We start from the raw sequence: 57523 nt of genomic DNA on the forward strand, positions 1-57523 counted from the left end.
TACATTCCGAACCCGGAAGCTAAGCCTCACAGCGCCGATGGTACTGCAGGGGGGACCCTGTGGGAGAGTAGGACGCCGCCGAACAATCATTCAGAGAAAGCCCCCCGCCTTTTGGCGGGGGGCTTTCTTGCATTTCCGGGACCAGTCACCACCGATCGGGGTGGAGTTAGGTCCACCTGAAAGACGGGTGGCACGGTCAATGTGCCGGCCGGGGTGCCGGGGAGAGACTGAGAGCGTTCTTGGGGACGGCGATCAATCTCGGGGAGTAGGCCTTGGCGACGACAACATGGTTCGACGGTGGGGCCGTCAGGTCCGTTGTGGGGGAGCGCCTGCGGGCAGGGGTGCGGGCCTGGGGGCAGGGCGTGGTGATGGCGGTGGCGGCTGCTGCGGGGCCGGTGGTGCCGGTGTTGGCGGCGGTGTTCACGGCGCTGACGGCGGTTCAGCTGTTTGATGGGGGGCCGCTCGCGCCGTTCGTTGCGGCGCCGAGTGCGATTGTGGTGGGGGCGTCGGTGCTGTACTTGCTCGTGCGGTACGGTGCGGCGTGGACGCGGCACCGCGTGGAGCAGGTGTCCGGGGAGCCCTGGCGGGTGGTGTATTCGACGCGGGAGCCGTTGGAGCAGGACGCGCGCGGGTTCTGGTGGACGGGGGCCTCGTACCACCGGAGGCTGGAGGTGGCGCGGCTGGTGCAGTTCGTGCAGTGGGCGGTACGGGATCGGCAGGTGCGGCGGGAAGGGCTGTGGCTGCTGGCGAATCCGGTGGGCGTGGTGGCGTTGCTGGGCGTGCCGATGGTGCTGGTCTGGGGCGGGCTGATTTTCATTCTGACGACACAGGTGGACCACCGGATTTACTTCGGGATCTACAACCACCTGACGAACTTGCTGATCTCTGTGCTCATCGGCGTGGCCATGATGACGGTCGGACTGCTGGCGATGCCGTGGGCGGTGCGAGCCCACCACGAGTTGGCGTGCCGGGTGCTGGGCGGTGGGCCGGAACAGAGCCGGGCCCAACTGACCGAACGGGTAGCGCATCTGACGGAAACTCGGGCCGACGCGGTGGACGCGCAGGCCGCGGAGTTGCGGCGGATCGAGCGGGATCTGCACGACGGGGCGCAGGCGCGGCTGGTGGCGATCGGGCTGACGCTGGGGACGATCGAGCACCTGATGGGGAGCGACCAGACGGCAGCGCGGGAGTTGCTGGCAGAGGCACGGGAGTCCTCGGCTAAGGCGTTGCAGGAGCTGCGGGATCTGGTCCGGGGCATCCACCCGCCGGTGCTGGCGGAGCGCGGACTGCCGGATGCGGTAAGGGAGTTGGCGCTGACAGCGGTGGTACCGACGGAGGTGACGGTGAGCCTGCCGGGGCGTCCGGAGGCGTCGTTGGAGACGGCGGTGTACTTCAGCGTCAGTGAGTTGCTGGCGAATGCGGCGAAGCACGCGCGGGCGAGGCAGGTGTGGGTGGATGTGCTGCACCGGGCGGGCCGGCTACGGGTGGTGGTGACGGACGACGGGCACGGGGGTGCGCGGATGGAGACAGGCGGCGGACTGCGCGGGATCGAGAGGCGGTTGGGTACGTTCGACGGAGTGATCTCGCTCGACAGTCCTGTGGGCGGGCCGACCACCATCACGATGGAGCTGCCGTGCGCGTTGTCCTCGCCGAGGATCTCTACCTCCTTCGCCAAGGCCTGACACGGCTGTTGGAGGTCCACGGGTTCACCATCGCGGCCGCGGTGGAGACCGGGCCCGACCTGCTGGCGGCGCTGCTGTCGGAGCGGCCGGACGTCGCGGTGGTGGACGTCCGGCTGCCGCCGACGCTGACGGACGAGGGGCTGCAGGCGGCGTTGGCGGCACGTCGGGAGATACCGGGCCTGCCGGTGCTGGTGCTGTCGCAGCACGTCCAGCAGTTGTACGCACGGGAGTTGCTGGCGGACGGCACCGGCGGGGTGGGCTACCTCCTGAAGGACCGGGTGTTCAACGCGGACCAGTTCGTGGACGCGGTGCGCCGGGTGGCGGCCGGCGGGACGGCGATGGATCCGGACGTGATCGGGCGGCTGCTGCAGCACAACGCGGGTTCGGAGCCGTTGCAGCGGCTGTCGCCGCGCGAGCGGGAGGTGCTGGGGCTGATGGCGGAGGGCTGCTCGAACTCGGCGATCGGTGCGCGGCTGACGATCAGTGACGGGGCGGTGGCCAAGCACATCGCGAACATCTTCGGGAAGTTGGAGCTGTCCCCCACCGAGGACGGCAACCGCCGGGTGCTCGCGGTGCTGGCGTACCTGAACGGCGCGGCGGAGCGGCCGGCCGCCGGGTAGCGCCCGGGCGGGGCCGGCGAGACGTCGTCGTGCGATTGTGCGCGGCCTGCGACGGCGTGCGTGAGTGCGGTGCGCGCGGTGGTGCGGACCAGTGGAGGAGTGGTGCCGGTCCGGCCTGGCGACATGGGTGAACGCCCGTGCGAGTAGTATCCGGTGGGCCGAGTCTGTCAACGGCGCATCAACACCGGGTTGTCCCGCGGTCGTGCGCCCCGGGCGGGGACGTGTACTCGGCGGCTACAGGTCCTACGGCAGCTGCCGAGTCCCAGGGGTTGATCACTGAATGGCACGTCCTTCCCTTACCCGCGCGCACCGTGCTCTGCTGGGCGTGGTGGCCGTCGGCGCGTGTGTGATCTCGGGCATCGGTTTCGCGGGGTCGTACAACTCGGTGCGGGACCTGGCGATCGAGAAGGGCTTCGGTGCCTTCGCCTACGCGTTCCCGATAGGCGTCGACGCGGGCATCGTGGTGCTGCTCGCGCTGGACCTGGTGCTGACCTGGCTGCGGATCCCGTTCCCGTTGCTGCGTCAGACGGCGTGGCTGCTGACGGCGGCGACCATCGCGTTCAACGCGGCGGCGTCCTGGGGCGACGCGCTGGGCATGGCGATGCATGCGGTGATCCCGGTGCTGTTCGTGGTGGTGGTCGAGGCTTCCCGGCACGCGGTGGGACGGATCGCGGCGATCACCGCGGACCGGCACATGGAGTCGGTGCGGCTGATGCGTTGGGTGCTTTCGCCGGTGCCGACGTTCCGGCTGTGGCGCCGGATGAAGCTGTGGGAGCTGCGCTCGTACGACGAGACGGTGCGGCTGGAGCAGAACCGGCTGGTGTACCGCGCGCAGCTGCGGTTCCGGTACGGGCGGGGCTGGCGGAAGTCGGCACCGTTCCAGGCGCTGCTGCCGCTGAAGCTGGCGAAGTACGGCGTGCCGCTGGACCCGTCGATCCTGGACCGGATCGACGGCCCGCTCCAGGTGCACGGCGGTGCGGCGCCCGAGACCGAGGAGACGGTGCAGGCGGACCGTCCGGTGCCGGCTGCCACTCAGGTGACGCAGGGTCAGCCTCCGGCGATCGGTGCGGCGGCACCGAACCAGGGCCAGGCCGCCGGGCCTGCCGCGGCGCCCGCCCCCGCGCCCGCAGCTGCGAAGCCGAAGCCCCAGCCGCAGCAGGCGGTGCCGCCGGTGTCGGCGGCGGTCGCGGTGCCGACGCTGGCGAAGCTGGCCGCGGTGCGGCTGCGGGACCAGCAGGACCCGGAGGCCGCGCAGGCCGCGCCGGTGGTGGACCGCTCCTCGGAACTGAACGTGTGGACGGCCCGTCCGGTGCGCTCGCACCTGGCGGAGACCGACCAGGTGCACACGGCCCGGGTGCCGGGCCAGGCGTCGCCGTGGTTCAAGGCCCCGCGCCCGCAGGACGAGGCCGAGCCGGGTCGCCCGCAGTCGGGCTACCAGCCGGGCGACGCGTACCCGGAGCAGGACTACGCGGGCCAGGGCTACGGCGAGCCGGGGTACCCGGAGCAGGACGGCTACGACGAGGGCTACCGTCCGGCCGGCGCCGAGCCGGAGCGGGTGATGGCGAACGGCCGCGGCCCGTCCCGTCCGCAGGGTCCGTACGCGCCGCAGGCCGCACACGCGCCCCAGCCCCAGCAGCAGCCGATGCAGGAGCAGGAGGCCGAGCCGATCCGGCTGGGCGGCCGGCCGCTGCGGTTGGACGCGATGATGGAGGCGGAGACGCTGCCCTTCGACCAGGGCGCGGAGGAGACTCCGGCCCGCCGTCCGTTCGCGGGCGGGGCGGAGCCGCTGGACGCGGACGAGTGCTTCGCCGCCCTGGTCGGCTACATGGAGGAGAACCAGCGCCAGCCGGACGAGCGCCGCTTCGCCGAGTACCTGTCGCAGCGCGGCGTCCCGGGCTCGCGTCCGGACGGCGGCGTGGCGGTGAAGGACGTCGAGAAGATCTGGGACGAGCTCCAGGAGCGGTACATGGAGTCGGGCCGGGAGTGACCGTCCTTCTCCTGCGGTGACGCCGCCTCAACTCGTCGTTGCACCGCACCCCTCGTGCCATGGCCGCCCGCCGGATCTCCCGGCGGGCGGCCATTGACGCTGTGGTGGGGCAGCACTACCTTCGCCGGACCGTTTCGTTGAGCCGTGCGGTGAGTGAAGGAGCCCCGGATGCCACAGCCCGCTCAGCCCGCTCAGCCCGCTCAGCCCGGACCCGCCCGGCAGGTCGCGTTCTCGGACGCCGCCCGGGCCGCCGTTGAGGCGCTGCTGGCGCCGGTGGACGCCGAACTGACGCGCCGTTACCCGGGCGAGCGGCCCGGCCGGCAGCCCGTCCACACCGTGTACGTGCCGGCGGACGCGTTCGGGGCGCACACCGTCCGCGAGTGGAGCGCGCAGGCGCTCGACGTGTTCGACCGGTACGCCGGGACGCCCGCGCGCCTGGCACAGGCGCTCGGGGTGCCCGACGACGCGCTGCTCGCGGACGTGCACACCCGGGTGCGGGCCAAGCTGGCGCGCGAGCCGATCGAGGACCTGCGGATCGACTTCGAGGACGGCTACGGGCCGCGCCCCGACACCGAGGAGGACGCCGAGGCGGTGCGGGCGGCGAAGCTGGTGGCCACGGCGACGGCCGACGGCAGCGCGCCGCCGTACATCGGTATCCGCACCAAGTGCCTGGAGGCCGCCGTCCGGGCCCGCGGCATCCGCACCCTGGAGGTGTTCCTCGGCACCCTGCTGGCCGAGGGCGGGCTGCCCGACGGCCTGCGGCTCACCCTGCCGAAGGTCAGCCACCCCGCGCAGGTCACCGCGCTGGCCCGGCTGTTGGCGGACTTCGAGCGGCGGGCGGGGCTGCCCGCGGGGCGGCTCGGGTTCGAGATCCAGATCGAGACCACGCAGGCCGTCCTCGGCCCGGACGGCCGGGCCACCGTCGCGCTGCTGATCGGGGCCGCCGAGGGCCGGGCCACCGGGCTGCACTACGGCACCTTCGACTACAGCGCCGCCTGCGGGGTCGCCGCGGCCCAGCAGAGCCCGGACCATCCGGCCGCCGACCACGCCAAGGCCGTCATGCAGGTCGCCGCGGCCGGCACCGGCGTCCGGCTCTCCGACGGCTCCACCAACGTGCTCCCCATCGGCTCCGTCGAGCAGGTGCACGCCGCCTGGCGGCTGCACCACGGCCTGATCCGCCGCGCGCTGGCCCGTGCCTACTACCAGGGCTGGGACCTGCACCCCGCCCAACTGCCCACCCGCTACGCCGCCGTGTACGCCTTCCACCGCGAGGGCCTGGACGCCGCCTGCGCCCGGCTCGCCGGATACCTCGCCAAGTCCGCCGGCGCGGTGCTGGACGAGCCCGCCACCGCCCGCGCCCTCAGCGGCCAGCTGCTGCGCGGCCTGGACTGCGGCGCCCTCGACCCTGTTGAGATCACCGCCCGCACCGGCCTGGACCGGGCCGCCCTGCACGCGCTGGCGGGCCGCTGAGCAGCTACGGCCCCGCGTGACCCGGAGCCGAGGCCCTAGGCTGGTCGGCGAGACCGGTGGCCGCTGTTCGAGGCGGTGCCGGGTGGAGAGCGACAGCGGAGAGCACCAGCGTCATGGCCGAGCCGAGCCCGAAGCCGTACCTGACCGTCCGGGGCGATGGCAGTCACGAGTTGGAGATCAAGAAGTCCCGGTTCATCTGCCACCTGGCCCGGGTCGCGGACGAGGAGGCGGCGCAGGCGTTCATCGCGGCGATCCGCAAGCAGTACTGGGACGCCCGGCACAACTGCACGGCGTTCGTGGTGGGGGAGGAGCAGCCGCGCGAGCGGTCCAGCGACGACGGCGAGCCGGCCGGGACGGCGGGCGTGCCGATGCTGGAGGTGCTGCGGCGTCGCGGGGTGACCGACACGGTCGCGGTGGTGACCCGGTACTTCGGCGGGATCAAGCTGGGCGCGGGCGGCCTGGTCCGGGCGTACGGGTCGGCGGTGTCGGAGGCGCTGGACGAGATCGGGCTGCTGGAGCGGCGTCCGGTCGCGCTGCTGTCGGTGGCCGTGGACCACACCAGGGCCGGGCGGCTGGAGAACGACGTGCGGGCGGCCGGGTACACGGTGGCCGGGCTGGAGTACCTGGCGGACGGGGTGCGGATCGAAGTGGGCGTCCCCGAGCCGGAGGTGACGGAGTTCCACACCTGGCTGGCCGAGGCGACCGGCGGTTCGGCCAGCGCGCAGGCGGCCGGGCGGACCTTCGTCGAGGTCGAGGTCTGAGAGGTCCACGAGGGCCCGCGCGGTCCGACAGGACTGCGCGGCCCGGGGCGTGAGGGGCCGGGGCGCCCGGTGGGGCCCGAACCGCGGTCGTTTTCGGCCAATTTCCAGGGCCGGCGCGGGAGTCGGGCGGACGGCATCAACCGCGGGCGGGTGGGTAGCAGAGGCGGCGCGGGCGGAGTTCCGGTTGCCGTCCGATGACACCCGAACGAAGGAAACGGGGCCGGAGTAGGAACTTCCCCTCATGGTCACTTCGTCTCCTAGACAGGACACCACGATCCGGCACGGCATCGGAAGGAGGACTCGCAGACCGCAGCACCGTACTTCGGGAGGTTCCGCGTATGCCCACCGACCATGCCCAGCCGCCCTATCGGCTGACGGCCGCGACACCCCGCCCGCACCACGACACGACCGCCCTCGTCGACCACCTGCTCGCCGCCTGGCTGAAGGCGGAAGGCCACGACGAGCCCCCGCCCCGCGAGCACGGGGCCCTGCCGGAGCGACTACGGCTCGGCGACCGGGTGCTGCTGGACCGCGACGGCGGACCGCTGCCCGGCCGCGGCCCCGAAGCCCGCTACAGCCGCCGCCGGCTGCGCACCCCCGCTCCGCACGGTATCGACCAACTGACCCTCACCCTCGCCGCCGAGGACGCCGACGGCCCGACCCGGTTGCGCGTCGAGGCCGAACACCTGCCCGCCGGGCCCGCGTTGGCCGGTCACGGCCGCGTCCCCGTCCCGGAGCTCGTCCGCCGGCTGCTGCCGCTGCTGGACGCCACCGAGGGCCCGGTGCCGCTGGCGGTCGCCCCGCGGCTGCTCGGGCCCGCGGACCTGGACGACCTGATCGACGAACTGTGCGACCCGGAACGGCAGTTGCCGACGGTGGTGGCCAGCGTGCCGCCCGCGGTGCCGATCGAGCAGTGGCAGGACGAGGTGCTCGGCCCGCTGCTGCGTCAACTCCCGGGCCTGGCCTCGATGTACGTGCTCGGGCACACCGCGCTGCCACGGTTCAACCTGGCCCTCGAGTACCACAAGGTGTACGGCGGCGCGGTCCGCACCTTCCTGCCCGACGTCGACCCGGCGTCCCGCGCCGACGCCGCCCGGCACCCCGTCCTGCCGCGCCAGCGGATCGACGAGAACCTGCGCCGCGCCGCCGCCCTGCTGGCCCGCGAGCCGCGCCGGGTGGCCGCCGAACTCGCGCCGCCCGCCCCGCTGGACGCGGTGCCGCAACTGTGGCTGCCGCCCGAGGTGCGCAAGGCCCCCGAGCGCCCCGCGCACCCGGCGGTCCGGCTGGAACGCTGCCGGCTGCGGGTCGAGCAGCCCCGCCCGCCACGCCGCTCCCGGTGCGGCACCGACCCGGTCAGCTTCGGCGAACTGGTCGACCGCTTCGGCGAGTTCCCGCTGCTGGAGTTCACCGGCGACAGCAAGGAGACGCTCGCCCTGGACGGCCAGGCCGACGGCCCCGGCTGGGCCCGGCTCACCTGGGACGGTCTGACCGCGCTCCAGGAGTACGCGGACGCCGCCGTGCGCGGCGAGGCCGGCGGCGACTTCAAGCAGTGGTGCGAGCACACCCCGCCCGGCTGCCACCGCTTCCCGCCGCGCAAGGCGGTCCGCGGCGAGTCCCGCACCGTCGCCAGCCACGGCAAGTGGAAGCGCCAGCGGATGCTGCCGGTCCCCGCCGTCGTCGACTCCTCCTGCCGCGCCTTCATGGGCGCCCACCTGCGGATCGGCGGTGGCGGCACCGCCCCCCGGGTGCACTACCTGGACGACTGTTCCGGCAGTGGCCGGATCTACGTCGGCTACATCGGACTTCACCTGACCAACACCCGCACCAACTGAACCGCCGCGCCCGATCCGGGCTCCCGAGGGCCGCCCCCGGGAGCCCGGATCGGGCACGGTCGGCTGATCCTGCGTCAACGCTCGGCCAAACCCCGAAGGTTGGCTGACCCGGAGCGCCGGACGGGGGACAATGCTGATCGGGCCCCCGCCGACGGCGGCCCTCCGACGTGCGCCGGACGAGCAGGGGGAACGACCGCCGATGCAGCATCCATCCGAGGGCCGCGCCGACGGCACCGCCACGGTGCTCCAGCCCGGGTTCCTCGCCTCGCTGTTCCGCGAACTCGGCGCCGACGAGGACGAGCCGCCCGCACCCGTCTTCGTCCCCGCGCCCGCCGCACCCCCGTCCGAGCCCGCCGTCGCAGCAGCACCCGCGCCCGCCGCCGTCCCCGCACCCGCCGTCGTTCCCGAGCCGGGTTCCGTTCCCGAGCCGGACGGCGTGGCCGACCCGGTGGCCGCGCACGGCCGGGCCGCCGCGCTCACCCACCACCGCACCCTCGCCGTGCAGGCCGACCACGAACGCCTCGCCGACCTGCTGCGCCGGGCCGCCCAACCGGTCTCCGCGATGGACTTCGAGAGCCAGCTGCGCAGCTACCGCCCCAAGCCGTACCCGGACGCCGCGCCGGACGCCGAACCCGAGCCCGCCTGGGCCGACTTCGCCCCGCCCGAGCCCGTCGACAGCGACCCCGACCAGCCCCGTTCGCGCCGCCTGCTCGACTCCGGCTACCAGCGCGAACTCGCCCAGGCCCGGCTGCGCCACCAGCGCGAGCTGCGCGAGTGGCGCACCCGGCAGGCCGACCTGGCCGACAGTGGTGCGGTCGCCGCCCGGCAGGCCCACGAGGAGGCCGAACAGGCCCGCGCCCGGGCCGTCCAGGAGTACAACGACAGCCTGGAGGAGTGCCGCCGCGCGTACCGGCAGGCCGAGCCGGCAGCCGTCGAATCGCTGCTGGAACGCGCCCTGGCCGCCGCCGAAGGCTCCACCCGCGATCTGCCGGCCCCCTGCCACGCGGTGTTCCGGGCGCTGACCCGCACCGCCGTCCTCGACCTCGACCTGCCGCCGCTGGACACCGTCCCCGCGCTGTCCGGCTACCGGCTCACCGAGGACGGCACCGTCGAGCCGGTCCACCGCCCCGACGCCGATGTCCGCGCGGACTACCTGCGGCTGGCCGCCCGCCTAGCGCTGCGCGCCCTGCAGGCCGCCGACGCCGTCGACACCGACGACGTGCTGGCCGGCGTCGTGCTGAACGGCTGGCTGCGGCTGCCCGGCCGCCCCCCGCGCTGCCTGCTCAGCGTGGACGCCGACCGCGACGCGCTGGCCCGCACCCGGCTGGTCCCCGATTCCGGACATCTCGGCGACGACGGCGTGTACGCGGACGCCGAGCACGACGAGTCGCTGCTGCGGCTGCGCGCGCTCGCCGCCGTGATCACCCCCGACCCGTACGCGGACGAGGCGGTGGTGCCCTGGGGGACCGCCGACGCCGCGGTCCCCGCGCTCGGCGAACTGTCGCCCGGCGAATTCGCTCTGCTGGTCCGGGCGGTGCTCACCGCCGGCGGCCTGGAGGGCTGGAGCGTGCGGCTGCGCGGCCCGGCCGGACTGGTCGCCACCGCCGAGGGCCAGCCCGGCAGCCGGCTGCCCGGACGCTGGGTGGTGTGGGCGTCCCGCGGCCCCGCGCCCGTCACCGCCGAGGAGATCGCCACGCTGTCCGAGGCCGTCCGCGAGGAGGGCGCCGACCGGGGCCTGCGGATGACCTGCGGGCAGTTCACCGACGAGGCGGTGGACCTGACCACCGAGGAGCGCTACCAGCGGATCCACCTGGTCGACGGCCAGGGCATCCGCGAACTCGCCCTCACCCACCTGGCGCTGCCACTGACGTCCTGACGGCCCGTCGGAAACCCCGGCGGGTCCCGTCCGGCCTTCTCCCGTTCCGCCGTTCGAGGTGACAGGCTTGGGCCGTGGAGAACGGATACCTCGGCCGGCGCCCGGTCGAGAACGCAGAACGGCACACCGCCGAGGCCCGCGAACAGGCGATGGCCGGGATGTACGCCGAGTGCGGCCTGCTGCGCGAACTCGCGGACGCCGCCGGCGTGCAACTCGACGACACCGTCGACTCGCTGACCGCGCTCGACCAGCTGCTGCCGCGCTGGCGCGACGACCCGCAGGTCTCCCAGTGGCTGGGCATCGACGCCGGCCTCTACCTCGGCACGGTGATCCGCCGCCGGATTCCCGGCTCGGCTTGGCGGCTCGCCTTCGACGGCCGCCCGCTGATGGTCCTGGCCACCGGCTTCGAGCTCGACGTCACCGCCCTCGGCGCCGACTGGGCCGAGCAGGGCGCCCCGCAGCTCGCCGCCGTCTACCGGGCCGCCGGGGACGGCTGACGCGCAATCACGCGCGGCGGCGGCTCACCCCGGTGGGTCCGCCGGACGGCGCGGCCGCGGGGCGGCCCGCACAGTGGAGCGCAGGGCCCGGCACCGACCGGCCCGGGCCGGACGACTGGGCAGCCGTGGGCAGCGGTCCGCGCGGCCGTCCGGCCCTCGGCGCGAGTCGGGGGAGGCCGAAACTGACTGCCGTGCTGGTCGCCGCGGGCGCCTTCCTGATGACGCTGGTCGGCGGCTTCGTCGCGCAGCGCACCGGCGACCGCCGCCACCTGGTGCTCGGTTTCGCCGCCGGACTGATGCTCGGCGTGGTCGCCTTCGACCTGCTCCCCGAGGCGATGGAGCAGGCCCCCGAGAGACTCCACGGCGTGCCCGAGGCGCTGCTGATGTTCGCCGCCGGCTTCCTGCTGATCCACGTGGTGGAGCGGGCCGTCGCCATCCACCGCGGCCACGAGGGCGAGTACGCCGCGCACAGCCACGGACACGGGCCCGGGCATCGGCACCGCGAACAGGGCGTCGGGCTGGCCGCCGCGTCCGCGCTGGTGCTGCACAGCATGATGGACGGCTTCGCGATCGGCGCCGCCTTCCAGGCCGGCACCACGGTCGGCGCGGTGGTCGCCGTCGCCGTCGTCGCGCACGACTTCGCGGACGGCTTCAACACCTACACGATCACCCGGCTGTACGGGAACAACCGGCGGCGGGCCGTCGCGCTGCTGGCCGCCGACGCCGTCGCCCCCGTCACCGGCGCCGCGATCACGCTGCTGTTCACCATCCCGGAGCACCTGCTCGGGCTGTACCTCGGGTTCTTCGCCGGGTTCCTGATGTACCTGGCGACCTCCGACATCCTGCCGGAGGCGCACAGCCCGCACCCCTCGCGCACCACCCTGGTCTGCACCCTGCTGGGCGTCGGATTCATGTGGCTGGTGGTCGGGCTGACCTGACGTCCGGGTCAGAGGTCCAGGGCGGCCCAGTGCCGGCGCAGCGCGTCCAGGGTGGCGGTGACGGCGGGGCGGCGCGAGGTCTGGGTGCGCCACAGGGCGTACACCCGGCGGAACGGCCGCGGGGTGACCGGGCGGGCGGCGACCTCCGGCGGGAGCGGGCCTCGGCCCAGCCGGGGGACCAGGCCGAGGCCGAGGCCGGCCGCGATCAGCGCGATCTGGCTCTCGAACTCGCCGACCTGGTAGCGGACGTCCGGCTCCTCGCCGATCCCGCGCATGGTGTGCAGCAGCCAGTCGTGGCAGATGTTGCCCGGCGGCACGCTGGTCCAGCGCTGCCCGCGCAGCTCCGTCATCGGGACGGCGTCGAGCGCCGCCAGCGGGTGGGTGGCGGGCAGCAGCAGATCGACCGGGTCGGTGCCGAGATCGAGCCGGTCCACACCGTCCTGCACCGGCAGCGGCACGGACACCCAGTCCTGCACCACCGCCAGGTCCACCTCGCCGCGGGCCACCAGCTCGGCCGCCGGGTACGGGTCGCTCTCCAGCAGCCGGACCTCCAACTCGGGGTAGTCGGCGTGGAGTTCGGCGAGCACGCCGGGCAGCAGGCCGCGCGAGGCAGTGGCGAAGGCGGCGACCAGCAGCCGCCCGGTGGCCCGGCCGCGCTGCTCCTCCAGCGTCACCTCGGCCTGCTCGACCAGCGCCAGCACCCGCTGCGCGGTGTCCGCCAACCCGCGTGCGGCGTCGGTGAGTTGGATGCCCCGGCCCTGGCGTTCCAGCAGCACGGTGCGGGTCTCGCGTTCGAGCTTGGCGATCTGCTGGGAGATCGCGGACGGGGTGAAGCCGAGCGCCGTCGCGGCGCCGCCGACCGAGCCGTGCACGGCGACCGCGTGCAGGGCGCGCAGGCGTCCCAGATCAATCATGCAGCAATGCTAAACGGTTGGGTTGAGGAACTGTCGCTGGTGCTGAACGGTTGTGGCGGGCGATCCTCATGCCATGCCCTCTTCCGCCCTGTCCTCCGTTCCGTCTTCGACGTCGGCCATGAGGCCCCGTCATGTCGCGCTGGCGGTGCTGATCGCCGCCGTCTGGGGCCTGAACTTCGTGCTGATCGAGGTCGGCCTGCACGACTTCCCACCGCTGCTGTTCTGCGCGCTGCGGTTCGCCGTGGTGGCGCTGCCCGCGGTGTTCCTCGTCGGCCCGCCCTGGGTGGCGTGGCGCTGGGTGCTCGCGGTCGGGGTGGCGCTCGGCGTGGTGAAGTTCGGGCTGCTGTTCCTCGGCATGCACGCCGGCATGCCGGCCGGACTGTCCTCACTGGTGCTGCAGGGCCAGGCCGGGTTCACCGCGCTGTTCGCCGCCGGGCTGCTGCGCGAACGGCCCACCCCGGTGCGGACCGCCGGCCTCGTGGTGGCCTTCGCCGGCATCGCGGTGGCCGCCGTCGACCGCGGCGTGCACGGCCCGGCCGGCGCCTTCGCGCTGCTGATCGGCTCGGCCGCGGCCTGGGGCCTGGCCAACGTGCTGACCCGCAAGGCCGCCCCGCCGGACGCGCTGCGCTGGATGGTGTGGGTCTCCGCGGTGCCGCCGCTGCCACTGCTCGGCCTGTCCCTGCTGGTCGAGGGCCCGGCCGCGGACTGGGCCGCGCTGCGCGGCATCAGCTGGGCGGGAGTCGGCGTGGTGCTGTACGTCGGGCTGGTCTCCACGCTGTTCGGCTTCGTCGCCTGGAGCCACCTGCTGCGCCGCTACGACGCCTCGGTGGTCGCCCCGTTCTCGCTGCTGGTGCCGGTGTTCGGGATGTCCTCGGCGGCGCTGCTGCTCGGCGAGCGGTTCAGCCCGGCGGCGGGCGCGGCGACGGTGCTGGTGATCGTCGGGATCGGTCTGGGCGCGGTGCCCGCTACGGTCTGGGCCCGGTTTCGTACGCCTCCTCGGCGTGACGCAGCGCCCGCAGCAGAGCGTCCTGCTCGGCAGGGCTGACCGGGCCGAAGTACTGCTGGGCGACCTCGTGCCGGACCTGCGAGATCCGCTCCAGCGCGCCGTGCCCGGCGGCGGTCAGGACCAGGCGCACCGCCCGGCGGTCGGCCGGGTCGGGGGTGCGGGCGACCAGGCCGGCCTCCTCCAAGGCGTCGACCACGGTGGTCGCCGAACGCGGCGCGATGTGCAGGCGCTCGGCGAGCTCGCTCAGCCGCATGGTCTCGGCGCTCTCGCAGCCGGGTGCGTGGGCGAGCGTGCGCAGTGCCCGGGCCTGGGCCGGGGTGATGCCGTACGGCTCCAGCCGCTGCATGGTCCGCCGGCGGATCCGCTTCATCGCCCGGGTGAGGGCGTCGGCGAGTTCCGCGGCGGTGTCGGCCGGGCCGGGGGAGGTCATGGGCACAGGGTAGCGGTCGGCCTGCCGCCGTCCGGAGGGCGAGCGGTCCCGGCTCGAAAAGATGTTGAGCTTGGCTCAGTAATCGAGTAGCTTAGGGCAGCCTAAGTCGTCCGTGCATCGAGGAGTTCCGCCATGGCCCGCTCCACCGCCCGAGTCGCCACTGACCGTCCCGCCCGCTACGCCAAGCAGCTCGCCGCCCACATGGGCCGCAAGGTCCCCGCCGAGTGGTCCGAGGAGACCGGCCGCGGCTCGCTGGTCTTCGGCGCCGGGCAGGCCGAACTCACCGCCGAGGACGGCGCGCTGCTGCTCGCCGTCGAGGGCGCCGAGGAGAACCTGCCCCAGCTGGAGGACGTGGTCGGCCGCCACCTGGTCCGCTTCGGCACCCGTGACGAGCTGGTGGTCGCCTGGCAGCGGGAGGGCGGCGAGGCCGGCACCGTCCAGCGCCTGACCGGCGAGGAGGGCTGACCGGCCCCACTTGCTCGCTGGCCGCTGGCCGCTGCCCGCTGCCCACTTGCCCGCTGCCCGCTCAGCTCTGCCGCAGCGCCGGCATCGGCACCGGCACGGCGAACGCCGTCGCGCCCGCCCCGACGCCGCCCTCGCAACTGTTCGGCGGCGCCGTGGTCACGCCCCGGGTGGACGGCTTCTCGGCTGCCCAGAACATGAAGCCCAGCAGGCCCGTGCTGGTGCCCGCCCCGTTCGGGGCGGCGTTCTGCACCCAGCTGCCGGTGGCCTTCTGCGCCGAGTTGGCGAAGTCGGTGCACTCCGGACGGATCTGCGAGCCCTCCGCGATGTACAGGCTGCCGGTGAATTTGGCCGGCGCCAGCGGCGGGATCGGCGGGCTGTACGTCGGCTTGCCGTCCAGGTGCTCCTGCCAGTTGGCGGTCGCCGTGGACGCCGAGGGCTGCTTGTTCGGCACCATCGCGTTGGCGTAGTCCAGCACCGGACTGCCCGTGGTCAGCCAGTGCGCGGTGGCGTACTGGTCGATGCCGCTCAGCCAGCGGTCGCCGGCCGCGACGTCGATGGTCAGCCGGGCGGTCGGATCGGCGCCCGAGGCGTCGTACGGGTGGGCGGACCGGTAGGCGTCCACGAAGGCCTGCAGGCCCGTCAGGTTCGGGCTGCTGCTGTTCTCGTAGTCGATCTCGATGCCCACCCCCAGCCTGCCCGCCAGCGCCGCCGCCTTCTGGCCGAGCAGCGTGCCGTTCTGGGCCAGCGCGGAGTCCCAGTCGCCGGTGTAGGTGATGCCGCCGATGGAGAGCATCACCCGGATCCCGCGGGCCGTGAAGTAGTCCACCACCTGCTGGTTCATGCCCACCGGCACGCCCGCGGCGTCCCCCGCGTCGGTGGTGCCGTTCAGCAGCCGCAGCGGATTGACGAAGCTCAGCACCACCACGTTCACCGAGGGCCGGCCGTCGCCGCGGTCGATCAGCCAGTGGTTGGCGGCGTCGAACTCCGCCATGTCCCGGACCTTCGCCCAGGTGCACGCGTCGTTGCTGCAGTGCCAGGCGCCGTAGACCTGCATCGGGGCGGCCGCCGCCGTCGCGCTCTGCGCCGGCAGCGCCGTCACTGCGAGGGCCAGCAGCGAGGCCGCCACCGAGAAACGCGTCATGGGCATGACTGGGGAACGCACATTCGCCTCCCGGCGATCGCGTGCTGATGGGTGGGGAACAGGGTGCGCGCGAGCCGGAAGGGCGTCAATGGTCCGGACCGAACTGCGAACCGGCGCAGCGTCAGGCGTCGGTCTCCGGCAGCAGGCGCGGCAGCATCCGGTGCAGGGCGAGCAGCAGCAGGCCCGAGAGGCACCAGCTGGCGACCACGTCCAGCAGCCAGTGGAAGTCGCTCCACACCAGCCCCGCACCCACCCCCAGGCAGACCGCGGCGGTGACCCACCCGACCTGCCGGGCCCGCCACGCCGGCAGCACCCGGGCCAGCAGCAGCGCCGCCGTCCCGTACGCGATCGCCGAGGTCGCGGTGTGCCCCGACGGGTACCAGCCCCACTGGCCCGGAGCGAGCGCCACACCGAACGGGCCGGGCCGGGCGAACCAGGCCTTGGCCGGCACCACCAGCAGCGGGATCAGCACCGCCGCCACGGCGGCCACCGGCACCGGCGTCCACCAGCGCGGCCGGCCGCCGCGCCGGGCCAGCCAGGCCGCCAGGCCCGCACAGCCCAGCAGCACCGGGACGGCCGGCACCCCGCCGCCCAGGTCGGCCAGCGCCACGCCCAGGTGGTTCAGCAGCGCGGAGTGCAGCGAACGGCGAAGGTGCCGCACCGCGTCGCGCACCGCCGGATCGATCCCCAGCAGCGGGCCGTCCACCGCCACTTGCCAGGAGATCACCGCCAGCAGCACGGCGAGTGTCATGGGCAGGACAGCAAAAATAGGCCGCCCCGGAGCAGGGGGGAGAGCTCCGGGGCGGCCAAGGCGATCGCCGCGCCGTGCGGCCCGGGGGGTGTGGGCGGGACGGCCGGTCGATCGGTCCATTTCGCCCGCCTCGACGGCGGACGGGGGTGTGGGCAGTGGTTGAGGTTCGCTGTCCATCTGTGATGACAGTACGTCAAAGCCGGGGCGTACCAACGGCCGAAGGGGTTTCGTGCACAGCATCTTCACCACCGGCGGGGCAACCTCCACCCGAGGGTCGAACAGTCGAACGCGCGCCGCGGAACGGCAGCAAGCGCGGCGTCGAACAAGGGGATGCGCGGAGCGGAACGGCGGGGACGCGCGGGGCTGGGCGGCCCGGGTGCCCGGGGCCGGCCGTGTGGGGCCGGACAGCAGAACGCGCGAGGGCCGGACGGGATCCGCTTCCGTCCGGCCCTCGCGCCGCTCAGGGGGTACTACCTGGGGTTCAGACGCCCGCGAAGGCCGACTCCAGGATGTCCAGGCCCTCGTTCAGCAGGTGCTCCGGCATCACCAGCGGCGGCAGGAAGCGCAGCACGTTGCCGTAGGTGCCGGCGGTCAGCACGACCAGGCCCTCGGCGTGGCAGGCCTTCGCGATGGCCGCGGTGGCCTCCGCGTTCGGCTCCTTGCCGCCCGGCTTCACCAGCTCGACAGCGATCATCGCGCCGCGGCCGCGGACCTCACCGATGATGTCGAACTTCTCCTGCATCGCCCGCAGGCGGCCCAGCATGATCTCGCCGATCCGCTGCGCCTTGCCGTTGAGGTCCTGCTCCTTCATGGTCTCGATGGCACCCAGCGCGGCCGCGCAGGCCACCGGGTTGCCACCGTAGGTGCCACCCAGACCACCGGTCTGCGCGGCGTCCATCATCTCGGCGCGGCCGGTCAGCGCCGACAGCGGCAGACCACCGGCGATGCCCTTGGCGGTGGTGATCAGGTCCGGGACGATGCCCTCGTCCTCACACGCGAACCACTGGCCGGTGCGGCAGAAGCCGGTCTGGATCTCGTCCGCGACGAACACGATGCCGTTTGCCTTCGCGAACTCCACGATCGCCGGCAGGAAGCCCTTGGCCGGCTCGATGAAGCCGCCCTCGCCCTGGATCGGCTCGATGATGATCGCGGCGACGTTCTCGGCGCCGATCTGCTTGTTGATCTGGTCGATGACCTGCTTGGCAGCCTCGGTCGCGGCGTTCTCCGCACCCGTCAGCCAGCGGTACGGGTAGGCCACCGGCACGCGGTAGACCTCGGGGGCGAACGGACCGAAGCCCTGCTTGTACGGCATGTTCTTCGCCGTCAGCGCCAGGGTCAGGTTGGTGCGGCCGTGGTAGCCGTGGTCGAACACCACGACAGCCTGGCGCTTGGTGTAGGCGCGGGCGATCTTCACGGCGTTCTCGACGGCCTCGGAGCCCGAGTTGAACAGCGCGGTCTTCTTCGCGTGGTCGCCCGGGGTCAGCTCGTTCAGCTGCTCCGCCACGGCCACATAACCCTCGTACGGGGTCACCATGAAGCAGGTGTGGGTGAACGCGGCCAGCTGCTCGGTGGTCTTCGCCACCACAGCCTCGGCGCTGTTGCCCACGTTGGTGACGGCGATGCCCGAACCGAAGTCGATCAGGCTGTTGCCGTCCACGTCCTCCAGCACGCCACCACCGGCACGCGACACGTAAACCGGCAGCGTGGTGCCCACACCAGCGGCCACCGCGCCGAGCTTGCGCGACTGCAGCTCCTGCGACTTCGGGCCGGGGATCGCGGTGACCAGGCGGCGCTCCTGCGGGAGCGGCGTTGCAGCGCTCATCTGTGTTCTCCAAGTTCTCAAGGCGCGGTAATCGCAGGCTACGGCGGGCCCCGTTTGTCGGGCATGCGCCACTCGGTACTGCTGCGCTTTACGAATTGTCCTAGGCGGCCAGTGGCCGAAGATCGGCTCTCGCCCTCACTCCTCCACTACATTGGCCCCGGGTGTGTCGGTGGGACGGCGGAGCGGGTATGGCACCGCCGGCAACGTAGGAGGGGCCCCGAAGTGGAACAGAACGACGCGCGAACCCAGCACACCCACCCCCACCTCCCACCACCCCGCGCCCCCTTCCACCTCCCCACCTGGGCCACCGCCCCCCGCCCCCAGGCCCCGCCCGGCATCTACCGGCAGCACCACACGCCGTACGACCCCAGGACCGCCGCCGAGAACGAGACCCCGGTGGGGCCGCTGCTGCTGCGGGCGGCGCTGAATTTGGTGGTGGCGTGGCTGGTGTTCATCTACGGCCGCGGCTTCGCGCTCTCCGGCCTCGGCATGCTCGGCCTCGGAGACCTTCCGACGACACCCACCATCCTGCTCGCTCTGCTGGTGAATGTGCTGGTCCTCGCTGCGGCCATAAAGATCTTCGGCCGCATGGGCCGCTGGCGCGAGGTCGGCCGGCGCTTCCTGATGCCGCTCGTCTCCCGCACCGTCACCGACGCCCCGCCCGAGCCCGAGGCGGCGCCCGTGGTGGATGTGTGGGCCGAGTTGCGGCCGGCCGGGGAGGTGGTGCGGCGGCTGGAGAGCGAGCCGGTGGGGGATGTGGATTACGTGCGGCTGCACCAGGCGTGGCGGAGTGTCGGCGCCGATGCGGTCGGCCGACAGGAGTTCGCGGCGCAGGTGGGCAGCCGTGGCGCGGCCGCCTGCGCGCACCCGTCCGAGCAGCGGGATCTGCCCGGCGGGCGGGCCGCGCGGCACGATCTGTTGGTGCGGCAGGTGCGGCTGGGTACCGCGCAGGACGTGCCGAAGAACCCGGCGACGCACCGCAATGCGGGCTTCGCGCTGGATCCGGCGCTGCTCGGCACCTCGCTGCTTGCGGTCGGTCCGGCCGGTACGGGCAAGACGGCGGCGCTGGCCCGGCCGGTGGCGGAGGCGTTGTGTCTGCAGGCGCTGGCGGGGGCGGCCTGTGCGGTGGTGGTCGGGGCGGCGGACGCGGACCTCGGCCCGGACGACTGGTACGACGTGGTGATCGCCCCCGGCGACCCGTCCGCCCCGTACGGCCTGGATCTGTACGGTGCCGCGCCGAATCCGGACGAGGCGGCGGCGCGGCTGGCCGATGCGTTGCTGCCGGACGAGCTGGCTTCCCGTGCGGAGAGTGCCCGCACGTCGATGCAGCAGGTGGTCGGGCCGTTCCGGGCGGCGTACGGCCGTTATCCCGGGGTGCGGGAGCTGCGTGGGCTGCTGGCCGGTGACCGGGAGGGCTGGGCGGAGCTCGCGGAGCAGTTGCAGAAGTCGGGCCGGCGGGCGGAGTTCGAGGCGGACCTGCAGCAGCGGGAGCGGATGCACGGCCGGGTGGACGACCCGGGCGCGCTGCTCGCCGACCGGCTGGCGCTGCTGGACCGCCCCGCGCTGGCCCCCGGCTTCTCGGGCGGTCCGGGCGCCAAGCCGGCGTTCGCGATGCGTGCTCTGGAGCACCCGTTGCGGGTGCGGGTGAAGCTGCCGGAGCGCAGTCACCCCGAGGCCGCCCGGATGCTGTCGCGGCTGCTGCTCGGCCAGTTCACCCAGGCCGCGGCCGACCGGGGCGACCGTGAGCTGTTCGCCGGGCTGGTGCTGGACGACGCCACCGCTGCCGTGGACGCGCAGACGATCCGCGGCATTCAGCGGCTGCGCGGCGCGAACGCCGGTGTGGTGCTGCTGCTGCGCACGCTGTCGGACCTGCCGGAGGCGCTGCGGGCGCCGCTGTTCGGCGCGGTCGGCAACCGGATGGCCTTCCCGGGCATCGCGCCCTGGGACGGCCGGCTGTTCTCCGAGGCCTGGGGCACCCACCTGGTCCGGGAGACGGCCGTCACCCATACGCCGGACACGTCCGGCGGCACGATGCGCCGGGTCGGCCGGCTGGTGCGCAAGGCGCTGTCGGGGACGACCGCGCAGACCGAGTCGGTCACCACCCGGGACGTCGAGCGGCACCGCTGGTCGCCGTCCGACCTGGCGCACGCGCTGCCGTCCGGGCATGCGGTGATCTCGCTGACCTCGGTGACGGGGGAGCAGGTGCCGCCGCTGCTGGTCGACCTTCGGCACTGACGATCTCCAGGGGGCGGTCGCGGGGTGGTCAGCATTGGGTTACGGAAGGTACGGACCGGCGGATTTCGGCACTCCGGCTTGTCCGGAGCGTCCATAATGGGGGGAGAACCCTCACTCGCCCGGTCGCAACGGCGCGACCAGGTCGAACCACCGAAGGTGCCATGCCCCCCACACTCGCCTCCGTCGTCCGTACGAGCACGCTCCACCTGACGGTCCTGGCCGGCGCGGACCACCTGGAACGCCCGGTCCGCTGGGTGCACACCAGCGAGCTGGACGACCCCACCCCGTTCCTCGAGGGCGGCGAGCTGCTCCTCACCACCGGCATCAAGCTCGGCAAGAGCTCCGCCGGGCTGCAGGCCTACGTGCACCGGCTGGCGGATGCCGGCGTGGTGGGGCTCGGGCTGGGGGTCGGCCTGTCGCACACCGAGGTGCCGCAGGCGCTGGTGGACGCGGCCGCGCAGCGCGGGCTGCCGCTGCTGCGGGTGCCCGAGGCGACGCCGTTCATCGCGATCTCCAAGGCGGTCTCCGCCGCCCTCGCCGCCGAGCAGTACGAGGCCGTCACCACGAGTTTCGAGGCGCAGGAGGAGCTGACCCGGGCCGCGCTCGGCAAGGACGGCACCACCGCGATCGTGCGCCGGCTGGCGGCCCGGCTGGGTGGCTGGGCCGCGCTGTACGACGGCTCCGGCGCGCTGTCCGCGGTCGCCCCGGACTGGGCCGCCCGCCGGGCCGGCCGGCTGGCCGCCGAGGTGGACCGGTTGCGCCGCCGCCCCGCGCCGTCAAGCGCCGCGCTGCAGGGCCGGGCCGGGACCATCGACACCGCCGACGAGGATTACGTGGTGGTCCAGTCGCTGGGTGCGGACCGCCGCCCGCGCGGCTTCCTCGCGGTCGGTACCGAGGACCGCATCACCCCGACCGAGCGGTACGTGCTGAACGCCGCCGTCGCGCTGCTCACCCTGACCCTGGAGCGCTCCCGGGAGCTGCGGCAGGCCGAGGAGAAGATGGGCGCGGCGCTGCTGCGGATGGTGCTGGCCGGTGAGGTCGGCACCGCCCGGCAGGTCGCTTCGGGGCTGTTCGGCGGCCTGCCCGAGGGCACCGTCCGGGTGCTGGTGGCAGCCGCCGGGCCCGGCCCGGAGGCCGCGGAGGCGCTCGGCGAGCTCGCCGACCGCGCCGAGCAGGCCGGCGGCAAGGTCGGCGAGAAGCTGCTGGTGGCCCGCGAGGACGGCGCCCACGGGCCGCGGCTGATGGTGCTCGCGCTGGACAACGGCTCGGTCCACCGGGCCTGCCTGGGTGCCGTCGAGGAGCACGAGGGCCTGGCGCTCGGCGTCTCCGCCCCGGCCGCGCTGGAGGACGCCGGCACCGCGCACGCCCAGGCCGAGCGCGCCCTGGCGGTCGCCCAGCGCGGCGGCCGCCGCACCGTCGACCACGAGGAGGTCGGCGCCGGCTCGCTGCTCCCGCTGCTCGGCGAGGAGGCCGTCACCGCGTTCGCCGAGGGCCTGCTGCGCCCGCTGCGCGAGCACGACCGCACCGCCCGGGGCGACCTGGTCGCCTCGCTGCGGGCCTGGCTGTCCCGGCACGGCCAGTGGGACGCGGCGGCCGCCGACCTCGGCGTGCACCGGCACACGCTGCGTTACCGGATGCGCCGGGTCGAGGAGCTGCTGGGCCGCTCGCTGGACGACACGGACGTCCGGATGGAGCTGTGGCTGGCGCTGCGGGCGGGCGAGGACTGAGTCCCGCCCCGGACGGGCCTGTCCTGTCCGTCGAAATCGAACGGGTGCTTTCCTCCCGTCCGTCCAATCGGAAAGCCGTCTCTCCCCGCCTACCGTGAATGGGAAAGCGAAGTATTCGAGGGAAGGGGCCGGTGCGACCGTGACCACCACGTACGAGTTCTGGTTGGCCGGGCAGCGCGCGAGCGGCGAGACGGACTTGGAGGTCCGTCACCCGCACGACAACAGCCTGGTGGCTAAGGTCAGTGTGCCGACCGACGCGCAGGTGGAGGAGGCCGTCGCGGCCGCCGCCGCCGCCGTTCCGGTGTTCGCCGCGACCCCCGCGCACGTCCGCGCGGCCGCGCTGGACCACGTCGCCAAGCGGCTGACGGAGCGCACCGAGGAGATCGCCCAGCTGATCACCGCCGAGAACGGCAAGCCGATCAAGTGGGCGCGCGGCGAGATGGGCCGTGCCGTGTCGGTGTTCCGCTGGGCCGCCGAGGAGGCCCGTCGCACCAACGGCGAGACCATGCGTCTGGACACCGACCCGGGCGGCACCGGCCGCTACGCGCTGGTGCGCCGCTTCCCGCGCGGTGTGGTGCTGGGCATCGCGCCGTTCAACTTCCCGCTGAACCTGGTGGCCCACAAGCTGGCCCCGGCGATCGCGGTCGGCGCGCCGATCATCCTGAAGCCGGCCCCGGCGACCCCGCTGTCCGCCATGGTGCTGGGCGAGATCCTGGCCGAGACGGACCTGCCGGTGGGCTCCTGGAGCATCCTGCCGGTCGAGAACGCCAAGATGCCCGAGCTGGTGCAGGACAAGCGCCTGCCGGTGATCTCGTTCACCGGTTCGGAAAAGGTCGGCTACCAGATCATGGACTCGGTGCCGCGCAAGCACGTCACCCTGGAGCTCGGCGGCAACGCCGCGGCCGTGGTGCTGGCGGACTGGAACTCCGAGGCGGACCTGGACTGGGCCGCGAGCCGGATCGCGCTGTTCGCGAACTACCAGGGCGGCCAGTCCTGCATCTCGGTGCAGCGGGTGATCGCCGACGCGACCGTCTACGACCGCCTGGTCGAGAAGATCGTCGCCAAGGTGCAGGCCCAGGTCACGGGTGACCCGCACGACGATGCCACCGACGTCGGCCCGCTGGTCGACGAGAACGCCGCCAAGCGCGTCGAGTCCTGGGTCGAGGACGCCGTCACCAAGGGCGCCAAGCTGCTCACCGGCGGCAAGCGGGACGGCGCGGCCGTCGAGCCGACCGTGCTCGCCGAGATGCCGGCGGACGCCATCCTGGCGAAGGCCGAGGTGTTCGGCCCGGTGCTGTCGGTGCAGAAGGCTTCCTCCACCGAGGAGGCCTTCGCGATGGTCAACGACTCCAACTACGGCCTGCAGGCCGGCGTCTTCACGCACGACGTGCAGACCGCCTTCCGCGCCCACCGCGAGCTGGAGGTCGGCGGCGTGGTCATCGGCGACGCGCCGTCCTACCGTGCCGACCAGATGCCGTACGGCGGCGTGAAGGACTCCGGCGTGGGCCGCGAGGGCGTCCGCTACGCGATGGACGACTACACCTTCGAGAAGGTCATGGTGCTGACCGGCCTCGACCTCTGATCGAGCCCGACCCGACCTGGCGCCCCGTCACCGCAGCTGCGGCGGCGGGGCGTCGGCCTGCCTTGACACCCCCGGGGGCCGGGCGTAGTCCGGGAGGGAGGCAGGAAGGAAGGAGGTCCCGCCATGCTGGGCGACCTCATTGGTGAGGAACAGGGCCGGATCACCGTTCGACGGGTGCTGCCGGGGGAGCACGGGCTGCCGCCGACGGTGGAGTCCTCGTTCGTGGCGAGCGGCACCCTGCTGGGCGTCCCGGTCCAGGACATGGGCACCTACACGGCGCGGATGCGCGCCGACGGCACCCTGGTGGGCGGCGGCCAGGGCGTGCTGATGGGCCCGGGCGGCGCGCACGCGAGCTGGCACGGCCAGGGCGTGGGCACGTTCACCGAGAGCGGCGGCAACAGCTTCCGCGGCTCGATCGTCTACGAGACCGATTCGCCGGAGTTCGCCGCAGCGCTGCGCGGTGCCGTCGGCGTGTTCGAGTGGGAGAACACGGCGGACGGCGAGGCGGTCGGGAAGTTCTGGGCATGGCGGTGACCACCGCGTAGCACAGGCCACAATGGGGGGCATGAATTCGCTCGCCCATCCGCAGCTGCGCTTCACCCCGACCGTCGCCGACCCGGACGGGCCGCGGGAGTTGGTCATTCTCGGCTCGACCGGCTCGATCGGCACGCAGGCCATCGACGTGGTGCTCCGCAACCCCGGCCGGTTCAAGGTGGTCGCGCTGTCCGCGGCCGGCGGCCGGGTGGAGCTGCTCGCCGAGCAGGCCGTCGCGCTGGGCGTGCACACCGTCGCGGTGGCCGACCCGGCCGCCGAGCGGCCGCTGCGCGAGGCTCTGGCGGCCAAGGGGCAGGGCGCCCCGCTGCCGCGGGTGCTGGCGGGCCCGGACGCGGCGACCGAGCTGGCCGCGATGGAGTGCCACTCGGTGCTGAACGGCATCACCGGCTCGATCGGCCTGGCGCCGACGCTGGCCGCGCTGCGGGCCGGCCGGGTGCTGGTGCTGGCGAACAAGGAGTCGCTGATCGTCGGCGGCCCGCTGGTGAAGGCGGTGGCGCAGCCCGGCCAGATCGTGCCGGTGGACTCCGAGCACGCCGCGCTGTTCCAGGCGCTGGCCGGCGGCACCCGCGCGGAGGTCCGCAAGCTGGTGGTGACCGCCAGCGGCGGCCCGTTCCGCAACCGCACCCGTGAGCAGCTGGCCGGCGTGACGCCGTCCGACGCGCTGGCGCACCCGACCTGGGCGATGGGCCCGGTGGTGACGATCAACTCGGCGACCCTGGTGAACAAGGGCCTCGAGGTGATCGAGGCGCACCTGCTGTACGACATTCCGTTCGACCGGATCGAGGTGGTGGTCCACCCGCAGTCGGTCGTTCATTCGATGGTGGAATTCACCGACGGCTCGACGCTGGCCCAGGCCAGCCCACCGGACATGCGGATGCCGATCGCGCTGGGCCTCGGCTGGCCCGAGCGGGTGCCGGACGCCGCCCCCGGCTGCGACTGGACCAAGGCCGCGACCTGGGAGTTCTTCCCGCTGGACAACCAGGCCTTCCCGGCCGTCGAGCTGGCCCGCGAGGTGGGTACGCTCGGCGGGACCGCCCCGGCGGTCTTCAACGCCGCCAATGAGGAATGTGTGGACGCTTTCCTGAAGGGCGCGCTGCCCTTCACCGGAATCGTGGACACTGTGGCGAAGGTGGTCGCCGAACACGGCACCCCCCAGTCGGGAACTTCGCTCACGGTGGAGGACGTACTTCACGCGGAGAGCTGGGCCCGTGCCCGGGCCCGCGAACTGGCGGCCGGCTAAGCGGTAGGACGACGGAGGCGACGCGGTGGACAAGCTGATGTGGGTGCTGGGCGTCCTGATCTTCGTGGTCGGGTTGTTGTTCTCGATCGCCTGGCACGAGCTCGGCCACCTCTCCACCGCGAAGCTGTTCGGCATCCGGGTGCCGCAGTACATGGTCGGCTTCGGCAAGACCATCTGGTCGACCAGGCGGGGCGAGACCGAGTACGGCCTGAAGGCGATCCCGTTCGGCGGCTACATCCGGATGATCGGTATGTTCCCGCCCGGCGCGGACGGCCGGATAACGAAGCGTTCCAGCTCGCCCTGGCGGTCGATGATCGAAGACGCCCGGTCCGCCTCGTACGAGGAGATCCAGGACGGCGACGAGACCCGGCTGTTCTACACCCGCAAGCCGTGGAAGCGCGTCATCGTGATGTTCGCCGGCCCGGGCATGAACCTGATCCTGTCGATCGGCCTGTTCCTGACGCTCTTCATGGGGATCGGCGTCCAGCAGTCGGTGCCGACCGTGAAGTCGGTCAGCGAGTGCGTGGTGCCGGTGAGCGCGAAGACCGACACGTGCAAGCCGGAGGACCCGAAGTCCCCCGCCAACCAGGCTGGCCTGCGGGCCGGTGACACCGTGCTGACCTTCGGCGGGGTGCCGATCCACGACTACCCGCAGCTGTCCGGCCTGATCCGGGACTCGGCGGGCAAGCAGGTCGCCATCGAGGTCCGGCACAAGGACGGCAGCCCCGGCACGCTGACCGCCGACATCACCACCAACACGCTGCAGGCGCTGGACAAGGACAACAACCCGATCAAGGGGCAGACCGTCACCGCCGGCTTCCTCGGCATCACCCCCGCCACCGGCGTGCACCACATGTCGCTCGGCGAGAGCGTCGACCAGATGGATTCGATGGCCCGGCACAGTGTCGAGTCGCTGGCCCAGCTGCCCGGCAAGATCCCCGGCCTGTGGCACGCCGTGGTCGACGGCACCCCGCGCGACACCGACTCGCCGATCGGCATGGTCGGCGCCGCCCGGCTCGGCGGCGACGTGTTCGCGATGGACCTGCCCGCCACCCAGCAGCTCGCGTTCTTCGTCCAGCTGCTGGCCGGCATCAACCTGATGCTGTTCCTGTTCAACATGCTGCCGCTGCTCCCGCTGGACGGCGGCCACATCGCCGGCGCCCTGTGGGAGTCGCTGCGCCGCGGCCTCGCCCGGGTGCTGCGCCGCCCCGACCCCGGACCGTTCGACGTGGCCCGGCTGATGCCGCTGGCCTACGTGGTCGCCGGGGTGTTCATCTGCTTCACGGCCCTGGTGATGGCCGCCGACATCATCAACCCGGTGCGCCTGAACTAGGGCCTGTCCGGCCGATCTTGCCGGGCGCGCGACGCCGGATCATCCCTCCCCCAGCCCCAAGGGGGGCTGGGAGGTGCCCCCACGGAAGCACCGGCAAACCATCCAAGTACACCCAGTACGAGGACGGTTCGCCGGCACTCCCAGCCGGGCGCCCGACGCCGCGCGCTGATCCGACAAGATCGGCCGGACAGGCCCTGGCACGCGCCACCACGGCCGAGTGTGCTTCGCCACCCGGCCGTGCCGTACCGTTGGACGCCGGGCGCGCCGGTTGCAGTGCGCGTCGGCTCATCGAATTTCTGCAGAGGAAACACTGCGCACATGACCGCGATCTCGCTCGGTATCCCCTCCCTGCCGCTCAAGCCGCTGGCCAAGCGCCGGTACTCGCGGCAGATCATGGTCGGCAACGTCCCGGTGGGCGGCGACGCGCCGGTCTCGGTGCAGTCGATGACCACCACGCTGACCTCCGACGTCAACGCGACGCTCCAGCAGATCGCCCAGCTGACCGCCTCGGGCTGCCAGATCGTCCGGGTCGCGGTCCCCTCGCAGGACGACGCCGACGCGCTGCCGATCATCGCCAAGAAGTCGCAGATCCCGGTGATCGCCGACATCCACTTCCAGCCCAAGTACGTGTTCGCCGCGATCGACGCCGGCTGCGCCGCGGTGCGCGTCAACCCGGGCAACATCAAGGCGTTCGACGACAAGGTCGGCGAGATCGCCAAGGCCGCCAAGGACGCCGGCGTGCCGATCCGGATCGGCGTCAACGCCGGTTCGCTGGACAAGCGCCTGCTGGAGAAGTACGGCCGGGCGACCCCCGAGGCGCTGGTGGAGTCCGCGCTGTGGGAGTGCTCGCTGTTCGAGGAGCACGACTTCCGCGACATCAAGATCTCGGTCAAGCACAACGACCCGGTCGTGATGATCAACGCCTACCGGCAGCTCGCCGCGGCCTGCGACTACCCGCTGCACCTGGGCGTCACCGAGGCCGGCCCGGCCTTCCAGGGCACCATCAAGTCCGCGGTGGCGTTCGGCGCGCTGCTCGCCGAGGGCATCGGCGACACCATCCGGGTCTCGCTGTCCGCCCCGCCGGCCGAGGAGATCAAGGTCGGCAACCAGATCCTGGAGTCGCTGGGCCTGCGCGAGCGCGGCCTGGAGATCGTCTCCTGCCCGTCCTGCGGCCGCGCCCAGGTGGACGTCTACAAGCTCGCCGAGGAGGTCACCGCCGGCCTGGAGGGCATGGAGGTGCCGCTGCGGGTGGCCGTCATGGGCTGCGTCGTCAACGGCCCCGGCGAGGCCCGCGAGGCCGACCTGGGCGTCGCCTCCGGCAACGGCAAGGGCCAGATCTTCGTCAAGGGCGAGGTGATCAAGACCGTGCCCGAGTCGAAGATCGTCGAGACCCTGATCGAAGAGGCCATGAAGCTGGCCGAGCAGATGCAGGCGGAGGGTGTCGAATCCGGCGCCCCCGTCGTCGTGGCCGGCGAGTGACGGCCTGAAGTCCCCGGCGGGGCCGCCGACTTGGCGGTCCCGCCCGCTGCGAGAGGTGCCTCCCGTGCTCGACCGAGGTGTGATGCTGCCCGGCCCGTTCCAGGTCGCCCGGGCGCTGGCCGCAACCCGCGTACTGGAGACGCCCGACCTCGACGCGGCGCTGGAGATCCTGCACCGCGACCCGGTCGCCAACGCCTTCGTCGCCACCCGGGTGGAGGCCGTCGGCCTCGACCCGTGGCGGCTCGGCGGCGAGATGTGGGGCTGGCACGACGCCGACGGACGGCTCGACGCGCTCTGCTACGCCGGCGCCAACCTGGTCCCGGTCAACGCCGGCCCGGAGGCTGTCCGCGCGTTCGCCGAGCGGGCCCGCCGACAGGGCCGCCGCTGCTCCTCGATCGTCGGCCCGGGCGACGCCGTCGCCGCCCTGTGGGCCCTGCTGGAACGCTCCTGGGGCCCGGCCCGCGACGTGCGCGGCCACCAGCCGCTGATGGCCACCTCCACGCCCGTCACCGAGGTCGAACCCGACCCGCTGGTGCGCCGGGTGCACCGCGGCGAGATCGAGGCGCTGATCCCCGCCTGCGTCGCGATGTTCACCGAGGAGGTGGGGATCTCCCCGCTGGCCGGCGACGGCGGCCTGCTCTACCAGGCCCGGGTCGCCGAACTGGTCTCCTCCGGACGGTCGTTCGCCCGCTTCGGCGAGGACGGCCAGGTCGTCTTCAAGGCCGAGATCGGCGCCGTCACGGCCGGCGCCTGCCAGATCCAGGGCGTCTGGGTGGCCCCCGAGCACCGCGGCAAGGGGCTGTCCGAGACCGGCATGGCCGCGGTCGTCAACACCGCCCTCGCCGAGGTCGCCCCCGTGGTGTCGCTGTACGTCAACGACTTCAACCTGCGGGCCCGCGCCGCCTACCGCCGGGTCGGGTTCCGTGAGGTCGGCGCGTTCATGAGCGTGTTGTTCTGACGGTGCGTCACGGGCGCGAGGGGTCGCGCAGCGGCAGGTGCGCGCCCATCACCGCGTACGGCCGGGCCGTGTTCGGGAAGCGCACCGCCGGCGCCAAGTCCCGGTAGCCGAGCGAACGGTAGAGCCGGCGCGCCGGAGTCTCCGCGTCGATCGCCGACAGGATCGAACGGTCCAGGCCGGAGCGCTCGCACAGCGTGCGGATCAGCCGGGTGCCCACCCCCAGGCCCTGGCACTCCGGCAGCACATGCAGCTCGGTCACCGCGAACACCCCGTCCAGCCAGTCCGCGAGGCCGCGCGCCGCCAAGTACGGCTCGATCACCGTCGACCACCAGTGGGTGCGCTGGTTGGGCATCCCGTAGCCGAAACCGACCAGCCGGCCCTGCGCCATCGCCCCCAGCGCGATCACCCCGGGCTGCAATGCGTGCCGGCCGACGATCGGCAGCCGCACCGCCACCTCCTGCGGACCCAGCCCGAACGCGACCGCCTGGACCTCCAGCACGGCAGGCGCCCACGCCGCCAGGTCGATGGCCTCGATCGTCACCCCGGTGAGCTGCTCCATGAAGCGGGACGTTACTACCTGCCGTCGCGGGCGACGGACCGCCCCGTCCTCACAGCCAGGCCGCGAACTCCAGATGGAGCTCCGCACCTGCCACGTCGCCCCGGGCCAGCGCCGCCAGCGCGGTGTCCACGGCCCGCAGCAGCGCCCAGGCCCGCACCCGGTCGGCGGGCAGCTCCACCGCCTCCGACAGCTGCGCCAGGCGCCGCCGGGCCGCACCGCGCGGGCCCGGCGCGGCCGCCAGGGTCTCCAGCCGGTCCAGCACCAGCCGGGCCAGGTCGTACGCCCGGTCGCCCACCACCGGCCGCGGTCCGACGGCCAGCCACGGCGAGCGGTCGGCGGCCAGCACCCGCCCGTGGTGGAAGTCCCCGTGCAGCAGCCACCCGCCGCCGTCCGCGGCCAGCGCCACCGCCTCCAGCGCCTCGTCCACCAGCGGAGCCGCGTCCGCCGCACCCGGCAGGGCCCGCCGCTCGGCGATCCGTCGCTCCACAAGGCCGGCGTGCGAGGCGAGGGTGGTGAAGGAGTGCCCGGCGGGCGGCTTCACCCACAGGCGCCGCAGCAGGCTGGTGGCCTCCAGGGTGGCCTTCGTCTCCGCGAGCGAGCGCAGCGGGATCTCGCCGTGCAGCCGCTCCAGCAGCAGCGTCCGCTCCGCCTCGGCCAGCAGCAGTACCGCCCCGCGCCCGGCCCAGACCCGCAGCGCCGCCGCCTCGGCCGCCGCGTCGGCGCCCGGCCGCAGCGCCTTCACCGCCACCGGCGTCCGGTCCTCGGCGCGGTACGCGTACCCGACCACGCTGCTCCGCCCGCCGGGCTCGGCCATGCGTTCCAGCACCAGCCCCCAGTCGGCCAGCCGCCCCGCGAACAGGGAGGGCAGCGCGGCCAGCCACTGCGCCTCGCCCGGATCACCCCCGGCCCGGACCGACTCGGCCAGACGCTCGGGGACGGTGAACTGCGCAGGTTGTGCGGACATACCGTCCATCATCGCGCAGCAGCCGGGGGCTGCTAACTCGCGGCGGGCGTGGGGTCGGTGGGGGCGAGGCCCGGCAGGGCGGGGAGGTCGGCGCCCCAGTGGACGGCTCGCAGGGCGGACTCGCGCAGGGCGGCGGCGGCCTGGGGGCGGAGGGCGGTGGTGGCGCACAGGTCGGCGTAGGCGGCGGTGAGCTGGGTCTCCAGGTGGGCCGCGAGTTGGGCGGCGGTGGCCGCGTCCTTGACCTGGAACGGGAGCCGGTAGCCGGGTGCGGCGGCGGTGGGCGAGACACCGCCGGTGCCGAGCAGCCGCTGCCAGGCGTCCCGGCGGGCCTGGTGGGCGGCGTAGGCGGCGCGGCCGTCCTCGCGCTGCGGGCCGACCGGCAGGAAGGCGCCCACCACGCCGTACCCGTACACGGCGGCGTGTTCGGCGGCGAGCGCGGACTGGAGGGCGTCCGCGTCCGCCGTGGGGAGGGGGACCGGTGCGGGCGACGGGGACGGGGACGCGCCGTCGTCGGTGAGCGGGCCGGTGTCTCCGAGGGCGGCGGCGTGCGCGGCGCCGGAGGCGGCCACCGAGGCGAGGGCCTTGGCCAGCGCGGGGGAGGCGGCGGTCAGGTCGGCCAGCCGCAGGCCCGCGGTGCGGCGTTCGGCCGCGGCCAGGTCGGCGACGCTGCGGGCCGTGCCGGCACCCGCGGTGGGGGAGGAGGCGGGCAGTGACCGGGCGAGTGCCTCGCGGTGCTGGAGCACGTCGTCGCGCAGGTCGCCGAGCCGGTCGGCGTCGGCGGGGCTCGCCGCGAGCACGGCGGCGTAGTCGGCGAGCAGGGCGTCGGTGGCGGCGACCTGGCGCAGCCGCACCGGCCGGTCGGCGTCCTCGGCGGCCTTGCCCGGGGTGCGGTCGTGCTCACCGGTGCAGCCGCAGAGGAGGTGGAGCCCGCCGAGCGCCCCGAGCGCGAGGAAGGACCGCCGTGTGGGCGCGGGCATCGGCACTCCAGCGTGGGTCGTGGGGCCTTGACGACCCGTCGGGAGGGATCATCCCCGAGCCTGGCACTTCCGGCGAGGGCTTGGACCGTAATGGGTGGCTGTGACGTTGCTCGCAGGGGGGCGGCCACGGCCCGGGTCGGAATCGGCGGTTCGGGGGTTGACCGGATAGGCTTCGCGGTGAGTTAGCACCTCCGACAACAGCAGACGCGGCCGAGGAGTCACCCGGATGAGCACCACCCCCACTGACCGGCTGCGCACATTGCTGGAGCCGCTGGCCGCCGAGTCAGGGCTGGACCTCGAAGAGGTCAAGGTGACCCAGGCCGGCAGCCGCCGCCAGGTGCAGATCGACGTGGACGCCGACGGCGGCGTCGACCTGGACACGATCGCCGAGTTCTCCCGCCTGGTCGGCCAGGCGCTGGACGAGTCGGACCTGATGGGTGACGCCCCGTACCTGCTGGAGGTTGGCTCGCCGGGCGCGGAGCGTCCGCTGAACGAGCCGCGGCACTGGCGCCGGGCGACCGGCCGGCTGGCGGCGATCAAGCTGGTGGACGGCGCGGAACTGACCGCGCGGGTGCTCGAGAGCGACGAGGACGGCGCACTGGTCGAGGTGCAGCCGGTGAAGGGGCGCGGCCGCCCCAAGGAGCGCCGACTGGAGTTCGCGGAGATCGCGCGGGCCCGGGTGCAGGTCGAGTTCAACCGCAAGGACGAGGAACTGCTCGACGCCGCCGCCGACATCGCGGACACGGACGAAGAGGAAGAGGAGGCGTAATCGTGGACATCGACATGAGTGCCCTGCGCGGGCTGGTCACCGAGAAGGGCGTGCCGTTCGACCTGCTGGTCGAGTCGATCGAGTCGGCCCTCCTCATTGCGTACCACCGCACCGAGGGCTCCCGCCGCCGGGCGCGGGTGGAGCTGAACCGCAAGACCGGCCACGTGACGGTGTGGGCCCTGGAGGACGCCGCCGAGCTGGACGAGGGCGTGGAGCCCAAGGAGTTCGACGACACCCCGAGCGGGTTCGGCCGGATCGCCGCGTCCACCGCCAAGCAGGTCATCCTGCAGCGGCTGCGGGACGCCGCGGACGACAAGACCTTCGGTGAGTACGCCGGCAAGGAGGGCGACATCGTCACCGGTGTCGTCCAGCAGGGCAACGACCCGAAGAACATCCTGGTCGACATCGGCAAGCTCGAGGCCATCCTGCCGCCGCAGGAGCAGGTCCCGGGCGAGGACTACCGGCACGGCACCCGGCTGAAGTGCTACGTGGTGGGCGTGCGGCGCGGTGTGCGCGGCCCGTCGGTCACGCTGTCGCGGACCCACCCGAACCTGGTGAAGCGGCTGTTCGCGCTGGAGGTCCCGGAGATCGCGGACGGCTCGGTGGAGATCGCGGCGATCGCCCGCGAGGCCGGTCACCGCACCAAGATCGCGGTGTGGTCGCGCCGTCAGGGCCTGAACGCCAAGGGTGCCTGCATCGGCCCGAACGGCATGCGGGTGCGCGGCGTGATGGCCGAGCTGCACGGCGAGAAGATCGACATCGTCGACTGGTCGGAGGACCCGGCCGAGATGGTCGCCGCCGCCCTGTCGCCCGCCCGGGTGACCAAGGTGGAGATCGTCGACCTGGCCCAGCGTTCCGCCCGGGTGATCGTGCCCGACTACCAGCTGTCGCTGGCGATCGGCAAGGAGGGGCAGAACGCCCGCCTGGCCGCCCGCCTCACCGGCTGGCGGATCGACATCCGTCCGGACACCGAGGTCCCCGCCGGGGAATCTTCGGACCGGTAACAACGTTGTTCGAAGCCTCCGGAGATCTACTCGGCGGCGGCGAGTCCCTTCGGAGGGGTAGACTTGAACGTGTCTGGCCGGACGCATGTCCGCGCATGCCCTGAACGCACCTGCGTGGGCTGCCGCAAGCGGGCGGCCAAGCACGAGCTGCTGCGTGTCGTGGCGGGCGAGGGCGAATGCGTCCCCGATCCCCGCGGCACACTGCCGGGCCGGGGCGCGTATCTGCACCCCGAACCGAACTGCCTCGACCTCGCGGTCCGCCGCCGGGCGTTCCCGAGGGCCCTCAGGGTCCAGGGCACGCTCGAACCCGGCGCCCTGCGGGAGTACGTCGGGGCAGGAGCAAGTCCGGCCGACGGTCAGTCGGCCCGCTGACGGGCCTCGCGCCCGGCAACACGCACCAGCGCACGGCAGTGGGTACATCGCCGTGCGCCCAGTCAGGTACCTCGCGAGATGGAAGTAGGTCGAGATTGCGATGAGCACTCGATGAGTACGCGATGAGTACGCCCATGAAGTAGCGACAGTCCGGCGGACGAATACCCCGGACGTATAGACAGGAGCGAAGTGGCTAAGGTCCGGGTATACGAGCTCGCCAAGGAGCTTGGTTTGGAGAGCAAGGCCGTCATGGCCAAGCTGACCGAGCTGGGTGAGTTCGTGCGTTCGGCGTCCTCGACGATCGAGGCGCCGGTCGTGCGTAAGCTGACTGACGCTTTGGGAGCGACCCCGCCGTCCGGCGGCGCGTCCTCCGCGAAGCCTGGCCCGCGGAAGCCCGCGGCGCCCCAGCCGTCCGGCGGTGCCGGTGCGGCTGCACCCAAGCCGGGTGCCCCCACCCCCGGCCCGCGTCCGACCGTGACGCCGGGCCCCCGTCCTACCCCCGCGCCCGCCGCGGGCTCGGCTGCGCCGAAGCCCGCCGGGGCGCCGACCCCGGGTCCGCGCCCGGCTGCCCGTCCGGCTTCGCCGGCCGCGCCTGCCGCGCCCGCCCCGGCGGCCGAGTTCTCCTCCCCGGCTCCGGCCGGTGAGGCTCCGGCGCGTCCGGCCGCCCCGCGGCCGGCCCCGGCCAACCCCGCGGCCCGTCCGGGCCCGCGTCCGGCCGGCCCGCGTCCGGGCAACAACCCCTTCACCTCCGGTGGCGCGTCGGGCATGGCCCGTCCGTCCGCTCCCCGTCCGGGCGGTCCGGCCGGCGAGCGCGGCGAGCGTGGCCAGCGTCCGGGTGCTCCGGGTGCCGGTGCTCCGCGTCCGGGTGCCCCGGCCGGCGAGCGCGGTCCCCGTCCCGGCGACCGTGGTCCCCGTCCCGGCGGTCCGGGTGCGGGTGCTCCGCGTCCGGGTGCCCCGGCCGGCGAGCGCGGTCCCCGTCCCGCTGGTGCCCCGCGTCCCGGTGCTCCGGGTGCCGGCGCTCCGCGTCCCGACGGCATGCCGCGTCCGGCCGGTCCGCGCCCCGGTGCGCCGAGCCCGTCCGGTATGCCCCGTCCGAACCCCGGCATGATGCCGCAGCGTCCGGGCCCGCGTCCGGGTCCGGGTGCCGGTGCGCGTCCGGGTGGTCCCGGTGCGCGTCCGGGTGCCCCGGGTGGCGCCCGTCCGGGCTTCCAGGGCCGTCCGGCCGGTCCGGGCTCGCGTCCGGCCGGTGGCGGCTTCGGCGGTCCCCGTCCCGGCGGTGCCGGTGGCGGCGGCGGCTTCGGTGGCGGCGGTGCCCGTCCCGGTGGCTTCGGCGGTCGTCCCGGTGGCCCGGGTGCCCGTGGTGGCACGCAGGGTGCGTTCGGTCGCGGCCCCGGTGGCCGTCCGGCGCGTGGCCGGAAGTCGAAGCGCGCGAAGCGTCAGGAATACGAGGCCATGCAGGCCCCGTCCGTCGGCGGTGTGATGCTGCCGCGTGGCAACGGTTCGACCGTTCGCCTGTCGCGCGGTGCGTCGCTGACGGACTTCGCGGAGAAGATCAACGCCAACCCGGCCGCGCTCGTCTCCGTCATGTTCAACCTCGGTGAGATGGTCACCGCCACCCAGTCGGTCTCCGACGCCACGCTGCAGCTGCTGGCGGACGAGATGGGCTTCGTGCTGGAGATCGTCAGCCGGGACGACGAGGACCGTGAGCTGCTGGAGTCGTTCGACATCGACTTCGGTGTCGACGAGGGCGACGAGGAGCAGCTGGCTCCGCGTCCGCCGGTCGTGACCGTCATGGGTCACGTCGACCACGGTAAGACCCGCCTGCTGGACGCGATCCGCAAGACCAACGTGGTCGCGGGCGAGGCCGGTGGCATCACCCAGCACATCGGTGCGTACCAGGTGGTCACCGAGGTGAACGGCGAGCAGCGCCCGATCACCTTCCTCGACACCCCGGGTCACGAGGCGTTCTCCGCCATGCGTGCCCGTGGTGCCAAGTCCACCGACATCGCGATCCTGGTGGTCGCGGCCAACGACGGTGTCATGCCGCAGACGGTCGAGGCGCTCAACCACGCCAAGGCCGCCGGTGTGCCGATCGTGGTCGCGGTCAACAAGATCGACGTCGAGGGTGCCGACCCGACCAAGGTCCGCGGTCAGCTGACCGAGTTCGGTCTGGTGGCCGAGGAGTACGGCGGCGACACCATGTTCGTCGACATCTCCGCCCGCCAGGGCCTCAACATCGAGGAACTGCTGGAGGCCGTGGTCCTGACCGCGGACGCCTCGCTCGACCTGCGCGCCAACCCCGAGCAGGACGCCCAGGGCATCGCGATCGAAGCCCACCTGGACAAGGGCCGCGGCGCCATGGCGACGCTGCTCGTCCAGCGCGGCACCCTGCGGGTCGGCGACTCGATCGTCGTCGGCGACTCCTACGGCCGCGTCCGCGCGATGCTGGACGAGAACGGCAACAGCCTCTCCGAGGCCGGCCCGTCCCGTCCGGTGCTGCTGCTCGGTCTGACCTCGGTGCCCCGCGCCGGCGACAGCTTCATCGTCGTCGACGAGGACCGCACCGCCCGTCAGATCGCCGAGAAGCGCGCCGCCCGCGACCGCAACGCCTCGATGGCCCAGCGCCGCGTCCGCGTGTCGCTGGAGGGCTTCGAGGCCGCGCTGGCCGCCGGCAACATCGAGAAGCTCAACCTCATCATCAAGGGTGACGTCTCCGGTTCGGTCGAGGCCCTGGAAGACGCCCTCGTCAAGCTGGACGTGGGCGAAGAGGTCGAGCTGCGGGTCCTGCACCGCGGTGTGGGTGCCATCACCGAGTCCGACGTGGACCTGGCGATGGGCTCGGACGCCATCATCATCGGCTTCAACGTGCGCGCCGAGGGGCGTGCCCGTACCGCGGCCGAGCGCGAAGGCGTCGACATCCGGTACTACTCGGTCATCTACCAGGCGATCGAGGAGATCGAGGCCGCGCTCAAGGGCCTGCTCAAGCCCGAGTACGAGGAGGTGCGCCTCGGCTCCGCGGAGATCCGCGAGGTGTTCCGTTCCTCCAAGTTCGGCAACATCGCCGGTGTCATCGTTCGCGAGGGCATCATCCGCCGCAACACCAAGGCTCGCCTGCTGCGCGACGGCAAGGTCGTGGCGGAGAACCTCAACATCGAGGGTCTGCGCCGCTTCAAGGACGACGCGACCGAGGTCCGCGAGGGCTTCGAGGCCGGTGTCACGCTGGGCTCGTTCAACGACATCAAGATCGACGATGTCATCGAGACCTACGAGATGCGCGAGAAGCCGCGCGCGTAACGGCTGCTGACCGGGGTCGGTCGACGGGGTGCAGTTATCCCGTCGACCGGCCCCGGCCGCGCTGTTAGGGTCCTGGCTGTCGGGAATCCTTCGAGGCCCCCAGGCCGGCCAGGCCTGTCACTACATGTATGTAGGTACTCTCACCTTCGACCTGCTCCTCGGCGACGTGCACTCGCTGAAGGAGAAACGGTCGATCGTGCGGCCCATCGTGGCCGAACTGCAGCGCAAGTACAGCGTGTGCGCCGCAGAGGTCGGGAACCAGGATCTGCACCGCAGGGCCGAGATCGGCGTTGCGGTGGTGTCCGGCGACGCCGGGTACGTCAACGAGATCCTGGACAGCTGTGAGCGGCTCGTCGCCGGCCGCCCCGAGGTGATGCTGCTCTCCGCGAGGAGACGGCACCACCACGACGACGACGAATGACCTGCGGGCGTCACCACCGTCACACCCGCATCGGAACCGGAGCGCCCACAAGGCTGGGCGCGGGCGGGTACGTTGGGGAGAGGGCCCCACCGGGTCTAGGTCATGACCCGGGTACCGCGCCTATTGCACGAGGAGGCAAGGCAACGTGACCGACACCGCAAGGGCGCGCAAGCTCGCCGACCGCATTCAGGTGGTCGTGGCGGAGACCCTGCAACGCCGGATCAAGGACCCGCGACTCGGGTACGTCACCATCACGGACGCCCGGGTGACGGGAGACCTCCGCGAGGCCACCGTCTTCTACACCGTCTACGGTGACGAGACCGAGCGGGAGTCCAGCGCGGCCGCGCTGGAGAGCGCCAAGGGCATCCTGCGCTCCGAGGTCGGCAAGCAGACCGGGGTGCGGTTCACGCCGACCCTGACCTTCGTCGCCGACGCCCTGCCGGACAACGCCCGGAACATCGACGACCTGCTGGACAAGGCCCGGCTCTCCGACGCCGCCGTCCGCAGCGCCGCCGCCGGGGCCACCTTCGCCGGCGAGGCCGACCCGTACAAGGCGGCCCGCGACGACGACGAGGACGAGTGACCACGGCCGGGAACCCGGCCGAGTCCGGCGCCGCGGGGGCGGTCTCCACCGTTGAGGTGGAGACCGCCCTCGCGGTGCTTCCGGGCCCTCGCAACGGGTCGTCGCCCGAACCCGGCGCCGGGCCGTCGGACGGGCCGTTCGCACACGAGTGGGCGCGGGCCCTCGAACTGATCGCGGACGCCGACGAGATCGACCTGATCTGCCACATCTGCCCCGACGGCGACGCGCTGGGATCCGCGCTGGCCGCCGCACTGGCCCTGCGCGGCCTCGGCAAGCGGGTACGGGTGTCGTTCGGCGACGACCCGCAGATCATCCCCGAGTCGCTGTCCTTCCTGCCCGGGCAGGAACTGATCGTCCCGGCCGCCGCGATCCCCGACGCGCCCGCGCTGGTGCTGGCCTTCGACGCCGCCTCCGAGGACCGGCTCGGCCTGCTGCGCGACAAGGCGTTCGCCGCCGCCGACCTGGTGGTCTTCGACCACCACGCCTCCAACCCGGGCTTCGGCGACGTCCGGCTGATCGACCCGTCCGCGCCCGCCACCGCCGTGCTGGCGGACGAACTGCTGCGCCGGCTGCGCGTCCCGCTGGACCAGCCGATCGCGACCTGCCTGTACACCGGCATCGCCACCGACACCGGCTCGTTCAAGTACCGGGCCACCACGCCCGCCACCCACGAGATGGCCGGGCGGATGCTCGCCACCGGGATCCGGCACGACCTGATCTCCCGTCAACTCTGGGACACCACCTCCTTCGGCTTCCTGAAGGTGCTCGCCGGGGCGCTCGAGCGCGCCGTGTTCGAGCCCGAACAGGCCGGCGGGCACGGACTGGTGTGGACCTGGGTGCCGTACCAGGACCTGGCGCTGTTCGGCGTCACCGTGGAGGAGATCGAGGGCCTGATCGACGTGCTGCGCAAGCCCGCCGAGGCGGACGTCGCGCTGGTGCTCAAGCAGGACCCGGACGGCACGCTGCGCGGCTCCTGCCGCTCCCGGGGCGCGGTCGACGTGGCCGCGGCGTGCGCCCGGCTGGACGGCGGCGGGCACGTCTTCGCGGCCGGGTTCTCCGCCCGGGCGGGGGTGCCGGAGACCGTGGAGCGGTTCCGGGTGGCGTTGGCGGAAGAGAGCGCGCGCTAGGCTCGTCCGGTTCGGTGGACGGGCTTTCGACCGGCCGCGACGGCGGCCGCGAAGGCGGTTGCGCAGGAATGCGCGCCAGATTTTGAAACGATGATGAAGCGATGAAGCGTAAAGGGACGGGCCCCGACGGGCTGGTCATCGTCGACAAGCCGGAGGGCATCACCTCGCACGGCGTGGTCGCCAAGCTCCGCTGGCTGGCCGGCACCCGCAAGGTCGGGCACGCCGGCACCCTCGACCCGATGGCCACCGGCGTCCTGGTGATCGGCGTCGAGCGGGCCACCCGGCTGCTCGGGCACCTGATGCTCACCGCCAAGACCTACGACGCCACGATCCGGCTCGGGCAGACCACCGTCACCGACGACCGGGAGGGCGAGGTCACCGGCTCCGCCCCGGCGGACCAGGTGGCGCGGGAGGCGATCGACGCCGAGATCGCCAAGCTCACCGGCGAGATCATGCAGGTGCCGTCCAAGGTCAGCGCCATCAAGATCGACGGCAAGCGCTCGTACGCGCGGGTCCGCGAGGGCGAGGACTTCGAGCTCGCCGCCCGGCCGACCACCGTGCACTCCTTCACGGTGCACGAGGTGCGCCCCGCGGTCGCCGAGGACGGCACACCGGTGCTCGACCTCGACGTGACGGTCGAGTGCTCCTCCGGCACCTACATCCGCGCGCTGGCCCGCGACCTGGGTGCCGCGCTCGGCGTCGGCGGGCACCTGACCATGCTGCGCCGCACCAAGGTCGGCCCGTACTCGGTCGAATCCGCGCACACGCTGGAGCAGTTGGAGGAGAAGCTCGAGGTCCTGCCGATCGCCGACGCGGCCGCCGCCGCGTTCCCGCGCTGGGACATCGACGCCGAGCAGGCCAAGCTGCTCTCCAACGGCATGCGGCTGCCCGCGCCCGGTCTCGGCGTGGACGGTCCGATCGCGGTCTTCGACCCGGACGGCCGCTTCCTGGCGCTGGTCGAGGAGCACGCCGGCAAGGCCAAGCCGGTCGCGGTGTTCGTCGGCTGACGCCAACTGCCTTGGGCGGCCCCGGTGGAGAGCACTCCGCCGGGGCCGTTCGGCGTCTCAGCGCAGCGCCAGGTGCCAGTCGTTGCTGTGCAGGAAGCGCCCCGAGCGCTGGGGGTACTCGAAGGCGCACGGGCCGGCGTCGGTGAAGCCGAGGCGGGCGCACAGGGCGTTCGAGGGGGCGTTGTCGGTGGCGGGGAAGGCGTGCAGGGTGCCGGGGGTGGTGAGGTCCGCCGCCGTCACCTCGCGCAGCGCGGCCAGCATCAGGCGGCCGGCGGCGAGGGCGATGCCGCGGCCCTGGAACCCGGGCAGGACGTTCCAGCCGGTCTCGTAGATCTCCGCGCCCTGCCAGCCGCGCCGGTGGTAGGCGATCGAACCGGCGGGTTCGCCGTCGGCCAGGACCGCGAACATGACGCCGCCCAGGGTGGGGAGTTCGAGGTAGCGGCGGTGGCGGTGCAGCAGCTGTGCGCCGGTCTCCGGGCCGCCCACGTGCCGGCGCATCTCCGGGGTGTTGATGCGCTCCAGCAGGGCGAAATGGGAGTCGGTCCAGGGGGCGAGGCGGACATCCATGCCGGGATGGTGACAGACGCGGAGCGGCCCGGCCCACGGGTTTTCGGCGGGCGGGAACGGGGCGTTTCGTCCGGCGGGAGCGGGGCGGCCGGGGCGTTGTGCGGCGTGTCGCCGGGGGCGCGCGAGGTGAACGGGTGTGGTGAGCGGGGCGCGCGGGGTGCTGTGGGGCTGGTGGGGGGCAAGCTGACCGGCGGCCGCCGGAGCGGCCGAGGTGCTGGCACGGCGGCAGGAGGACTGGCGGGATGGGCGAGGGCGCGAGCGCCGGCTTCGTGGGCGACCCGGCGCACGGGCTGCTGCGGATCCGGGACGTGCAGGGCCGGCTGTGCGGCCTCGGGTTCGTCGCCGACCGGCAGGGCACGGTGGTGACCGCGCACGAGGCGGTGGCAGGCCTGCCCCGGCTGGTGCTGCACACCCCGGGCGGGCAGTCCCGGGTGCTCGGGCCGGACAGCGTCGACCTGCTGCCGGAGCACGGACTGGCCCTGCTGCGGACCACGGCCGTCGGCGGAGTGCCCGGCCGCGCCCTGCCGATCGGGCGGGGAGACGTCGGCGGCCCCGTCGTGGTGCCGCACCAGCGCCGGGAGGACGGCGTGCCCGCGCTGGCCCGTGGCACCCTGCTCGGCCGGGAGAACGGCCGCTGCGGGGACGGCGCGCAGACCCGGACGGTACCGGGCGTGCTGCTGCTCGACCTCGCGGTGGCACCGGTGGCCGGCGCGCCCGTGCTCGACCCCGGCACCGGCGCCGTGCTGGGCGTCGTCGCGCCCCGGGTGCGCACCGCCGCCGGGGCCGGGGTGGCCGCCGTCCCGCTGTCCGTCGAGGGCCCGCCCGGCGGCGGCCCGCTCGGGCTGCTGCTGGCCCGCAACGCCTCCGGCGTGCCCGCGTTCGGCCGCGCCCTCAACCTGGCCGGCGGACTGCGCCTGACGGCCGCCCAGCTGGACGCCGCCACCGCCGGGCCCGGCCGGATCACCGAACTCGCCGCCGACCGGGTCGACCGGCCCGACGGCCTGAGCGGCGAGGAACCGCAGGACACCCTGACCGTGCTGCTCGGCGGCGCCGGCAGCGGCCGCACCACCGAACTCGCCGCGCTCGCCGTCCGTCGGGCCGGCGCTGCCGAACCCCTGCCCACGCTGTGGCTGCGCGGCGCCGACCTGGCCCCCGGCGACCGCACCCTCGGCGACACCCTGCACCGCCGACTCGCCGCGGCCGCACGGCAGTTGGGCGTCCCCGAGGTCGGCCCGGCGGAACTCGCCGAACGGTGCGCCGGCGGCGGCCGCCCGCTGCTGGTGGTGCTGGACGGGCCCGAGGAGGCGCCGCGGGCGCTCACCGTGCCCTGGCTGGCCGCCGGTCTGGAGTGGCTGCGCACCCACCACGCCCGGGCCCTGGTCGCCTGCCGGCCCGACGCCTGGGAGCAGCTCGGCCCCTGGCGGGCCGCCGCCCGGGCACTCTGGCTGGGCCCGCTCACCGACGACGCGGCAGCCCGGGCCGGGCGGCGCTACGGCCTGCCCGAGACCTTCCTCGGCCCCGCCGACCGCGGCCACCCGCTGGCACTGCGGCTGGCCGGCGACCTGCGCGGCGCGGGCGCGCTCGGGCCGGTCGCCACCCGCACCGAACTCTTCGACGGCTGGCTCGACCTGGCCTGCCTGACCGTCGCCCGCCGGGTCGCGCTCACCCCCGGCGGGCAGCGCCGCCACCGGCGCGGCGGCCCCGTCCCGCCCGGCGAGGACGCCCGCCAGGTGCGGCGGTTGGCCGCCGTCGCCGCCGGCCGGCTGCACGAGGCCGCCCGGCTGATGCTCGGCGCGGGCGACGGGGCGCTGCCCGCCGAGGAGTTCGAGCGGCTGTTCCCGGCCGCGGGCGGCTGGGCGCGGGCCGTTCACGAGGAGCGCCTGCTGGTCCCGGCGGGCGCCGGGCGCCGGGCCGGCCACGAGGAGTGGGGGGAGTGGCTGCAGAGCCTGCACCTGGATCTGGACGCGGCGCTGCGGCTGCTGCTGGCGGAGGGCTCGGCGGGTGAAGTCGCCTTCAGCGCCGACGAGTTGACGGATCGGAAGATCCTGCCGCCCGCAGCGACCGTCGGCGTGACGGGCCGTCAGGGCGCCGTCGGCCGGGCCCGGGTCGGGGTGGTGGTGGGGGCGCTGCGCCGGGTGGGCGCGGCGCGCGGCGCGGGGGCGCTGGACGGGTGGCTGCACCGGATCCGGCTGACGCTGGAACGCGCCGAGCCCGGCGGCGACCCGGACTGGTGGGCGGGCCGGCTGCTGACCGACGGAATCGCCGCCAGCCCCGAGCCGGGCGCGCACCGGGAGCTGCTGGAACTGCTGGTCGAGCGGGCCGGATGGGACGAGCGCTTCGGCCCGGCGTTCTGGGCCGGCCTGCCGCTGCCCGCCGCCGACCGGGTCGCGCTGCTCGGGCGACTGGCCGCCGACCCGGACGGCGAGGCGCAGGCGGTGCGGGAGAGCGTCGCGGAACTGCTCGCCGCCGAGCCGCACACCGTGCTGCCGCTGCTCTGCGGCTGGTACGAGCACGCCGGGCCCGGCGCCGCCGACCTCGCCGACGCGCTGCTGTTCGAGCACCGGGCGCTGGCCCTCGACGAGTTGACGGAGGCACTGGTCGCCGCCGCACACCCGCGCGCCGACGCGCTGCTCGGGCGGCTCGCCGAACGGGAGCCGTCCGCGCTGTGCCGGGCGGTCGACCGGTGGAGCCACGACCCGCGCCCCGAACGGCACGTCGCGGCCGCCGTGCACGCGCTGCGCACCGCCCCGCACGCGGGCGGCTCGGGCGCCCAGCTGCTGCGGCTGGCCGCCCGCGCCCTGCTGGCCCGGGAGGAGGAACCAGCGCTGCACGGCGCGGCCCTGGCGCTGCTGGTGCGCGACCCGCAGGCCCGCGCCGAACACCTGCCGGCGGCGCTGGCTGCGTACCGGGCGGGCGACCCGTTCCTGACCGAGGAGGTGCTGGGCGAACTCGTCGAGGAGTACCCGGCCCAGGTGCTGTCCGCCGTCCGCGAGCGGCTGCGGCTGCCCGGGGCGCGGGACGGCGACGGGCTGCGGGCGCTCGATCGGGCGGCGGACCCGGCGGTGGTGCGCGCCGGGGTGCTGCTCGCCGCCGAACTGCTCCGCGAACAGCCCGAGCGGGCCGGGCAGATCGCCGACCACCTGGACCGGCTGCTGGACGCCGGACGGGACGCCCGCCCGCTGCTGCCGGCCCTGCTCGCCGCCGGCCCCCCGGAGCGGGCCCGCTTCGCGCCGGTGCTGGCCGCCCCCGGGAAGGGCCGTGCGGGCCTGCTGGACGCCCTGCTGGCCGCCGAGCGGCACCCTGCCGTCCTGGGCGCCGTCCTGGAGGCGCTGGCGGCCCGGCACGCCGCCCACCCGCCGTCGCGGGTGCGCGAGTTGCTGCACCGGATCGCCGACCGCTGGCCCGGGGCGGACGCCGTCCTGGTGCGCTGCGCGGGCCGCTGGGCCGGTTTCGCCCGGCTGCTGGCCGACTGGCCCGCGGACGCCGCGCCACCGCCCGCGGGGCCCCGGCTGACCAGGATGCGGACTCTCACCGCCGCCGGCCGGGACCCGCAGCACGCCGCCGCGGAGGCGGAACGGCAGGTGGACCGCCCCGGCGGCCGTCTGACCGGTCACACCGGGGGCCTTCCGGTACCTGGGCAGGGTCGGTCGCATGGCACGCTATAGGGGTTCGGTTTCGGTCTTTCGAGTGCACCGGGTGTGCACACCGTAGGAACAAGGAGCGGTCAGGTGCAGCGCTGGCACGGCCTGGAGGAGATCCCCGGGGACTGGGGGCGCAGCGTCGTCACCATCGGATCGTTCGACGGGGTCCACCGCGGACACCAGTTGATCATCAAGCGAGTGGTCGAGCTGGCCGGGGAGCTGGGGGCGAGGTCGGTCGTCGTCACCTTCGACCCGCACCCCAGCGAAGTGGTCCGCCCGGGCAGCCACCCGCCGCTGCTCGCCCCGCAGCCCCGGCGGGCCGAGCTGATCGAGCAACTCGGCGTGGACGCCGTCCTGGTGCTGCCGTTCACCGCCGAGTTCTCCAAGGAGTCGCCGGAGTACTTCGTGCGCTCGGTGCTGGTCGACGCGCTGCGCGCGAAGGCCGTGGTCGAGGGCCCCAACTTCCGCTTCGGCCACCGCGCGGCGGGCAACGTGGAACTGCTCGCCGAGCTCGGCCGGGCCGACGACTTCGCGGTCGAGGTGCTCGACCTGCAGGTGCGCGGCGCCGCCGGCGACGGCGAACCGTTCTCGTCCAGCCTGTGCCGCCGCCTGGTCGCGGCCGGCGACATGGCGGGCGTCGCCGAGGTCCTCGGCCGCCCGCACCGGGTCGAGGGCGTGGTCGTCCGGGGCGCCCAGCGCGGCCGCGAACTCGGCTACCCCACCGCCAACGTGGACACCGTCCCCTACTCGGCCATCCCCACCGACGGCGTGTACGCGGGCTGGCTCACCGCCGACGGCGAGTGCATGCCCGCCGCCATCTCGGTCGGCACCAACCCGACCTTCGACGGCACCACCCGCACCGTCGAGGCGTACGCCATCGACCGGGTCGGCCTCGACCTGTACGGCAAGCACGTCGCCGTCGACTTCCTCGCCTGGCTGCGCGGCATGGAGAAGTTCGACTCCATCGACGCCCTGCTCGAGCGGATGGCCGAGGACGTCAAGCGCGCCCGGGAACTCACCGAGCGCCCCTGACCGGCCGCCACACGAAAGCCCCCCGCGATTCGCGGGGGGCTTTTTGACGTGCGCTCAGCCGTGCTGCGGCGGGTACCCGTAGCCGGGCGGCGGGCCCTCCTGCGGCGGGTAGCCGTAACCGGGCACCGGCGGGCCCTGCGGCGGGTAACCGCCGGGCTGCTGCTGCGGGTACGGCTGCTGCGGTGGCTGCTGCTGCCACGGCTGCCCGGGCGCCGGGTAGCCGCCCTGCTGCGGCGCCTGCTGGTACTGCTGCGGGTACGGCTGCTGCTGCGGCGGGACGCCCTGCTGCTGGCCCTGCCAGCCGCCCTGCTGCTGCTGTTGCTGCTGCTGCCAGCCGCCCTGCTGCTGCGCCCGGGCGATGTCCTCGCCGACCAGCGCGGCCAGCTCGAAGTAGGCGTCCCGGACCTTGGGCCGCATCATCGCCAGGTTGACTTCGGCGCCGGCCGCGAGGCTCTCGTCGAACGGCACCACCACGACACCGCGGCAGCGGGTCTGGAAGTGCGCCACGATGTCCTCGATCTTGATCATCTTGCTGGTCTCGCGCACCCCGGAGACCACCGTGATCGACCGCTGCACCAGGTCCGCGTAGCCGTGCGCGGACAGCCAGTCCAGCGTGGTGGAGGCGCTGGACGCACCGTCCACGCTGGGCGTGGCCACCACGATCAGCTGGTCCGCCAGGTCCAGCACACCGCGCATCGCCGAGTACAGCAGACCGGTGCCCGAGTCGGTCAGGATGATCGGGTAGTGCTGCCCGAGCACCTGGATGACCTGGCGGTAGTCCGAGTCGTCGAAGGTGGTGGAGACCGCCGGGTCCACGTCGTTGGCGACGATCTCCAGGCCCGAGTTCGGGTCCTGCGAGGTGAACTGACGGATGTCCATGTAGCTGCGCACGTGCGGGATCGCCGTCACCAGGTCACGGATGGTCGCCCCGGTCTGCCGCTTGATGCGGCGGCCCAGGGTGCCCGCGTCCGGGTTCGCGTCGATCGCGATGACCTTGTCCTGCCGCTCACTGGCCAGCGTCGCGCCCAGCGAGGTGGTGGTCGTGGTCTTGCCGACACCGCCCTTGAGGCTGATCACCGCGATCCGGTAGCAGGTCATCACCGGGTGCCGGATCAGCTCCAGCTTCTGCTGCTTGCCGGCCTGTGCCGACTTGCCGCCGAACTGGAACCGCGACTGCTTCTGCACCTTCGGCTGACCGCGCAGCAGCCGGTCCGAGGAGAGCTCCACCGCCGCCGTGTACCCCAGCGCCGCACCGTGCGCCGCCTGCTGCGGACCGGGCTGCTGGAACTGCGCCGGTGCCTGCGGGGCGTTCGGACCCGAGTGCTGTTGGTACGCCGGGCCCGGCCCGGCCTGCTGCTGCTGTCCGGCCTGCGGCCAGCCGCCCGCCCGCGGATCCACCGGCGGCTGCCCGGCCCACTGCTGCTGACCCTGCTGCGGGTACGGCGGCTGCTGGACGGGCTGCTGCTGGGCCTGCTGCGGGTAAGGCTGCTGCTGCTGCGGCTGGTTGGGCCACTGCTGCGGCGGCGGCTGCTGCTGCACCGGCGGCTGCCCGGCCCACTGCTGCTGACCCTGCTGCGGGTACGGCGGCTGCTGCTGGACGGGCTGCTGCGCGGCCTCCTGCACCGGCGCCGCGGCGGCCGCGAGCTCCACCGGCGGCGCGACGGGCACACCCTGCCCGTCGGTGGCCGGCCCGGAGTGCTGCTCGGGGCCCGGCGCGGGCGGCTGCTGGTGCTGGACCGGCGGCTGCTGAACGGCCACCGGCTCGGCCGGCGGCACCTGCGCCTGCACGGGCTGCTGCTGGACGGGCTGCGGCTGGACGGGCTGCTGCTGCTCGGGCGCTACCGGAGGCTGCGGCGCGGGCTGCTGCTGCTGGACCTCCGGCTGCACCGGCTGCTGGACCGGCTGCTGATGGACCGGCGGTTGTTGCTGCACCGGCTGCTGCTGGACAGGCGGCTGGGCCGGGCCGGGAGCGGCGCTCTGGGTGTACCAGGACGGAGCGGTGTAGTCCGGGGTATCGGGCCACTCATCGTCGTCCTCGGCCGCGTTGTCGCCGACATAGACGCCGTCCCGATCGCTGCTCACTGGGGCTCCCTCGTTCTCGCCGACATTGCTTCGGCGGTTGCCTTCGGGCAACAAGACTAGGCCGTGCGGACCGGTCCGCTGAAGGCGGAGGCCGACCTGACGGCAGATCGGAGCGGGTCGGCCGACCGGTCCGTCCCTCGGGAAACACCACCCCCGTCAGGCGCACCGGCCGGCCGGCCCGTGCGACACGGCCCTCCCGGCCGCACCGCTTCAGTCCATGCGGCGCGGGCCGCCCAGCACCTGGGTCTCGGCCTCGCCCGGATTGGTCATCACGTACTGACGGCGCATCCGGGTCGCCCACAGGGTGATGTGGTCGGGCATCGTCGGCAACGTGTTCACATCGCCCGGCGACAGCGACAACAGACGGCCCACCAGCTCCGATTCCTGCGGCGAGATCCGCTGCAGACCGACCAGGTCGGCGGCGTTCAGCACCCGGCTCGCGTTCGGGCCCAGGTACGGCAGCACCGTCAGCGTGGTCTGCCACGGCGACGCCGACAGCCGGCTGCGCGAGGGCCGCGCACCCAGGTCACGAACCACCAGGACGGGTGACGCCACCGACGCGCCCTGCGCGCCCAGGCGGCCCACCTGGTGGATCGTCACGCACGGCTGACCGCCACCCGCGGCCTGCGCCATCGGCGCCCACGCCTGCGGACGGCCGGTCTCCACCGCGACGCGGGCACCGGTGGCGGCGGCGCGCAGCGCGATCAGCTGCGCCGTCCACATGCCACCGACCAGCACCACGTCGTACTGCGTCGGACGGAACAGGCCGATCACGGCGGGCCGTTGCTGCTGGTCCAGGCCGATCACCACGCCGTCGTCGCCGACCGGGAAGGCCAGCGCCGACAGGTCCTCGAGGGTCAGCACGTGCTTCTCCCGGCGGGGGCCGCGCAGGCCGTAGCCGGGACGGACCCGCACCCGGCTCTGCTCGGCGGGCTGCGGGGCCTGGCCGCCGTAGGTCTGATAGGCCATCAGGAAGTCCCTCCCAGAGGCAGCGTGGCGAGCAGGCCCGGGCCGTGCTCCTGGTCGAGACGGGTCAGCGCGGTGCCGGCGTGCTGGGCGCGGGACTCCACCAGGCGGCCCACCTGGGCGACCTCGCTCTCGCTGCGCCCGGTCAGCCGGACGTGCCCGCTGAGCGCCACCGAGCCGCCCATCGCGCGGGTCGCGGTGATCGAGAAGGTGGAGGCGAACGCCGGGGTGCTGGTCAGCTGGTTGACCAGGTCGGGGGCGGCGACCCGGCCGCCGCCGGCGCCCGGACGGGACAGCTCCGGCCACTTGGAGATCCAGTAGGTGGCGTGCCAGCGGTCGTCGATCCGGCAGAACTTGGCGGACTCCTGGGCCCGGCGCACGCCGACCCCGCCGCCGCCGGAGCCCTGACGGCCCGCCACCGCGACCGGGTTGGCGCACACCGAGATGGCCAGCGCCGCGATCAGCTCGCGCTCGTCCAGGACGGTCGCGGTGAAGCCGGCGCTGTTCAGCCGCCCGGCGAGCTGGTCGGTGACCCGCTGGAGCGCCTTGCGGGCGCCCTCCTCGCCGCCGCCGCGGGCCAGTACGGCGGTGGAGGCGTGCTCCGGGTCGAGCTTGATGGCGATCCACGTCAACCGAAGCGCAGGAGTGTTCACTCCTCCGGGTGCCTGCTGGTAGGCGCGCGCGGCCAGCGAGTGCTCCGGCAGATGCGGCGCGGGCGCCGGCTGGGTGTGCTGGATCAGCTGCACCGACTCCAGCGGAATGTCGTCGACCTGCAGGACCGAACAGATCAGGTCCAGCGGCAGCGAGGACTCGGGGGTCCGGCCCGGACGCAGCGGCTGGTCCTTCGACTGCACCAGCAGCACCGAGGTGAAGAAGGTGCCGTCGCCGATCATGCCGGTCTCGCGGCGCAGCGGCCGCCCGTCACCGAGGTCGGTCTCGATCGCGTGGGTGCAGGTGCGCAGCGCCGGGTCCAGCTCCATCATCGGCGCCAGCGCCGGGTCGGTGCCGGGCGGCGGAACGTTGTACTTCGCTTCCTTGCGACGGGAGTTGAACGCCGAGCGGACCCCCACCGCCTCGCCCATGGTGCGGCCGCCGAGGCGCAGCAGCGCCACCACGACGAGGATCACCGCGGGCACCGCGAGAACCGCGGCCATCAGCTTGTTGATCGACCAGCCGACCGCCACCAGGGCGACGGCGACCTCGAGTTGGACGATTTGCTTGAGCTCCAGGCGGCGGGCGAGCAGCCCGGGCCTGGGCAGCAGCCGCAGGCCGACCGGGCCGGTGGGCGCCGCGGCCGGAGCGGTACGCGCCCGCCGGCCGCCCTGGGCGTCCGGCCTCCGGCCGTTCGTGCTGGAGCGTCGTCGTGCTGGAGCGGACTGGCTTGGCATCCCCCGAATTGCCCTCTCTGCTTCAGATGTGCCGTCAGATCCCCGTGCGGCTGCGGCCCTCAGGGCCGGGTCGCGGGCCGGGTCGACAGCCCGGATGGCGGACCGTCGGAGCCTACCCGTTACCGTACTCACCGTCTGCTGTCGCATCGTAGAGGGTTGACCGTTCCGGACGCCCGCCGGGTGGCAGACTCACGCACAGCACAAGCGCGTTGACACCCGCAGGTCGGGTCACACAGGGGAGACGGGGACGAGCATGGCATCACGCCGGGACGAGCTGAACGCCTATACCTTCGCCCGCAAGCGGATGGTCGGGGCCTTCCTGCAGCCGGGGGGCGGCGGCAACGACGAGGACGCACCGCGTCCGATCCGCGCGGTGCTGCCGAGCTTCGTGATCGGGGCCGTGATCGTCGCCGGCTTCGGCATGTGGGGCGTCATCAAGCCCAGCGCGCCGCCGAACTGGGACAACGGCAAGTACATCCTGCAGGGCAAGACCTCCACCACCCGGTACGTGATCCTGACCGACCAGAAGTCCGGCCAGCCGATGCTGCACCAGGTGCTGAACATGTCCTCGGCCCGCCTGGTGCTGGCCGAGAACGCCACCGTGCAGACGGTCGCCGACGAGGTGCTGGACAAGTACCCGCGGCGCGGTCCCGCCATCGGAATCCCGTACGCGCCGGACAAGTTGCCCAAGGTCGATGACGCGGGCATTTCGAAGCTGTGGTCGGTGTGCGACAAGCAGGGCAAGGAGAACCTGTCGTCCCAGGTGGCCCAGTCGATGTTCATCGCGGCCGGGGCGGACGCCAAGACCCTTCAGGGGGAGCGGAAGCTCAAGGACAACCAGTCACTGTTCGTCCAGGGACCGGACGAGCAGGGTGCTCCAGGGTCGAGGTTCCTGGTTGACAGCAACGGCCTGAAGCACGCGATCGGCCGGGAGGACACCAGCAAAACCGACAAGGATGCCATGGAGACGGCACTGTTCGGCCCGGGCATGAAGCCCCAGCGCGTCACCAAGGAATGGCTGGCGACCCTGGACTACGGCGAGCCGGTGAAGTTCTTCCGCTTCCCCAACGTCATTGCCAAGCAGTCCGCGCCTTCCACCGTGGCCCTCTCGCAGGACTCGGAGAAGAAGGTCGGCCGGGTGCTGAAGTTCGAGGGCAACTACTACGCGGTCGGCCCGAACAACCTGTTCCAGATCAGCGAGTTCCAGGCGGACCTGATGCGCCTCGACCCGAACACGCAGGCTGCGGCGTACGGCGACGCGACGCCGACCATCGCGGAGCTCGGTGCCGGCGACTACAGCAAGCTTCAGGCGACGATCTCCCGGGCCATGCTCGACGACGCCAAGAACCTCCCCGCTCGCAAGTCCCCGGCGGTCAACGTCGGCGCCAACGATCCCCGCACGGTGGTCTGCTCGACCTTCGACGGCTACGACGGCGACAAGATCAAGCGCTCGGTGTGGGCCAGCACCGCCTACCCGGCGGACGTCAGCTCGGACGCGGCCAGCGCGCACGTGACGCCCGGTCACGGTCTGCTGTACCGCTCGCTGGACGGCAACAGCAAGCCCACCGCCGACGGCGGCACCGGCACCGGCTACCTGATCACCGACTCCGGCCTGCGTTACACGCTGCCCGTCAACAACGACGGCGGCAACGGCGCGGCGGCGACCCCGAGTGCGAACCCGCAGGGCGGCGACAAGAAGGGCACCAACGAGGCGCAGGCGCGGCTGGGCTTCAAGTCCGTCTCCCCGCAGTTCGTGCCCGACTTCTGGTCGAAGCTGGTGCCGGCCGGTCCGGTGCTCAACACCAACACCGCACTTCAGCCGCAGAACGCCTGACGAATCGTCAATGCCGGTGCGGGAGTTCAGTGTCATGGTCTGGTAACTACCTGCCACCCGGTGTTGGGCGGAGCGCACTTGGCCGTTACAGTGCTTCAGAGCACCACGCCACGTGGTGCCCGTGCGGGCGTTCGCCACAGGGGCGCCCGGATGAAATCTGTCTCATGGGGGACGGTGGATCATGGCAGGTCAGTTCACGATGACCGCGGAGGAAATGACCTCCTTCGCGAACCGTATCGGCGAGGTCAACCAGCAGGTGCAGGGCGAGATCAGCCGCCTGAACAACCTGGTCTCCGAGATCTCTTCGGGCTGGAAGGGCCAGGCTGCGTCCGCGTACCAGCAGATGCAGCAGCGGACCAACGACGACGCCAACGCGCTCAACAAGGTGCTCGACGAGATCCGTCAGGCGATCGAGGCGACCACCAAGGCGTACTCGATGACCGAAGAAGAGCAGCGTGCTGCCGTCGGTGGCATCGGCTGACGCCGAGCCGGTAACCGCCACATCGCGCCCTCACGGGGGCGCGCCGTGCATCCATCGACAAGGAGACAACCATGTCCATTCTCGTCAATTTCCAGACTCTGCAGAACGCCAGCTCCGAGGTGCGTCAGACCGCTTCGCGCATCCAGTCGCAGCTTGACGACCTGAAGGCGGGCGTTCAGCGCATCGCCACCTCCTGGGAGGGTTCGGCCCAGGAGGGCTACCAGGCCCGCCAGGCTGAGTGGGACCGCAAGGCCGCCGACCTGCAGCAGGTGCTCGGCCAGATCTCCAGCGCGCTGGACAACGCGGCGCAGAGCTACCAGCAGACCGAGACCTCGAACCAGAACCTCTGGCAGTGAGCTTCCCTCTCGGGGACTCTGCGCGGTAAGCGCTCTTCTCAAGGGCGGGCGTCCCACTGGGCGCCCGCCCTTCGCGCGTTGCACGGGGCACGCGCCGAACACGGGTGGAAGCAATGAGGGGTGGACTTCAGGTGTCGTCAGGATCGTTGCGCCGGGCCGGCGCGGTGCTGCTGGTGCTCGGGGTGGTCGGCAGTACGGCCGCCGGACCCGCCTACGCCGAGCCCTCGCCCTCAGCCTCCGGGGAAGCCGGGTTCCGACAGCCGGTGGCGATCGCGGCGGCCGGTGACTGTGCCCAGAAGGACGTCGAGGCCGTGCCCTGGTCACTCCAGCGGGTCTTCCTGGACGAGCTGTGGGGTGTCGACAAGGACGGCAAGGCCCATCACACCGGGGACGGCGTCAAGGTCGCCGTGATCGACACCGGTGTGGACGTCGGCAACCCGCAGTTGGGCGCCGCCGGCAAGGTGATCGACGGCGGGGACCTGCTCGGCGACGCACAGGTGAGGGCCGGTCAGCAGAAGCCGGAGGGCAACGCCCTGTCCGACAAGGTCGGGCACGGCACCAAGGTCGCGGGCATCATCGCAGCCAGTCCGAGGACCGGGGTCGGCTTCGTCGGCCTGGCGAAGGACGCGAAGATCATCTCGATCCGGCAGAACGATGCCGAGGGCCACGGCAGTGTGTCCACGCTGATCGACGCCATCAAGAAGGCGATGCAGCTGGACGCCGATGTCATCAACATCTCGCAGGACGTTCGGGTCGAGGTGGACCCGAGCAAGCCCGCCGACGTACCGGCGTTCGCCGAGGACGGTCAGTTGGAGGCGGTGCTGAAGCAGGCCGAAAGCAACGGGATCGTGGTGGTCGCGTCCTCCGGCAACGACGGCGCCGAAGGCCCCACCTACCCGGCCAAGTACGACACCGTGCTGGCCGTGGGCGCGTCCGACCGCAACAACGAGCGGGCCACGTTCTCGCAGTACGGCGACTTCGTCAAGGTGGTCGCGCCCGGCGTCGACATGCTCTCCACCGTCCCCGGGGGCGGCCAGTGCACCGACAACGGCACCAGCTTCTCCGCGCCCTACGTGTCCGGCCTGGCCGCGATCCTCAAGGGGCAGCACAAGGACTGGACCCCCAAGCAGATCCGCACCGTGATCGAGCAGACCGCCCAGCGCACCGAGCACGGCCACAACAAGTGGATCGGCTGGGGCGTGGTCGACCCGGTCAAGGCGGTCTCGTACACCGACACGCCGAGCTCGTCCCCGACCCCGGACGTCCCGACCAAGCTGGACACCGTTCCGCTGGTCGCGCAGCCGGCGGGCCTGGAGGAGACGCAGGCGGACCGGGACCGGCGGACCGGCACCTTCGTGCTCGGGGCCGGTGGCCTGCTGGTGGCGGGCCTGGCCGGCGGTGCGATCGTCGCCCGTGACATGGGCCGGCGCCGCCGCCACTGACCGTTCGGACCGGTGTGCGGGCCGGCCCCGGAAAGGGGTCGGCCCCGCCGGTCGGGGGGAACCGGCGGGGCCGAAGAGGGAGCGGGGTGCAGGGGGTCAGGCCCGCTCGTCCTCGGGGAGGGTGATCACCCAGCGGGTCTCCGAACGGGGCCGCAGGTAGAACGCCCAGTAGAGGCTGGCGGCGGCGGTGATGCCCAGGGTCCACCACAGGCCGGGGCCGCGCAGCATGTAGAGGGTGAAGCTGAGCGCCACGATCACCAGGACCGGCAGCGCGGGCCACAGCGGCTGGCGCCAGGCGGGGGCGTGCTTGTGCTCGCCGCGGCGGGAGAACAGCGCGCCGACGGCGACCAGCAGGTACAGCGCGGCGACGGCGACACCGGTGATCTCGATCAGCAGCGACTGCGGCACGAAGCAGAGCACCGCGCCGGGGATGCCGACCGCGAGGGTGGAGACCCACGGGGCGCTGAACTTGTTGAGGGTGCCGAAGGCGTTGTTCACCGGCTCCGGCCAGGCCTTGTCGCGGCCGGAGGCGAACAGCACCCGGGAGTTCTGGATGACCATCACGATGCCGGCGTTGATGATGGCCAGCGCGATGCAGAGGCTGATGAAGGTGCCGACGCCGCTGTTGCTCCAGCCGATCACCAGCTGCGAGATGTTGCCGTCGGTCAGCGCGGCCAGGTCGGGGGCGCCCATGGTGATGGCGGCGACCGGGATCACGATGATGGCGACCGACAGGCCCAGCGTCCACAGCACGGTGCGGGCGACGTTCTTGCGCGGGTTCTCCAGCTCCTCGGAGAGGTAGATGGCGGTGGAGAAGCCCTGGGTGACGAACAGCGCGGTGCCCATCATGGCCAGGATCGTGCCCAGGCCCACGCCGGAGGTGGCGCCCGCCGCGTCGACCATGGTGCCGTGCAGCATGGTGTCCGCGCCGCGCTCGGTGTGGGTGAAGCCGAGGAAGGACACCACGGCGCAGGCGATGACCTCCAGCACCAGGAAGATGCCGGTGATCCAGGCGTTGGCGCGCAGGTCGAGCAGACCGGCGACGGTGGCCGCGATCATCACCACGGCGCCGGCGATCATCGGGTCGACGTGGATGATCGGTTCGAGGTACTCGGCGGTGCCCATCGCGATGATCGAGGGGACGATCATCACCACGATCAGCGACTGGATGAAGACCAGCCAGCCCGCGAACTTGCCCGCCAGGGTGCCGACCATGGCGTACTCGCCGCCCGCGGAGGGCACCAGGGTGCCGAGCTCCGAGTAACAGAACGCCACCGCGACACAGATGATCGTGCCAATGACGATGGCCATCATTGTGTAGGTGCCGAGGCCCTTGAAGAGCTCGGGCACGAGCACGAAGAGCGAGGAAGCCGGGGTCACGCAGGAGAGCGTGAGCAGCGTGCCACCCACGACGCCGAGCGATCGGGCGAGCTTCTTCGGTGCGTCCGCGCCGGCGGCGGCACCCGGAGCGGGGGCTGCTGCCTGCGGGGGGAGCGTGTCGGTCATGGGGGCATCCGATCGGCTGTGCGGCGGTGAGGGGAAGGGAGCGGTATCGCCTCCGAAACACGTTCTCGCGGGTGTGGTCCTGTATCGCTCCCGATGCGCCAGGTTGCCTGGGCGAATTGGCATCGTCAACGCGCAATGAGCTGCGGAATCCGTTGTCATAAGCCGGTTTTTCCTACGGAACACAGCCGAGTGGCCGGCTGGGTGCTTGATTCCCGCCAGGCAACTCCGGTGAACTGCGCTTGAATCGAAGGTGAAGTGATCTGCGCAACTCCGATTCAAAGGCATGGCGCCGACACGGCTGGGGGCCCGAAAACCCAGGCCGACCGGTCACACGGGTACGGGAACCGAAGGAAGAGCCTAAAAATCAGAACATAACGTTATGGCACCGTCCGGCCCCTGGGATGCCAAAGGGCCGGATCCCTTCCGGAACCCGGCCCTGTTGGTCACACTGCGTGATTCTCGCCCGAGGGCTACTGCAGGGTCGGCAGCCAACCGGTCTGCACCGTCTGACCTGCCTGCATGCGGCGGGAGACGAACACACCACGGCCCTGCGGCTGCGGCTGCGGCTTGACGGTGCCCAGCAGCGCGCCCTCGCCCTTGTCACCGGAGAGGATCAGGCCCTGGCCGCCCAGCTCGCGCATGCGCTGCATCACCGGCTCGAACAGCGAGCGGCCGGCGCCACCCGCGTTGCGGGCGACGATCAGACGCAGACCGATGTCGCGCGCGAACGGCAGGAACTCCGCCAGCGGCGCCATCGGGTTGCCCGACTGGGTGGCGACCAGCTCGTAGTCGTCCACGATCACGAACATGTCCTTGCCCTGGTACCAGCTGCGGTTGCGCAGCTGCTCCGGGGTGACGTCCGGACCGGGCAGACGACGCGAGCAGGCGCCGCGCAGCATCTCCACGATCGCCGACATGGCGGGCGCGGCTGCCGCGTACTCCACCAGGTACTCCGGCGGAACCACGCCCAGCAGCGAGCGGCGGAAGTCGCCGATCACGATGCCGGCCTGGTCCGGGGTGTACCGCTCGGTGATCTGCTTGATCAGCATGCGCAGCATCGCCGACTTGCCGGACTCGCTCTCACCGAAGATGACGAACATCGGGTCGGTCTCGAAGTTGACGAACACCGGCGCCAGCTCGACCTCGTCGACACCGAACGCGACACCCAGCTCGGGGTGCTCGAAGCCCTTGGGCAGCGAGTTGCCGTCGAGCACGGCCGGCAGCATGCGTACCTGCGGGGCGCGCGGGCCGGTCCAGGCCGCGTTGATCTGGCTGACCATGTCGGCGACGCCGTCCACCAGGTCCTCGGTGGTGCCGGCGCCGTCGATGCGCGGCAGACCGGACAGGAAGTGCAGCTGCTCGTGGGTCAGACCACGACCCGGGATCGCCGGCACGTTCACCGCGACCTTGCGGTTGATCTCGGACTCCATGGAGTCACCGAGCTTCAGCTCGACGCGGTTCTGCAACTGGTCCTTCAGTGCCGGGCGGATCTCGGCGTAGCGGGCCGCGGTGATCACCACGTGGACGCCGTAACCGAGACCTCGCTGCGCGATGTCGCCGATGACCGGCTCCAGGACCTCGAACTCCTGCTTGAAGATCAGCCAGCCGTCGATGAACAGGAACACGTCGCCGAAGTTCTCGTCCGGCAGCTGCCCGTTGGCACGGCGGGCGCGGTAGGTCGCGATGGTGTCGATGCCCTGGGCGCGGAACAGCTCCTCACGGCGGTTGAGCACCCCGTGCACCTCGCTGATCATGCGGCGGACCTTCTCGACGTCCAGTCGGCCCGCCACGCCGCCGACGTGCGGCAGGTCGGCCAGCGAGCCAAAGCCGCCACCGCCGAAGTCGAGCAG

General features: G+C 73.1%; 46 protein-coding genes, 1 rRNA gene and 1 pseudogene (1 of these 48 cut by a window edge). 34 read left to right on the plus strand and 14 right to left on the minus strand.

The window, feature by feature from the left end; genetic code table 11:
* The 10 genes from rrf to ACFYST_RS35210 all read left to right on the plus strand — a co-directional run.
* Positions 1 to 84 (plus strand): 5S ribosomal RNA (gene rrf, locus ACFYST_RS35165); the annotation flags it as partial.
* 188 nt (positions 85 to 272) lie between these two features.
* On the plus strand, positions 273 to 1682 hold the full coding sequence (locus ACFYST_RS35170; RefSeq protein ID WP_387868405.1) for a sensor histidine kinase: 1410 nt from the start codon (positions 273 to 275) through the stop codon (positions 1680 to 1682).
* Positions 1634 to 2302, plus strand: a complete 669-nt coding sequence (locus tag ACFYST_RS35175; RefSeq protein WP_387649774.1) for a LuxR C-terminal-related transcriptional regulator — start codon at positions 1634 to 1636, stop codon at positions 2300 to 2302. The genes ACFYST_RS35170 and ACFYST_RS35175 overlap by 49 nt, the downstream gene beginning before the upstream one ends.
* 280 nt (positions 2303 to 2582) lie before the next feature.
* Entirely contained in the window at positions 2583 to 4289 is a 1707-nt protein-coding gene (locus ACFYST_RS35180) for a DUF2637 domain-containing protein (protein WP_387868407.1), read from the plus strand.
* 168 nt (positions 4290 to 4457) lie between these two features.
* Positions 4458 to 5759, plus strand: coding sequence for a DUF6986 family protein (locus ACFYST_RS35185; protein ID WP_387868409.1), 1302 nt, complete (start codon positions 4458 to 4460; stop codon positions 5757 to 5759).
* Positions 5760 to 5872: 113 nt separating this feature from the next.
* Positions 5873 to 6520, plus strand: a complete 648-nt coding sequence (locus tag ACFYST_RS35190; protein WP_387868411.1) for a YigZ family protein — start codon at positions 5873 to 5875, stop codon at positions 6518 to 6520.
* A gap of 338 nt (positions 6521 to 6858) precedes the next feature.
* Positions 6859 to 8352, plus strand: a complete 1494-nt coding sequence (locus ACFYST_RS35195; protein WP_387649763.1) for a hypothetical protein — start codon at positions 6859 to 6861, stop codon at positions 8350 to 8352.
* A 199-nt stretch (positions 8353 to 8551) separates the two neighbouring features.
* Complete coding sequence (locus tag ACFYST_RS35200; protein ID WP_387868414.1) at positions 8552 to 10228, plus strand: restriction endonuclease; 1677 nt, start codon at positions 8552 to 8554, stop codon at positions 10226 to 10228.
* Between the two features lie 74 nt (positions 10229 to 10302).
* The gene (locus ACFYST_RS35205; RefSeq protein ID WP_387649758.1) at positions 10303 to 10725 is read left to right on the plus strand and encodes a DUF6278 family protein; all 423 of its coding nucleotides are present in this window, start codon (positions 10303 to 10305) and stop codon (positions 10723 to 10725) included.
* A 218-nt stretch (positions 10726 to 10943) separates the two neighbouring features.
* The gene (locus tag ACFYST_RS35210) at positions 10944 to 11663 is read left to right on the plus strand and encodes a ZIP family metal transporter (RefSeq protein ID WP_387868459.1); all 720 of its coding nucleotides are present in this window, start codon (positions 10944 to 10946) and stop codon (positions 11661 to 11663) included.
* A gap of 8 nt (positions 11664 to 11671) precedes the next feature.
* Here the strand turns inward: ACFYST_RS35210 and ACFYST_RS35215 are convergent, their stop codons facing one another.
* Complete coding sequence (locus ACFYST_RS35215) at positions 11672 to 12577, minus strand: LysR family transcriptional regulator (RefSeq protein WP_387868416.1); 906 nt, start codon at positions 12575 to 12577, stop codon at positions 11672 to 11674.
* A 118-nt stretch (positions 12578 to 12695) separates the two neighbouring features.
* On the opposite strand from ACFYST_RS35215, the gene ACFYST_RS35220 reads away from it, so the two are divergent.
* Entirely contained in the window at positions 12696 to 13622 is a 927-nt protein-coding gene (locus ACFYST_RS35220; protein WP_387868420.1) for an EamA family transporter, read from the plus strand.
* Here ACFYST_RS35220 and ACFYST_RS35225 read toward each other — a convergent pair.
* Positions 13543 to 14013, minus strand: coding sequence for a MarR family winged helix-turn-helix transcriptional regulator (locus tag ACFYST_RS35225; protein WP_387649749.1), 471 nt, complete (start codon positions 14011 to 14013; stop codon positions 13543 to 13545). The two genes, ACFYST_RS35220 and ACFYST_RS35225, sit on opposite strands and share 80 nt — an antisense overlap.
* Before the next feature lie 132 nt (positions 14014 to 14145).
* Between ACFYST_RS35225 and ACFYST_RS35230 the strand changes: the two genes are divergently transcribed.
* The gene (locus tag ACFYST_RS35230) at positions 14146 to 14478 is read left to right on the plus strand and encodes a DUF2218 domain-containing protein (RefSeq protein ID WP_387649746.1); all 333 of its coding nucleotides are present in this window, start codon (positions 14146 to 14148) and stop codon (positions 14476 to 14478) included.
* A 61-nt stretch (positions 14479 to 14539) separates the two neighbouring features.
* On the opposite strand, the gene ACFYST_RS35235 is transcribed toward ACFYST_RS35230, so the two are convergent.
* The 3 genes from ACFYST_RS35235 to gabT form a co-directional block, all read right to left on the minus strand.
* Positions 14540 to 15619, minus strand: a complete 1080-nt coding sequence (locus ACFYST_RS35235; RefSeq protein WP_387649743.1) for a glycoside hydrolase family 18 protein — start codon at positions 15617 to 15619, stop codon at positions 14540 to 14542.
* A gap of 121 nt (positions 15620 to 15740) precedes the next feature.
* Positions 15741 to 16370: a phosphatase PAP2 family protein gene (locus tag ACFYST_RS35240; RefSeq protein WP_387868422.1), complete on the minus strand. Its 630-nt coding sequence runs from the start codon at positions 16368 to 16370 to the stop codon at positions 15741 to 15743.
* Positions 16371 to 16851: 481 nt separating this feature from the next.
* On the minus strand, positions 16852 to 18192 hold the full coding sequence (gabT, locus tag ACFYST_RS35245; protein WP_387649738.1) for a 4-aminobutyrate--2-oxoglutarate transaminase: 1341 nt from the start codon (positions 18190 to 18192) through the stop codon (positions 16852 to 16854).
* A gap of 222 nt (positions 18193 to 18414) precedes the next feature.
* Between gabT and ACFYST_RS35250 the strand changes: the two genes are divergently transcribed.
* The 8 genes from ACFYST_RS35250 (at position 18415) to ACFYST_RS35285 (ending at position 29301) form a co-directional block, all read left to right on the plus strand.
* Complete coding sequence (locus tag ACFYST_RS35250; RefSeq protein WP_387868424.1) at positions 18415 to 20427, plus strand: ATP-binding protein; 2013 nt, start codon at positions 18415 to 18417, stop codon at positions 20425 to 20427.
* A 161-nt stretch (positions 20428 to 20588) separates the two neighbouring features.
* Positions 20589 to 22154, plus strand: a complete 1566-nt coding sequence (locus ACFYST_RS35255) for a PucR family transcriptional regulator (protein ID WP_387649732.1) — start codon at positions 20589 to 20591, stop codon at positions 22152 to 22154.
* Between the two features lie 139 nt (positions 22155 to 22293).
* Entirely contained in the window at positions 22294 to 23736 is a 1443-nt protein-coding gene (locus ACFYST_RS35260) for an aldehyde dehydrogenase family protein (protein ID WP_387868426.1), read from the plus strand.
* A 123-nt stretch (positions 23737 to 23859) separates the two neighbouring features.
* Positions 23860 to 24270: a hypothetical protein gene (locus ACFYST_RS35265; RefSeq protein WP_387649726.1), complete on the plus strand. Its 411-nt coding sequence runs from the start codon at positions 23860 to 23862 to the stop codon at positions 24268 to 24270.
* Positions 24271 to 24301: 31 nt separating this feature from the next.
* Positions 24302 to 25531 carry a 1-deoxy-D-xylulose-5-phosphate reductoisomerase gene (gene dxr, locus ACFYST_RS35270; RefSeq protein ID WP_387649723.1) on the plus strand — a complete coding sequence of 410 codons (1230 nt, stop codon included), beginning with the start codon at positions 24302 to 24304 and terminating at the stop codon, positions 25529 to 25531.
* 25 nt (positions 25532 to 25556) lie between these two features.
* Positions 25557 to 26864: a M50 family metallopeptidase gene (locus ACFYST_RS35275; RefSeq protein ID WP_387868428.1), complete on the plus strand. Its 1308-nt coding sequence runs from the start codon at positions 25557 to 25559 to the stop codon at positions 26862 to 26864.
* 318 nt (positions 26865 to 27182) lie between these two features.
* The gene (gene ispG / locus ACFYST_RS35280) at positions 27183 to 28343 is read left to right on the plus strand and encodes a flavodoxin-dependent (E)-4-hydroxy-3-methylbut-2-enyl-diphosphate synthase (RefSeq protein ID WP_387868431.1); all 1161 of its coding nucleotides are present in this window, start codon (positions 27183 to 27185) and stop codon (positions 28341 to 28343) included.
* A gap of 82 nt (positions 28344 to 28425) precedes the next feature.
* Complete coding sequence (locus ACFYST_RS35285; RefSeq protein WP_387649778.1) at positions 28426 to 29301, plus strand: GNAT family N-acetyltransferase; 876 nt, start codon at positions 28426 to 28428, stop codon at positions 29299 to 29301.
* Between the two features lie 7 nt (positions 29302 to 29308).
* On the opposite strand, the gene ACFYST_RS35290 is transcribed toward ACFYST_RS35285, so the two are convergent.
* Genes ACFYST_RS35290 through ACFYST_RS35300 form a run of 3 tightly spaced genes read right to left on the minus strand, consistent with a single transcriptional unit; the run spans position 29309 to position 31801 of the window.
* Positions 29309 to 29860, minus strand: a complete 552-nt coding sequence (locus tag ACFYST_RS35290; RefSeq protein ID WP_387649715.1) for a GNAT family N-acetyltransferase — start codon at positions 29858 to 29860, stop codon at positions 29309 to 29311.
* A 49-nt stretch (positions 29861 to 29909) separates the two neighbouring features.
* A complete protein-coding gene (locus tag ACFYST_RS35295) occupies positions 29910 to 30824 on the minus strand; it encodes an aminoglycoside phosphotransferase family protein (RefSeq protein ID WP_387868433.1) in 915 nt (304 codons plus the stop codon).
* Between the two features lie 32 nt (positions 30825 to 30856).
* Entirely contained in the window at positions 30857 to 31801 is a 945-nt protein-coding gene (locus ACFYST_RS35300; RefSeq protein ID WP_387868436.1) for a ferritin-like domain-containing protein, read from the minus strand.
* 226 nt (positions 31802 to 32027) lie between these two features.
* On the opposite strand from ACFYST_RS35300, the gene rimP reads away from it, so the two are divergent.
* From rimP to truB, 8 genes are all read left to right on the plus strand, one after another.
* Positions 32028 to 32570, plus strand: a complete 543-nt coding sequence (gene rimP, locus ACFYST_RS35305) for a ribosome maturation factor RimP (protein ID WP_387868439.1) — start codon at positions 32028 to 32030, stop codon at positions 32568 to 32570.
* A gap of 2 nt (positions 32571 to 32572) precedes the next feature.
* Positions 32573 to 33574, plus strand: a complete 1002-nt coding sequence (gene nusA / locus ACFYST_RS35310; RefSeq protein WP_387649705.1) for a transcription termination factor NusA — start codon at positions 32573 to 32575, stop codon at positions 33572 to 33574.
* Between the two features lie 69 nt (positions 33575 to 33643).
* Positions 33644 to 33946, plus strand: coding sequence for a YlxR family protein (locus tag ACFYST_RS35315; protein ID WP_387649775.1), 303 nt, complete (start codon positions 33644 to 33646; stop codon positions 33944 to 33946).
* Between the two features lie 189 nt (positions 33947 to 34135).
* Complete coding sequence (infB, locus tag ACFYST_RS35320; RefSeq protein WP_387649702.1) at positions 34136 to 37240, plus strand: translation initiation factor IF-2; 3105 nt, start codon at positions 34136 to 34138, stop codon at positions 37238 to 37240.
* A 124-nt stretch (positions 37241 to 37364) separates the two neighbouring features.
* Entirely contained in the window at positions 37365 to 37661 is a 297-nt protein-coding gene (locus tag ACFYST_RS35325; RefSeq protein WP_073818821.1) for a DUF503 domain-containing protein, read from the plus strand.
* Between the two features lie 145 nt (positions 37662 to 37806).
* A complete protein-coding gene (gene rbfA, locus ACFYST_RS35330) occupies positions 37807 to 38244 on the plus strand; it encodes a 30S ribosome-binding factor RbfA (RefSeq protein ID WP_387649698.1) in 438 nt (145 codons plus the stop codon).
* Positions 38241 to 39371, plus strand: a complete 1131-nt coding sequence (locus ACFYST_RS35335) for a bifunctional oligoribonuclease/PAP phosphatase NrnA (protein ID WP_387649695.1) — start codon at positions 38241 to 38243, stop codon at positions 39369 to 39371. The genes rbfA and ACFYST_RS35335 overlap by 4 nt, the downstream gene beginning before the upstream one ends.
* Before the next feature lie 101 nt (positions 39372 to 39472).
* Positions 39473 to 40378: a tRNA pseudouridine(55) synthase TruB gene (gene truB, locus ACFYST_RS35340; protein WP_387868441.1), complete on the plus strand. Its 906-nt coding sequence runs from the start codon at positions 39473 to 39475 to the stop codon at positions 40376 to 40378.
* A gap of 57 nt (positions 40379 to 40435) precedes the next feature.
* Here truB and ACFYST_RS35345 read toward each other — a convergent pair whose 3' ends face one another.
* Positions 40436 to 40945, minus strand: a complete 510-nt coding sequence (locus ACFYST_RS35345; RefSeq protein WP_387649690.1) for a GNAT family N-acetyltransferase — start codon at positions 40943 to 40945, stop codon at positions 40436 to 40438.
* Between the two features lie 242 nt (positions 40946 to 41187).
* On the opposite strand from ACFYST_RS35345, the gene ACFYST_RS35350 reads away from it, so the two are divergent.
* Positions 41188 to 44610 (plus strand): serine protease, encoded by a 3423-nt coding sequence (locus tag ACFYST_RS35350; protein ID WP_387868442.1) that lies wholly within the window; start codon positions 41188 to 41190, stop codon positions 44608 to 44610.
* A gap of 63 nt (positions 44611 to 44673) precedes the next feature.
* A complete protein-coding gene (locus ACFYST_RS35355; RefSeq protein ID WP_387649684.1) occupies positions 44674 to 45618 on the plus strand; it encodes a bifunctional riboflavin kinase/FAD synthetase in 945 nt (314 codons plus the stop codon).
* A 54-nt stretch (positions 45619 to 45672) separates the two neighbouring features.
* Here the strand turns inward: ACFYST_RS35355 and ACFYST_RS35360 are convergent.
* The 3 genes and pseudogenes from ACFYST_RS35360 to eccE all read right to left on the minus strand — a co-directional run.
* Positions 45673 to 47358, minus strand: a pseudogene (locus ACFYST_RS35360) (MinD/ParA family protein); the annotation flags it as partial.
* 552 nt (positions 47359 to 47910) lie between these two features.
* Positions 47911 to 48669 (minus strand): hypothetical protein, encoded by a 759-nt coding sequence (locus ACFYST_RS35365; protein ID WP_387649679.1) that lies wholly within the window; start codon positions 48667 to 48669, stop codon positions 47911 to 47913.
* Positions 48669 to 50054 (minus strand): type VII secretion protein EccE, encoded by a 1386-nt coding sequence (gene eccE, locus ACFYST_RS35370; RefSeq protein ID WP_387649676.1) that lies wholly within the window; start codon positions 50052 to 50054, stop codon positions 48669 to 48671. The genes ACFYST_RS35365 and eccE overlap by 1 nt, the downstream gene beginning before the upstream one ends.
* Before the next feature lie 253 nt (positions 50055 to 50307).
* Between eccE and ACFYST_RS35375 the strand changes: the two genes are divergently transcribed.
* The 4 genes from ACFYST_RS35375 (at position 50308) to mycP (ending at position 54167) form a co-directional block, all read left to right on the plus strand.
* The gene (locus ACFYST_RS35375; RefSeq protein WP_387868444.1) at positions 50308 to 51888 is read left to right on the plus strand and encodes a type VII secretion protein EccB; all 1581 of its coding nucleotides are present in this window, start codon (positions 50308 to 50310) and stop codon (positions 51886 to 51888) included.
* 181 nt (positions 51889 to 52069) lie between these two features.
* On the plus strand, positions 52070 to 52369 hold the full coding sequence (locus ACFYST_RS35380; RefSeq protein ID WP_387649670.1) for a WXG100 family type VII secretion target: 300 nt from the start codon (positions 52070 to 52072) through the stop codon (positions 52367 to 52369).
* A 71-nt stretch (positions 52370 to 52440) separates the two neighbouring features.
* The gene (locus ACFYST_RS35385; RefSeq protein WP_387868446.1) at positions 52441 to 52725 is read left to right on the plus strand and encodes a WXG100 family type VII secretion target; all 285 of its coding nucleotides are present in this window, start codon (positions 52441 to 52443) and stop codon (positions 52723 to 52725) included.
* A gap of 131 nt (positions 52726 to 52856) precedes the next feature.
* Positions 52857 to 54167 (plus strand): type VII secretion-associated serine protease mycosin, encoded by a 1311-nt coding sequence (gene mycP / locus ACFYST_RS35390; protein WP_387868449.1) that lies wholly within the window; start codon positions 52857 to 52859, stop codon positions 54165 to 54167.
* A 96-nt stretch (positions 54168 to 54263) separates the two neighbouring features.
* Here mycP and ACFYST_RS35395 read toward each other — a convergent pair whose 3' ends face one another.
* Together ACFYST_RS35395 and eccCa are read right to left on the minus strand one after the other, a co-directional pair.
* A complete protein-coding gene (locus ACFYST_RS35395; RefSeq protein WP_387868451.1) occupies positions 54264 to 55673 on the minus strand; it encodes an APC family permease in 1410 nt (469 codons plus the stop codon).
* A gap of 470 nt (positions 55674 to 56143) precedes the next feature.
* A protein-coding gene (gene eccCa, locus ACFYST_RS35400; RefSeq protein WP_387649659.1) for a type VII secretion protein EccCa crosses the window boundary here: on the minus strand, positions 56144 to 57523 show its 3' portion. The gene runs 2580 nt beyond the window's last position; 1380 of the gene's 3960 nt are visible here — the last part of the coding sequence; its start codon lies beyond the right edge, outside the window; the stop codon is at positions 56144 to 56146.

This window comes from Kitasatospora sp. NPDC004614 (assembly GCF_042873675.1).
Lineage (GTDB): Bacteria > Actinomycetota > Actinomycetes > Streptomycetales > Streptomycetaceae > Kitasatospora.

Excerpts from the sequence above, each read along its gene's own strand:
- ACFYST_RS35180 (WP_387868407.1), top strand. The coding sequence starts at position 2,583 with ATGGCACGTCCTTCCCTTACCCGCGCGCACCGTGCTCTGCTGGGCGTG.
- ACFYST_RS35185 (WP_387868409.1), top strand. The coding sequence starts at position 4,458 with ATGCCACAGCCCGCTCAGCCCGCTCAGCCCGCTCAGCCCGGACCCGCC.
- ACFYST_RS35190 (WP_387868411.1), top strand. The coding sequence starts at position 5,873 with ATGGCCGAGCCGAGCCCGAAGCCGTACCTGACCGTCCGGGGCGATGGC.
- ACFYST_RS35195 (WP_387649763.1), top strand. The coding sequence starts at position 6,859 with ATGCCCACCGACCATGCCCAGCCGCCCTATCGGCTGACGGCCGCGACA.
- ACFYST_RS35200 (WP_387868414.1), top strand. The coding sequence starts at position 8,552 with ATGCAGCATCCATCCGAGGGCCGCGCCGACGGCACCGCCACGGTGCTC.
- ACFYST_RS35210 (WP_387868459.1), top strand. The coding sequence starts at position 10,944 with ATGACGCTGGTCGGCGGCTTCGTCGCGCAGCGCACCGGCGACCGCCGC.
- ACFYST_RS35215 (WP_387868416.1), bottom strand. The coding sequence starts at position 12,577 with ATGATTGATCTGGGACGCCTGCGCGCCCTGCACGCGGTCGCCGTGCAC.
- ACFYST_RS35220 (WP_387868420.1), top strand. The coding sequence starts at position 12,696 with ATGAGGCCCCGTCATGTCGCGCTGGCGGTGCTGATCGCCGCCGTCTGG.
- ACFYST_RS35225 (WP_387649749.1), bottom strand. The coding sequence starts at position 14,013 with ATGACCTCCCCCGGCCCGGCCGACACCGCCGCGGAACTCGCCGACGCC.
- ACFYST_RS35230 (WP_387649746.1), top strand. The coding sequence starts at position 14,146 with ATGGCCCGCTCCACCGCCCGAGTCGCCACTGACCGTCCCGCCCGCTAC.
- ACFYST_RS35235 (WP_387649743.1), bottom strand. The coding sequence starts at position 15,619 with ATGACGCGTTTCTCGGTGGCGGCCTCGCTGCTGGCCCTCGCAGTGACG.
- ACFYST_RS35240 (WP_387868422.1), bottom strand. The coding sequence starts at position 16,370 with ATGACACTCGCCGTGCTGCTGGCGGTGATCTCCTGGCAAGTGGCGGTG.
- gabT (WP_387649738.1), bottom strand. The coding sequence starts at position 18,192 with ATGAGCGCTGCAACGCCGCTCCCGCAGGAGCGCCGCCTGGTCACCGCG.
- ACFYST_RS35255 (WP_387649732.1), top strand. The coding sequence starts at position 20,589 with ATGCCCCCCACACTCGCCTCCGTCGTCCGTACGAGCACGCTCCACCTG.
- ACFYST_RS35265 (WP_387649726.1), top strand. The coding sequence starts at position 23,860 with ATGCTGGGCGACCTCATTGGTGAGGAACAGGGCCGGATCACCGTTCGA.
- dxr (WP_387649723.1), top strand. The coding sequence starts at position 24,302 with ATGAATTCGCTCGCCCATCCGCAGCTGCGCTTCACCCCGACCGTCGCC.
- ispG (WP_387868431.1), top strand. The coding sequence starts at position 27,183 with ATGACCGCGATCTCGCTCGGTATCCCCTCCCTGCCGCTCAAGCCGCTG.
- ACFYST_RS35285 (WP_387649778.1), top strand. The coding sequence starts at position 28,426 with ATGCTGCCCGGCCCGTTCCAGGTCGCCCGGGCGCTGGCCGCAACCCGC.
- ACFYST_RS35290 (WP_387649715.1), bottom strand. The coding sequence starts at position 29,860 with ATGGAGCAGCTCACCGGGGTGACGATCGAGGCCATCGACCTGGCGGCG.
- ACFYST_RS35295 (WP_387868433.1), bottom strand. The coding sequence starts at position 30,824 with ATGTCCGCACAACCTGCGCAGTTCACCGTCCCCGAGCGTCTGGCCGAG.
- ACFYST_RS35300 (WP_387868436.1), bottom strand. The coding sequence starts at position 31,801 with ATGCCCGCGCCCACACGGCGGTCCTTCCTCGCGCTCGGGGCGCTCGGC.
- rimP (WP_387868439.1), top strand. The coding sequence starts at position 32,028 with ATGAGCACCACCCCCACTGACCGGCTGCGCACATTGCTGGAGCCGCTG.
- ACFYST_RS35325 (WP_073818821.1), top strand. The coding sequence starts at position 37,365 with ATGTATGTAGGTACTCTCACCTTCGACCTGCTCCTCGGCGACGTGCAC.
- truB (WP_387868441.1), top strand. The coding sequence starts at position 39,473 with ATGAAGCGTAAAGGGACGGGCCCCGACGGGCTGGTCATCGTCGACAAG.
- ACFYST_RS35345 (WP_387649690.1), bottom strand. The coding sequence starts at position 40,945 with ATGGATGTCCGCCTCGCCCCCTGGACCGACTCCCATTTCGCCCTGCTG.
- ACFYST_RS35350 (WP_387868442.1), top strand. The coding sequence starts at position 41,188 with ATGGGCGAGGGCGCGAGCGCCGGCTTCGTGGGCGACCCGGCGCACGGG.
- ACFYST_RS35365 (WP_387649679.1), bottom strand. The coding sequence starts at position 48,669 with ATGGCCTATCAGACCTACGGCGGCCAGGCCCCGCAGCCCGCCGAGCAG.
- eccE (WP_387649676.1), bottom strand. The coding sequence starts at position 50,054 with ATGCCAAGCCAGTCCGCTCCAGCACGACGACGCTCCAGCACGAACGGC.
- ACFYST_RS35375 (WP_387868444.1), top strand. The coding sequence starts at position 50,308 with ATGGCATCACGCCGGGACGAGCTGAACGCCTATACCTTCGCCCGCAAG.
- ACFYST_RS35380 (WP_387649670.1), top strand. The coding sequence starts at position 52,070 with ATGGCAGGTCAGTTCACGATGACCGCGGAGGAAATGACCTCCTTCGCG.
- ACFYST_RS35385 (WP_387868446.1), top strand. The coding sequence starts at position 52,441 with ATGTCCATTCTCGTCAATTTCCAGACTCTGCAGAACGCCAGCTCCGAG.
- ACFYST_RS35395 (WP_387868451.1), bottom strand. The coding sequence starts at position 55,673 with ATGACCGACACGCTCCCCCCGCAGGCAGCAGCCCCCGCTCCGGGTGCC.